Genomic DNA, 57,671 nt, shown 5'->3' with positions numbered 1-57,671 from the left:
CACGTCCAGCGTCTTCGCGGCAATGTCTTTCCCTTCCTGGTGGTGGAACCATGGCGCTTTGATTTCCGGGTAGATGCCAATGTTTTTACCGGTGGAGTGATTCAACCCCTGTACAAACTCAATCTCCTCTTCAAAGGTATGAATACGGAAATCGGATTTGCCCATCGGGAAGCGCCCCGGGAAAACCTGCACTTTTTTTCCCTTCTCCAGCTCAAAGCCTTCAGTAAATTTCAGCGAGCGGATCTCATCCAACGTAAAGTCGATGGCGTAAAAACGGCCATCTTTACGGGCGCGATCCGGGAAGCGCTGCGCCACATCCGTGACGCGATCGAGATAATGATCGTGCAGGACAACCAGATGGTCATCTTTGGTCATCACCAGATCCTGCTCCAGATAATCCGCGCCCTGCGCATAGGCCATCGCTTTCGCCGGCAGGGTGTGTTCCGGTAAATAGCCGCTGGCGCCGCGATGGGCAATAACGATTTGCTCTGCCGCCAACGCCTGGCAGGATGCAAATCCCGCCAGCAACAAACCGGTGGTCATACGGGTGAAGGTGCTTTTCATCATGGCTCCTTTCTTACTGGCGACGCGCAAGCACGTCAGCATGGTGGCGTTTCTCGCCGATCATCACAATAATCAGCAATAATACCGCCAGAATGCTACCGCCAATCATCACCATAAAGCCGCCATCCCAGCCGAAGAAATCCACGGTGTAACCCACAATCGCGCTGGCGGCCACCGATCCGCCAAGATAACCAAACAGGCCGGTAAAGCCGGCTGCGGTGCCTGCCGCTTTTTTCGGTGCCAACTCCAGCGCATGCAGACCAATCAACATTACCGGGCCGTAAATCAGGAAACCGATCACGATCATGCAGACCATATCGACGGTCGGATTCCCCGCCGGGTTTAACCAGTAAACAATCGTCGCGATGGTCACCAGCGTCATAAAGAACACCCCGGTCGCCCCACGATTACCGCGGAAGACTTTGTCCGACATCCAGCCGCAAATCAACGTACCGGGAATGCCTGCATATTCATAAAAGAAGTACGCCCACGAGGATTTATCCAGCGCGAAATGTTTCACCTCTTTCAGGTAGGTCGGCGACCAGTCGAGGATGCCGTAACGCAGTAAATAGACAAACACGTTCGCCACTGCGATGTACCACAGCAGCTTATTCGGCAGGATGTACTGCATAAAGATCTGCTTTGCCGTCAGCTCTTGTTCATGCTTGTCGGTGTAGTCATCTGGATAATCATTTTTGTACTCTTCAATCGGTGGCAGACCACAGGATTGCGGAGTATCACGCATCAGTGCGAACGCAAAAATCGCCACCAGGATTGCGCCAAACGCAGGCATATAGAGCGCAGCATGCCAGTCGTTAAACCACGCCATACCGAGCAGGAACAGCAACGGAGGAATACCGCCACCTACGTTATGCGCGCAGTTCCATACCGAAACGATACCGCCACGCTCTTTCTGCGACCACCAGTGCACCATGGTGCGTCCGCACGGCGGCCACCCCATGCCCTGGAACCAACCACACAGGAACAACAGCACGAACATGATGGCGATGCTGGAGGTTGCCCAGGGCACAAACCCCATAAACAGCATCACCGCCGCCGCCAGAATCAACCCGGCAGGAAGAAAAACACGCGGGTTCGAACGGTCAGACACCGAGCCCATAATGAATTTTGAAAAACCATAGGCGATTGAAATGCCCGACAACGCAAAGCCTAAATCTCCACGCGAAAACCCCTGCTCAACCAGATACGGCATCGCCAGCGCAAAGTTTTTACGCACCAGGTAATAGGCGGCGTAACCAAAGAAAATCCCCAGAAATATCTGCCAGCGTAAACGACGGTAGGTCGGGTCGATCTGCTCTGCGGGCAGACGCGACTGATGGGTGGCAGGTTTAAAAATGCTCAACATAACGGCCTCCGTGGCGCGGTGAACTCATGATGCCTGTCATCAATGAGTGAAAACGAACATAACCTCAGTTAGTCGCGGCGAATTGTATTGAAAGTTTTAATCAGAGAGGGTGAGTTGTCGCACATAATGTTACAGAAATATGACAGGCATCTCCATTCACGCATAAAAGCGCACTGCACTTTCGTTTTTTGCTCGAATATGCGCGATATCAAACAAACCACAGCAAGAGTATGGCTAAATGGTCGTTAAAGAACGTCGAACAGAAGGACGCGAACATGCGCAACTCCAGTGACTACGATGTGATCATTATTGGCGGCGGCGCGACGGGCGCCGGCATCGCCCGCGATTGCGCCCTGCGCGGCCTGCGCGCAGTGCTGCTCGAGCGCCACGATATCGCCACCGGCGCGACCGGGCGCAACCATGGTTTGCTGCACAGCGGCGCACGCTATGCGGTGACCGACAATGAATCGGCGCGGGAGTGTATCGCCGAAAACCAGATCCTGAAACGCATTGCCCGCCACTGCATTGAACCCACCGATGGCCTGTTTATTACCCTGCCGGAAGATGATTTGGTGTATCAGGGTCAGTTTATCAACGCCTGCCTGCAGGCCGGTATTCCGGCGCAGGCTATTTCTCCGCAGGAAGCCCGGCGTATGGAACCCAGCGTTAACCCGACGCTGACTGGCGCGGTACGGGTGCCTGACGGTACGGTCGATCCGTTCCGCCTGACAGCGAGCAATATGCTGGATGCACGCGAACACGGCGCGAAGATCCTGACTGGACATGAGGTATGCGGACTTATCCGCAACGGTGAAACCGTCAGCGGCGTGCGCATCCGCCATGCCACCAGCGGTGAAACTCTGGAGCTTCATGCGCCTGTTGTGGTCAACGCCGCCGGGATCTGGGGACAGCGCATAGCAGAATATGCCGATCTGCGCATTCGCATGTTTCCGGCCAAAGGTGCGCTGTTAATACTCGACCACCGCATCAACCAGCACGTTATCAACCGCTGCCGGAAACCCGCCGATGCCGATATTCTGGTGCCGGGCGATACCATCTCGCTGATAGGCACCACCTCAACGCATATTGATTACAACGATATCGACAATACCCGCGTCACGCCGCAAGAGGTGGATATTCTGCTGCGCGAAGGGGAAAAACTCGCCCCCGTGATGGCACAAACACGCATTTTGCGCGCCTATGCCGGTGTACGTCCGCTGGTGGCCAGTGATGATGACCCCAGCGGGCGTAACGTCAGCCGGGGAATTGTACTGCTCGATCACGCACAGCGTGACGGGCTGGAAGGGTTTATCACCATTACCGGCGGCAAACTGATGACCTACCGCCTGATGGCGGAGTGGGCGACCGATGCAGTATGCCGCAAGCTCAATCACAGCGCTGTCTGCACCACCGCCAGCGCACCGCTGCCTGGCTCTAAAGAGCCCACAGAGCAGGCACTGCGAAAAATTATCTCGCTGCCCACACCGTTACGCGGTTCAGCGGTATATCGCCATGGCGACCGCACACCCGCCTGGCTTGGCAGCGACAGGCATAACCGCAGTCTGGTCTGCGAATGTGAAGCCGTGACCGCTGGCGAAGTGCAATATGCGGTAGAAAATCTGAATGTCCATTCGCTCCTCGATTTGCGCCGCCGTACCCGTGTGGGAATGGGCACCTGCCAGGGCGAGCTGTGCGCCTGTCGCGCCGCGGGGTTGCTTAACCGCCTGCATGTCACCACCGAGAGCGAGTCCCTGACGCAACTGGCGGATTTCCTCAATGAGCGCTGGAAAGGCGTGAAGCCCGTCGCCTGGGGCGATGCGCTGAGGGAAAGCGAGTTTACACGTTGGGTTTATCAGGGATTGTGCGGGCTGGAAAAGGAGACGGATGATGAGATTTGATACGGTTATTATCGGCGGCGGACTTGCCGGTCTGTTATGCGGTATTCGCCTGAGTGAAAACGGGCAGCGCTGTGCCATTGTCAGCCGCGGACAGAGCGCGCTGGGTTTCTCCTCCGGCTCTCTGGATCTGCTCTCCCATTTGCCAGATGGCCAGCCTGTTCGTGACCTGAACAGCGCCATCGCCCTGCTGGCGCAGCACCATCCCGCCCATCCCTATGCCCTGCTGGGCGCAGAACGCGTGCGTCACTATGCGCAGCAAACCCAAACGCTGCTGGCCGACTGCGGGCTGGCGTTACAGGGTGATGTCGATACGCCGCACCTGCGGGTTACCCCATTAGGTTCGTTTCGCCGGGCCTGGCTGAGCCCGGCGGAAGTGCCGCTAAAACCCGACGTCAGCCAGCGCACCGGCGTGATCGGCATCAGCGGTTTCCCGGACTTCCAGCCGCAGCTTGCCGCTGCCTCATTGCGTAAACGCGGCATCGACGCGCATGCAGAAGAAATAGAGTTGCCGGTGCTCGACACACTGCGTGATAACCCCAGTGAATTTCGTGCGGTGAACATTGCCCGCCACCTGGATGCACCGGAACACTTTGCCGCCCTCTATGACGCACTGCACCCGCTGAGTCAACAGTACGACGTGTTATACCTGCCCGCCTGTTTTGGTCTGACGGACAGCAGCGTATTTACGCAGCTTAACCAACAACTGGCGTGCCCGCTGCACTTACTGCCGACGCTGCCGCCATCGGTACCGGGCATGCGCATGCAATTTTTGCTGCAACAACGGTTTATCCACAGTGGCGGAAGCTGGATGCCCGGCGACGAAGTGCTCCACGCCGATATCCAGAATGACCGTGTTACGCAGTTGTGGACCCGCAAACATGAAGATATCCCGTTACGCGCACGCCATGTGGTGCTCGCCAGCGGCAGCTTTTTCAGTAATGGCTTGATCGCCGATCGTGACCGCGTGCGGGAAGCGGTGTTTGACCTGGATGTCCTGCAATGCGACAAACGCAGCGACTGGTATCGGGACGATATTTTCGAGACTCAACCGTGGCAACAATTTGGCGTACAAACCGACGCACAACTCCACGCCTTGCGTCAGGGAAAAGCCATCAACAATCTGTATGTTGTCGGTTCGGTGTTAGGCGGATTTGACGCCATCGCCCAGGGGTGTGGCGGGGGCGTTTGCGCCGTCACTGCACTGCATGCCGCACAGCAGATAGCCGCACAGGGAGGCGAACAATGAGCACCACCCAGTTTGAAAGCTGTATCAAATGCACGGTCTGCACCACCGTCTGCCCGGTCAGCCGGGTCAACCCTGCCTACCCCGGGCCGAAACAGGCAGGCCCGGATGGTGAACGGCTGCGTCTGAAAGATGCCGCACTGTATGACGAAGCGCTGAAGTATTGCACCAACTGCAAACGCTGTGAGACAGCCTGCCCGTCCGGTGTAAAAATTGGTGATATCATTCAGCGCGCCCGCGCGCAACATGCACCGAAACAGCTCTCAATCCGTAACGCGATCCTGAGCCACACCGACCTGATGGGGACACTTTCCACGCCCATGGCGCCGTTGGTCAACACAGCAACGTCGCTCAAACCGGTACGCCAGTTGCTGGATAAAGCGCTGAAAATTGATCACCACCGGACGCTGCCGAAGTACTCACACGGCACTTTCCGCCGCTGGTATCGCAGCGTTGCCGACAAGCAGCGCGCCTTTCCGCAACAGGTGGCGTTTTTCCACGGCTGCTACGTCAACTACAACCACCCGCAACTGGGTAAAGATTTGCTGCGGGTGCTGAACAATATGGGCATCGGCGTACAACTGCTGGAACGGGAAAAATGCTGCGGCGTCCCGCTGATCGCGAACGGCTTTTTCGACAAGGCCAAAAAACAGGCGCAATTTAACGTTACGTCACTGGAGCAGGCAATTGGCACACAAGGTTTACCGGTGATTGCCACATCGTCTACCTGCGCGTTTACGCTGCGTGATGAGTATCCACATCTGCTGGATATCGACAACAGCCATCTGCGCGCGCATATCGATTTAGCGACCCGGTGGATCTGGCGCATGCTGGATGAGGGGCGATCCCTGAGTCTGAAAACCACCCCGCTGAAAGTGGTGTATCACACGCCGTGCCATATGGAAAAAATGGGCTGGACGCACTACACATTGGATCTGTTACGCCGCATTCCGGGACTGGAGCTGACGGTACTGGATTCCCGCTGCTGCGGTATTGCCGGTACGTACGGGTTTAAAAGCGAAAACTACCCCACCTCTCAGGCCATTGGTGCGCCGCTGTTTGAACAAATCGAAGCCAGCGGCGCAGACCTGGTGGTGACGGATTGTGAAACCTGCAAATGGCAGATTGAGATGTCCACCAGCAAACGCTGCGAACACCCCATTACCCTGCTGGCGCAGGCCTTAATCTGATGTACCGAGGATACCGGGCTTGTGCCCGGTATCCTGTTTACTCGACATACAGCGACTCGACGACATTGATCCAGCCGTGATCGCTGGCGATGTCTTTGCCCTCAAGCCAGCGGCGCAGGATGTTCAGTGCCATCATGGCGCACACTTCCTGGCGAACCTCCAGCCCGTGACGGTTGGTGTTGAACTTCACGCGCAACGCGCGCGTACCGTCCGGTGTCGCCAGTGCAAAATTCAGGTGATCGTCTTCAAGCCCGGTGACGGTCAACGCCAGTCCGGCAAGATGGCGGTTGCGCAGCTCCGTCGTCCAGCGTGCGCTTTGTGCCAGCTCTTCCGCCTGTGAGGGCAACACTTCGCTGACCAGCAGCGGTGCCCCCGCGCGGGAAAGTTGTAACGCCACCAGCCCGCTGGTGAACTGTTCGCTCAGAGTCAGGCTCAACTGGCGCTCGCGCAGGCGCGCAGCAAGTACCGCCGGCAAACCGACTGTTCCTTCAAAAATAAGGCTCTCGCCCGCCACGCGTTTAACGTCCGGCCACACCGCTTCCATTGCCGCACGGTGCTCCGCCGGGCCGGTCAGTTTCAGCTCGATGATCGGCATGGATGAGCGATACCCCATTACAACGCCCGGTGGCAGTTCGAGGTGCGCCAGGCTTTGTGCCAGATCGCTTTCCGAACGACCGAAGGTGGTCAAACGCAGGCATACCGGCGGCTCCGGCAGTGTAAACCGTGCGCGCAGGCGCGGCAGGATTTCGCGTTCAACCATAACTTTAAATTCAGAGGGCACGCCCGGGGTAAAGAACATCAGGCAACGGTTCAGTTGGATGGCAAAGCCGCAGGCAGTACCCACAGGGTTATCCACCAGCTCCGCGCTGGCCGGAATTTCTGCCTGTTTACGGTTGCTCGGCGCCATAACGCGGCCGCGCTCGTTAAAAAAGCGCTCCATGTGCGTCAGCCACGCGTCATGCAGCACTAATGATTCGCCCTTTGCGGTCGCCGCCGCCAGTGCGCTCAGATCATCACTGGTTGGCCCCAACCCGCCATTGACGATCAGCACATCCGCATGCTCACTACGTTCGCGCAGAATGGCGACCAAATCTTCGAGGTTATCGCCTACCGTGTTACGGCGCGTTAACGGCAATCCCTGATTAAAGAAAAAATCCGCCAGCCACGCGGCATTGGTGTCCACAATCTGCCCGTGTAGTACTTCATCGCCGGTAGACAGCATCTCTACGTTTAACATCATTAACTCCTGTAATAGAGGTTGAAACACTATAGCGCATGCGTAGAGCGAAAGAGGAAAGAAACGGGCGCGGACGAACGCCGCGCCGGGAGATTAGAAGCTCGCGCTCACACCCACATAAGGACCATCGGCAACGGCGTTATCACGACGCCCTTCTTTGCCGGTCATGTCGATGTAACGATAACCCGCTTCCACGGTCAGCGGACGCATAATGGTGTAGCGCGCGCCTGCGTTGGCTTCCTGGTACTCTTTAACGCCGCTGGAGAGCGAATCCGGTGAGTAGTAATACTCGCCAAAGATGCTGAAGCTGCTGGCAATTTGCCATTGCAGACCACCGCCCACCGCGATAGCGTAGCCTTCGCTACCTGCGTTCGGGTTCAGGTAAACGCCTTTGCCGCCCACGGTGCCGAGGAACGGACCCAGCGGAATGTTGTACCCCAGCCCCAGACCGGCAATGTCGCCATCGTCTTCGCTGTGCGCCCAGTTACCACTGACTGCAATACCACTTGTTTCAGTACCAAAACCAAAGCCCAGATTGGTGTAATCCTTACCAATCTGACCGCTCAGGCTAACAGCCTGCGCGCCGGCCGATACCAGCAACAGGCTGGCTAAACCTAATAAAGCAACGTTTTTCATTTCTGATTTTTTCCGCACATAACGGGCCAATGCCCAAAAGCTCCTGATTGTACGCCTATTTTTATGCCAGAAGAATGAATAAAAAAAGCCTGAACTATAGCCAGCGTCAATTTTTCTTCGCTCTCTGATGCTATAACAATCAACACGGAATCAATGACTCTTAAGGAAAAGCCATGCGACAACGGACAATCGTCTGCCCTCTTATTCAGAACGACGGTGCTTACCTGTTATGCAAAATGGCCAATGACCGGGGCGTTTTTCCTGGCCAGTGGGCCTTATCTGGCGGCGGTGTTGAACCGGGAGAGCGGATCGAAGAGGCGCTGCGCCGTGAGATTCGCGAAGAGCTGGGCGATAAACTGCAACTGAGCCAGATAACACCGTGGACATTTCGCGACGATGTGCGGCTAAAAACCTACCCCGATGGCAGCACAGAACAAATCTATATGATTTACCTGATCTTTGATTGCGTGAGCGCTAACCGTGAAATTGAAATTAATGAAGAGTTTCAGGCTTACGCCTGGGTCGCACCGGCGGATCTGCATCGCTATGACCTGAATGAGGCAACCCGCTTGACGCTGAAGATGAAAGGGTTACTTTAATCCTGTGCCAGATGGCAGGCCGCAACCTGCAAGTCTGCCCTGGCCTTATTCAGCCCTTCAACCTGGCATTGACCCACTGCTGTAATGCCCGTCGGGAGATTTTAATCCCGCCATTTTTAAGCGCTTCTGGCAACGCCAGCCAGTGAACCGGCTGCTGGAACCGGGCCAGTTTATCCGCTACCCAGCCAGCAAACTGGCTGATATCGGTGTCGTCGTCACACTCCACGACCGCAACCGGGCGCTGACCGAACTCGGCATCCTCCACTGGCACCACCAGCACCTGCCGTACCCCGGCGTGGGTGGCAATCACCCGCTCCACCTCTTCCGGTTGAATGCCTTCACCGCCGCTGAAAAAGAGGTTATCGAGCCGACCCAGAATGGTCAGACGACCCGCTTTCAGCGCACCGCGATCGCGAGTCGCAAACCAGCCTTCGTGATTAGCGAGCGGCAACAGCTCCCCGTTGCACCAGTAACCTGCCGCCATACTCTCAGCCCGCAACCACACTTCATCATCAACAATTTTCACTTGCCGCCCCGGCAAGGCCTCGCCCACATCCGGTGCGCCGTCGGCCTCTTTCGCGCAGACGGTAGAGGCAAATTCAGTCAGGCCGTAGCCGCACCAGCTACGGATCCCCCGTTCGCGCGCCTGCTGCGTCAGCGCAACCGGAATGGCGGCACCGCCGAGCAGAACGGCTTTCAGCGCCACTGGCGCGTTGTCATTCAATAAACGCCACAGCTGTGTCGGAACCAGTGAGGCATGCGTGCAACCGACCAGTGCCTGCGCCAGCGGCAATTTGTCGCGCACGGTAATACGCGCCCCGGCCAACAACCAGCGCCACAAAATGCCCTGCCCGGACACATGAAACAGCGGCAACGAGAGTAGCCAGTCATCTTCAGGTGCAAAGGGGATCAGCGAGAGTACGCCTTCAGCACTGGCAAGATGCGCGGCGCAGGTATGTACCGCCGCTTTCGGTAAACCTGTCGAACCGGATGTCAGCGTCATCGACGCCAGCCGCTGCGGCTGCCACGCTACAGCGTACTCCCCCTCCGCCGTATGCTGAACCAGCGCGGTCAGCTCGCTCACCGCCTCCTGTCCATCCACATCAAGGATAAACCGCAGCGTTAACTGCGGTAACAGCGTGGCCAGCAATGGCGCGGGAAGCTGAGGGTTGACCGGCAACACCCGCGCGCCACACTGCAATAACGCCAGCCAGGCCAGTAAGGTATGCGGATGATTGCGGGCGCGCAGCATCACGCCGTCGCCCTCTTTCACCCCCTGACGGGCAAAACCGCTGGCCAGCGCATCCACACGAGCGCACAACGCGCGCCAGGTCAGGGTTTGCTGGTTAAGCCGGATTGCCACCTGCTCACCGCGCGTACTGCGCCAGTGCCGCCAGGGCCAATCAATAAACATCATAATAACGGTTCCAGTACATCCATCTGCAAGCAGGGCAAATCACTGTCCGGCCAGCGGCGCAGCAGCTGCGCTTTCATCAAATGCAGCGTATCCAGCCCCGGAAGGGTCCCTGGCGTGAGCCAGGCGGCGATACGCGCCAGTTGCGTCAGACCAAGACTCGATTCGATCGAAGAACTGATCACCACCGTCAACCCGAGCGCTTTCGCCGCAGCCACCTGCTGCTGTACTTTCTGCAAACTGCCGGTGAGCGTCGGCTTGATCACCACAGCCCCGACACCTTCCTGCGCTTCAAAACGAAAATCCTCATCACGCAGGCTTTCATCCCAGGCAATGGTGATCCCCGTCTCGCGGGCAAAGGCCAGTGAATCCTCACGGGTTTTACACGGTTCTTCAAGAAATGCGATACGCGAGCGGTAGTCCGGATTCACATATTTCGCGAACTGCTGCGCTTTCAATGGCGTCCAGGCACGGTTGGCATCCAGCCGCAAATGCAAATCGTCAATCGACTCCAGCAGCAGGTTAACAACCATACCGTCACGTACCGCCTCATATAATCCGACCTTCACTTTCGCCACTTTCTCGCCGGGCAACGCAGCGAGTGTGGCAAACAGATCGTCCGGATCGCCTGCGCACAGCATCGCCGCGCGGTAATCCGCTGCTTGCGGCAGGGTGTTTTGCAGCTCCGCCAGTGCGCAACTGAGGCCAAAGGCCGCCGAAGGCAGTTCCGGCAACGGCAATAACTGCCCCTCAGACCAGGCGCGGGCCCAGGCGACAACAGCCTGCTGCGCCTCATCCAGCGTTTCCTGACTAAAGCCCGGCAGAGGGGAAATCTCCCCCCATCCTTCACATCCTGCGTCCTGCAAATGGACAAACAGGCCGTCGCGGGTTTTTAGCCGCCGATCCCGCAACACCACGCCCGCGTCGAGGGGGAGCTGCCAGCGGTAAACCTGCGCCTGGCGCATTATGGATTCCGTTTGAATTTACTGAAGTCAGGCTGGCGTTTCTGGTTAAACGCGTTGCGACCTTCCTGCCCTTCTTCAGTCATATAGAACAGCATGGTGGCGTTACCGGCCAGCTCCTGCAGCCCGGCCTGGCCATCGCAGTCCGCATTCAGAGCCGCTTTCAGGCAGCGCAGCGCCATCGGGCTGTTTTGCAGCATTTCACGGCACCAGCGAACGGTCTCTTTTTCCAGTTCGGCAACCGGCACAACGGTGTTAACGAGCCCCATATCCAGCGCCTGCTGCGCATCGTATTGACGGCACAGGAACCAGATTTCGCGGGCCTTTTTCTGCCCGACGATGCGCGCCATATAAGACGCACCCCAGCCGCCATCAAACGATCCGACTTTCGGGCCAGTCTGGCCAAAGATAGCGTTTTCCGCGGCAATGGTCAGATCGCACATCATATGCAGTACATGACCACCGCCAATGGAATAACCCGCAACCATGGCAACAACCGGTTTCGGACAGGTGCGGATCTGGCGCTGGAAGTCGAGCACGTTGAGATGGTGTACACCGGAGTCATCCTGATAGCCGCCGTAATCACCGCGCACTTTTTGATCGCCGCCCGCGCAGAAGGCTTTCTCGCCTTCCCCGGTGAGAATGATCACCCCGATGTTGTCGTCGTAACGGGCATCAGACAGCGCCTGGATCATCTCTTTCACCGTCAGCGGGCGGAATGCGTTACGCACCTGCGGGCGGTTAATGGTGATTTTGGCGATGCCGTCAGCAGACTTGTGGTAACGAATATCCGTGTAGCCTTCGGAACAGTCACGCCATTCAACCGGCGCGTAGAGCATGCTTTCTTCTGGGTAGATCATAGTGTGTCCTTTATCTCAAGACGCAGAATTCGCGCCAGGACAGCGGCAACACCCACGGGATTCTCCCGGTGCGCGTTGTGCCCGGCGGCAGGAATGGCGTGACAGTGGCGGGTGACTTGCGTCGCCAGCGCGCAAAATTTACTGTCGAATTCACCGTATAAATAATGAACTGAAAAAGGTAACGCGTGCAGCGCAGCCCGCAAATCAGGCTGGCAAGCCAGCGATGTCGCCTCCAGCATAGCGGCAAGCGATGCACCGTTGTTCTGACGCCGTAACGCGACTAACGCTGCGCGCTGCGAGGTATCCAGCGACGCAAAAACCGGCTGGCGGTACCAGGCGTCAAATACCTCATCCAGTGGCTGTTGGCGAAAACGCGCGGCCCAATGCGCATCGGAGAGCTGGCGTTCTGTACGGGCAGCATCATCGGTCAGGCCAGGATGCCCCCCCTCGACCACCACCCCCTGTAGCCCGGTCGGGTACTGGCACGCGTGGTACATCGCCACGCGCGCGCCCAGCGAATACCCCACCAGCCAGTAGTGAGGTATGTTGTAACGCGTCAGTGTCGCCCGCAAGCAGGCATCCATCTCCACAAATGAGGTCACGGCGGTCTCCGCCGAGCCACCATGACCGGGTAAATCAAGGTACAGACGGGGAAAATCTGTGAGTGTCTCGCCGACGGTCTGCCATTCACGGTGATCGCCGGAAAAACCGTGCAAAAACACCAGCCATGGCTGCTGCTGCCGACCGGTTACCGTCTGCCCGTGTAAAATCACAGGTGGCTCACCTGCGCCAGCAAGTTTTGCAAGGTCTGCGCACCGTCGGTCTCTTTCACCACCAGCTCAATCAGTGTCGCCCCGGCCTTGCTCCACGCGCCAGCAAAAGCCTGATCCAGTGCATCCCAGTTTTCCGGGCGATGATAATTCAGGCCAAACATGGCAGCAGCATGTGCAAAATCAACATGTTGCGGCATCAGATAGAATTGCTCTCGCTCCGCCGGAGGCGTAGGCAGCAACGAAAAAATTTGCCCGCCGTTATTGTTCACTACCACCAGCACAAAGGGGGCGGAAACCTGCCGCAGTAACGCCAGAGCGTTAAGATCATAGAGCGCGGAAAGATCACCAACGATCGCCAGCGTCGGTCGGGCACTGGCACGCTGCACACCTGCCGCTGTGGAGAGCAAACCATCAATGCCGCTCGCGCCACGGTTGCTGTAGACCGGATAACCTGCCGGAAGCTGCCCCAGCGCATCCACCAGCCGCACGACCAGGCTGTTGCCGAGGAAAACCTGCCCCTGTTCCGGCAAATACGCCGTAATACGGTGCGCAAACTGGGCTTCGCCAAACGTGTCCCGCTGCGCGCTCACCCGCTCCCACGCTTGCGAAGAAAGCTGTTCAACCGCGCTGTACCAGGGCGCGCGCGGCTCCGCCGGGTGTTGTTCCAGCCACCCGGCCACATCCGATACCAACCGACGGCCACGATGATGAGCAGGATCAAGCCGCCCAGGCTGCGAGTCAATCAACCAGTACTCTTGCGGCTCGCACACCGCCTGCCATTGCAGAAGACGTTTACCGGTCAGGCTGCTGCCAAATTGCAGGATAATCTGTGCCTGGTTCAGTTCGGTGACTGCCCGGGCGTTGCCGAGCCATAAGTCGGCGCAGGGCAATGGCTGCCCGGTTTGCGACAGCGCATCGCCAATCAGCGGCCAGCCAAGTGTTTTCGCCCAATGTGCAAGTTGCTGACCTTCAGCGGCGCTCATACGCCCGGCGATGATCACGCCGCGCTTTTGCCGCCAGAAAAACCAGTCGCGCTGCTTTTCGCACTGCAACCGCGCAGGGGCTTGCAACCAGGGTTTGTCATCCTGCCACCACGCCCCGAGCGCTTGCAGCCACGGCAGATCGTTCTCATCCATGTCGCCATACAGCGGCTCAGCAAAAGGGCAGTTGATATGCACTGCACCACCGTGCAATGACCCCAGCAGATTATCAATAGCAGAAACCAACCAGCGCGCCGGAATATCCTGAGACGGACGCGGCAACGCCAGCGATTCCGTAGGATGCGAGGCAAACATGCCCGGCTGGCGGATAGCCTGATTCGCGCCGCAATCAATCAGCTCAGGGGGACGGTCAGCCGTGAGCAAAATCAGTTTTTCCCCGGTCAGCCCGGCTTCAATCAACGCAGGATAGAGATTTGCCACCGCCGTGCCGGATGTAACAATGACGGCCACTGGTTGCTTACTGGCTTTCGCCAGCCCTAACGCCAGGTGACCCAAACCACGCTCATCAAAATGGGTGTGATGGATAAAGGCGCGGTTTTCCGCAGCGGCCAGCGTTAAGGGTGTGGAGCGGGAGCCAGGGGCGATGCACACATGCCTGACGCCGTGACGAGTGAGGGCTTCGAGGATCACCGTCGCCCAGCGTCGGTTAAAGGAGCTTATAGACATGAGTTTGTCCGGTATCAATATTGCGACTTAGTATAAATAATCGAAAACCGCGTGTTTTTGATATGCGTCGGTTATGTGTGCGTAAGTCATAATAACGAGCGCAAACCTGCCGCTTTATTTTCGATTTCCTGCCACTCTTGCTCCGCATCAGAACCCGGCACAATGCCAGCCCCGGCATAAAGACGGACAGTGTTACCGTTGATTTTCGCCGAACGCAGCGCCACGCAAAATTCACTCTGCGCACGGGATAAATAGCCTGCGGAGCCGGCATACCATTCGCGCTCGAACGGCTCATGCTGTTGAATAAACGCCCAGGCTTCGCGACGCGGCAGCCCGGCGACAGCCGCCGTGGGTTGCAGCAACTGTAAGCACAGCGCATCATCCGGCGTTTGCAAATCGGTCCAGATACAGCGGCGTAAATGCTGCACCTTACGCAGCCGGATCACCTGCGGCGGTAATACCTCCAACGCGCCGGTTTCCCGTTGCAGGCGCTGGCAGATATCCTCCACGACCAGCATGTTTTCCCGCTGGTTTTTATCATCACTCATCAGCCAGTCGGCAAGACGCTGCGCCTGCTGGTCATCTTCATGACTGGCGACGGTACCCGCCAGCGCTTCGGTGCGCAACGCCGTACCGCGCCGCCGCCACAACCGCTCAGGCGAGGAGCCTAAAAAAGCCTGTTGTGCATCGAAGGCAAACAAAAAGTGAAAGCAGTGGTGGTTGAGGCGGCGACTGGCGGCCATCAGCGAGGCGGCATGCACAGCGTTGGAGAACGCGTAATCCGTTGCTCTGGCAAGGACCACTTTATCCAGCTCCGTTTTGTCGAGCGCACGAAGCGCCTGCGCCATCAGCGTCTCCCAGCCTTCGCGATCCGGAACATGTCGCTGTTCAACGCACACCTGTTGCGCACTCGCCAACGGTTTAAACGCCGTCAGCGTTTGCAGAAAATCCGCCGCGTGCACAGCATCATCATGCAAGGAGTGCTCGCTCAACAGATAGAGGCGTAATATCGCCTGCCCGCCTTCCCGTCGCCATTCCAGGCGCGGCAAAAACAGTGCGCCCTGCTGCAGATTAAACGCGTTCAGCCCCCATGCGCGAACATCATCAGGGCATTGCTGTAAAAACTGCTGTGCAAGGGGTAATGAAGCAAAGTGGCGCAGCGCGCCAAGCGCGGCGGCTTCATCTTCGCCGCTACGCTGCTGCCAGTAAAACTGGGGGTAGACGGGCTGGCTGGCAAGCCAGGCAAGGGGATCGAACGCGTCATTTAACGGGAAAGGGGCATCAAAAAAGCAAAAACCGGGCGAATGGGGTAAATCGTCAGCCAGGCGGTTGTGCAGATGCTCCAGCGCAGAGGAAATGGAATACACGCGAACCCCTCCCTGTTAAAAACCACATAGTATACAAGGTACTTAGGGTAAGAGAAGTACCTCTTTCCAGGGAGGGGACGTGAGGTGTTAGCGGCGAGCTAACAGCAGCCCCAGCACCAGGCCGACAGCTGCACCTACACCAACGCCCTGCCACGGTTTTTCGTGCACGTAGTCGTCGGCGCGATAGACCGCTTTTTTGGCGCGGTAGTAGTAGGTGTCCGACGCGCTACTGACGCGGTTTTTCACCTCATTCAGCGCCTGTTCGGCACGGGCTTTAAGCTCGATATACTTCTGGTCAGCAGGGTCACCCGAGGAGCGGAGTACTTCTTCCAGCGTTTCGCTCAGCAGGGTCAGGTCGTCATCGATACGTGAATCATAAGAATGATATGACATCTCTTTTCTCCATGTTATGCACCTGTTTGCCCGCTAACTATAGACAATAGCCGCCGGTTACGCCTGACCTACCTCCCGCGCCATGCCGATGTGCAAAATACCATCTTCGTCATACACGTCGGTCACCGGCTGAAAACCAAAATGGCCATAGAAAGATTGCAGATGCGCCTGTGCACCCAGGTATAACGCGTGCTGCGGCCAGTTTTGCATACAGGAAAGTATCGCCCTTTCCATTAACTGGTAGCCCAGTTTTTCGCCGCGAACCTGCGCACTGACAATCACCCGTCCGATAACCACCGGCGACAGATCATCGTCACTTTTCAGAATCCTCGCATACGCCACCAGTTGGTCACCTTTCCAGCCGAGGATATGGCGGTTCTCTCCTACCAGATCGTCCCCGTCGATATCCAGGTAGGGACACGTCTGCTCAACAACAAACACTTCGCAGCGCAGTTTCAGCAGCGCATAGAGTTCTGCAACGGTTAATGCCGAATGGTGAAGGTCCTGCCAGCGGATCATATTCTGCTCCTTATTTATCATCACCTCGTTATACTAAATTTTTTTACATTCCGGCAAAGGACACGGCGTATTGTGGAATTGATTTTTTTAGGCACCTCGGCGGGCGTCCCCACGCGGGGGCGTAATGTCACCTCGCTGCTACTGAACTTGCAGCATCCCACGCGTGCGGGCCTGTGGATGTTCGACTGTGGTGAAGGCACGCAGCACCAGATGCTACGCACCGCTTTTCATCCTGGCAAACTGGATAACATTTTTATCAGCCATTTGCATGGTGACCATCTTTTTGGCCTGCCAGGGCTATTGTGTAGCCGCTCGATGGCGGGCAATGTCCAACCGTTACAGATCTATGGGCCAAAAGGGATCCGAGAGTTTGTCGAGACCGCGCTGCGTCTGAGCGGTTCGTGGACAGACTACCCGTTAACCATCGAAGAGATCAGGCCAGGTCTGGTAGTGGATGACGGGCTTCGCAGCGTAACGGCTTACCCGCTTGCGCACCCGGTGGAGTGTTATGGCTTCCGCGTTGAAGAGCACGATAAACCCGGTGCATTAAATGCACAGGCACTTGCCGAACAAGGCATTATGCCCGGTCCGCTGTTCCAGCGACTGAAAGCTGGCGAAACGATCACGCTGGAAGATGGGCGTAGTATTAATGGCGCCGATTATCTGGCACCGGCAACCAGAGGCAAAAAACTGGCGATATTCGGTGATACGTCGCCCTGCGAGGCGTCACTGGCGCTGGCACAAGGGGTGGATCTTATCGTGCATGAAGCAACACTTGAGAGCGCGATGGAAGAGAAAGCCAATAGCCGGGGTCACAGCTCAACGCGCCAGGCTGCGCAACTTGCTGCAGATGCAGGTGCGGGTCGTCTGGTGATTACCCATCTCAGTTCACGCTATGATGAGCGTGGCAGTCTGGCATTACTGGCAGAATGCCGAACAATATTTGCGCAAACGGTACTTGCAGAAGATTTTCTGGTTGTTCGTCTATGATGTGATATTGAGCACTCTATTTTTCCCTTAAGGTGCCGATAACAGTTTACACGCAGGCATTACTTATTGAGGGCATGATGGATAACTTCCAGAAAGACATCGATGACAGGGCGAATCTTACTCTGTCGAACCGGTTTGAACTGTTGCTGTTTCGCCTTGGCACATCGTTAGATGCCGCTAAATCCGAGCTGTTTGGCATTAACGTTTTTAAATTGCGCGAAATCGTTCCGATGCCCACCTTTACCCGTCCTGCGGGAATGAAGCCGCCATTGCTTGGTATGGTCAATATCCGCGATCAGGTGATCCCGGTGATTGACCTCGCCGCAGTGGCCGGGTGTAAGCCAGCAACAGGTCTCAATATTCTGCTGATCACCGAATATGCCCGTAGCGTGCAGGCATTTGCGGTGGAATCCGTAGAGAATATCATTCGCCTGGACTGGAAACAGGTTCACACCGCAGAGAAAGCGATCAATGGTCGCTATATCACCAGTATTGCCTGCCTGGATGAAGATAAGGACACCAACAACCTTGCAATGGTGCTGGATGTTGAGCAGATCCTGTATGACATTGTGCCTGCGGATCATGACGTACACGGCGATCACGTGCCGGATAAAAAATTCAACCTTAAACCGGGTTCGGTGGCTATCGTGGCAGAAGACTCCAAAGTGGCGCGCGCCATGCTGGAAAAAGGTCTCAACGCGATGCAAATTCCGAACGCTATGCATATCACCGGTAAAGATGCCTGGGAGAAAATCCAGGTCATGGCACAGCAAGCGGAATCAGAAGGCGTGCCGGTAAGTGACAAAATTTCGATGGTATTGACCGACCTCGAAATGCCGGAGATGGATGGCTTCACCTTAACGCGTCTGATTAAAACCGACCCGCGTCTGAAGAACATTCCGGTGGTGATCCACTCATCACTCTCCGGCAGCGCCAACGAAGATCACGTCCGCAAAGTTCAGGCGGATGGCTACGTCGCGAAGTTCGAAATTAACGAACTTTCCGCTGTGATTCAGGAAGTGCTCGACCGCGCGGCAAATAATATTCGCGGCCCGTTGATTAGCCACCATCAGATTGCCTCAACACCGTTGCTGGCGAAGTAACCTTCCCGACATCGTTATTGACCCCCATAAAAAAACCGCCGATATCGGCGGTTTTTCTTTTCATCTTCCGGCTTATTACATCATTGGCATCGCCAGCTGTACGATGCTGATCAGCGGCTGCGGATAGATCCCCAGCAGCAGCACCAACAGGGCAGAGATCAGTACCACAATACCGCCCGCGCTGTATGCCCAGTCAGACGGCGCATCACGGTTCAATTGCTGCGGCGCACTCAGATAGAGACTCACCGCCACGCGCAGGTAGTAGTACAAACCAATCGCAGAACCCAGAACGACCGCACCCGTCAGCCACCACAGATGCGCCTGAACGCCCATCGCCAGGATGTAGAACTTACCGATAAAGCCTAAGGTCATCGGAATACCGGCCAGCGACAACATCATCACGGTCATTACCGCAGAGAGGATCGGGCGGTGCCAGAACAGGCCGCGATAGGAATAGAGCGACTCCGCATCCGGGCCGCGATAAGGGCTGGACATCAGGCTCACTACACCGAACGCGCCAAGGCTGCTGAACAGATAACCCGCCAGGTAAACACCCACGGTCTCCATCGACATCTGACCGCTTTGCAGTGCAATCAGCGCCACCAGCAAATAACCCAGGTGGGAGATGGAAGAGTAACCGAGCAGACGTTTAATATTGGTCTGGCTCAGCGCCATCAGGTTACCGAAGATAATAGAGGCGAAGGCAATAATGCCCAACACCACACGCACGGCTTCACTGTTACCAACCGGCGCGTAGAGAAACAGACGCATCACCACACCAAAAATGGCGATCTTACTGGCGGTGGCCAGAAAAGTGGAAACCGGAGCAGGCGCGCCCTGGTAAACATCAGGCGTCCACAGGTGGAACGGCACCAGCGACAGTTTAAAGCCAAGGCCAACAATCATCAGCCCCAACCCCGTCAACAGCAGCGGTTCATGCAGCACGTTCTGACCCAGCGCTTTACCGATGGCGACAAACGCCAGGTTGCCAGTCTGCGCGTACACCAGTGCAATACCAAACAGCAGGAATGAAGAGGCCGCTGCGGAAAGAATGGTGTATTTGATACTGGCTTCCAGCGAGCGTTTCTGACGGAAGGCGTAGCCAACCAGACCAAATAACGGCAGCGAAATCAGTTCAATACCGAGGAACAGCGACGCCATATGGTTAGCGTTCGCCAGCAAAATGCCGCCCAGCGCGGCAATCAGCACCAGCAGATAGAACTCTTCTTTGTTGTCGGTGTAACCTTCCAGCCACGGATAGGCGAAAGTACACGTGGCGAGGCTCGCCAGCAGCACCAGCCCGGTGTACAGCATGGCATAGCCGTCAACGCGCATCAGCGGGGTAACATCCATCGCCCCTGCCTGACCGACAAACCACAGGGAGAGCAGCGCGACGTTGAGACCAATGACCGACAGCGTGGCATTGAGGAAATGGTTGCGTCGCCACGCAATGGAGAGCATCACAACCACCACCGTCAATCCGACGATCAGCAGCGGCAGCAGCGCAATCAGGTGTTGTGGAGTTATTGTCATGGCGATTTACGGCCTTGTAGTAGTAACGGAATTAACAAACCACTGCTGGATATTGCCCATCGCGGAATGCGAGGTATCCAGAATCGGCTGCGGATAGAAGCCGAGCAGTACCAGAAGCACGACCAGAATCAGGATCATAAACAGTTCGCGCAGTGACAACCCCGGCAGCTCAGCGCTGGCCAGTTCGCTCTTCGCTTTACCGAAGTAGGCGCGGTGCAGCATCGCCAGCGAATAAACTGACGCAAAGACCAGACCGAAGGTGGAAATCACGGTGATCACCGGCACGACCTGATAGCTGCCGAAGAGGATCATAAACTCACCGACGAAGTTCCCCGTTCCCGGCATACCAAGCGTTGCCACGGCAAAGAACATCGACAGCGCCGGCAACCATTTAATCTTGCCCCACAATCCACCCATCATCCGCATATCGCGGGTATGCAGGCGTTCGTACAACTGGCCGCAAAGAATAAACAGACCGGCCGCAGAGAGACCATGCGCAATCATCTGGATAACCGCGCCCTGGTACGCCAGCTGGTTACCGGTGTAAATCGCAATCAGCACGAAACCCATGTGCGACACAGATGTGTAGGCAATCAGACGTTTGATATCGGTCTGGGTGAAGGCCATCCACGCACCGTAGAAAATGCCGATAACACCCAGCCACATGGCGATGGGCGCAAACTCTGCCGACGCGTTAGGGAACAGCGGCAGCGAGAAGCGCAGCAGACCGTAGGCCGCCGTTTTCAGCAGGATCCCCGCGAGGTCCACGGAACCGGCGGTCGGCGCTTGTGAGTGCGCGTCCGGCAACCAGCCATGCAGCGGTACCACCGGCATTTTCACTGCAAAGGCAATGAAGAAGCCGAGCATTAACAGGTATTCGACGTTGTCAGACATCGGCGTTTTCAGCAGATCCTGATAATCGAAAGTCCATACGCCCGTCGCGTTGTAGTGCACCAGCACCAGCGCCAGGATGGCAATCAACATCACCAGACCACTGGCCTGGGTATAGATGAAGAATTTAGTCGCGGCGGTAATACGCGTCTTCCCGTCGGAGGCTTTGTGGCCCCACAGTGCGATCAGGAAGTACATCGGCACCAGCATCATTTCCCAGAAGAAGAAGAACAGGAACATGTCGATGGCAAGGAACACGCCGATAACGCCGCCCAGGATCCACATCAGGTTAAGATGGAAGAAGCCCTGGTATTTTTCGATTTCACGCCAGGAGCAAAGCACCGCCAGCACACCGAGGAAACCCGTCAGGGTCACCATCAGCAACGACAGGCCATCCAGACCGAGATGGATACTGATGCCAAAGCGCGGGATCCAGTCCAGTTTGAACGACTCCTGCCATTGCGGGAACTGGGTGGCCTGCGTCAGAGAGTAGCCGCCCTGCAACCAAAGATGCAGAGAGAGTGCCAGCGTCAGTCCCATGGTAATCAGCGCGATCCAGCGCGGCACCTTCACGCCGAAGCGTTCGGTCTGCCAGCAGAGGAAGCCGCCGATAAAGGGGATGAGTATTAGCCAGGGTAATAACATGGCGGTGTATGTCCCTTATATTAATTCCTGTTCAGGCTATCGTGCTCGCCAGCCTGATTAGCAGGAATACTTACCTAAAATATGTTTTCATCGGAGGCGGAGTTCCCCGCCTCACAACTCACACAAACTCAACGCAATACCATCAACAGCGCCAGCACCACAACGGCACCAATGCTCATCGACGCCACATACCAGCGCAGGTATCCGTTCTCGCTAAACAGCAGACCTTTGCCTGCAAAGCGGGACAGGATAGCCGGGATGTTCATCAGTGCATTCAGCGGGTCGCTCTTCAGCAGCCACGCAATACCGAGGTACGGTTTGACGAATACGCGATCGTACAGCCAGTCGAAGCCCCAGGCATTGAACCACCAGGTACCGAAGAAGCGCCCTGCCGCACTGTTGGCAACCGAAGTCACCAGCGTACGTTTACCCAGCCACAGCCAGGCGGCCAGCAGGATACCGATGATCGCTACCGCACCAGACGCGACTTCCAGCATCACCACACTGCTGTGCGCAAGCTCGGTGGTATCCGGCAGTACGCCTTTCAGCGGCGGCACAATCATTGCGCCAATAAAGGTGGAGAGCACCAGCAACACGATCAGCGGCAGATGATGGGTGATGCCCTTCCCTGCATGCGCGTGAATTTGTTCTTTCCCGTGGAAAACGATGAAAATCAGGCGGAAGGTATACAGCGATGTCATAAACGCACCGACCAGGCCCGCGATCATCAGATTGATATGACCGTTAGCCACTGCACCTGCCAGGATCTCATCTTTACTGAAGAAACCGGCGGTCAGCATCGGCAGCGCAGACAGCGCGGCGCCCCCCACCAGGAAGCAGACATACACCAGCGGAATCGACTTACGCAGACCGCCCATTTTGAAGATGTTCTGTTCGTGATGGCAGGCGAGGATCACCGAACCGGACGACAGGAACAGCAGCGCTTTAAAGAACGCATGCGTCATCAGGTGGAAAATCGCCGCATCCCATGCCTGCACGCCCAGCGCCAGGAACATGTAACCAATCTGGCTCATCGTCGAGTACGCGAGTACGCGTTTGATATCCGTTTGCACCAGCGCGGCGAAACCGGCCATCAGCAACGTCACCGCACCGACAATACCCACCAAATGCAGCACTTCCGGCGTCAGCAGGAACAGACCATGAGTACGGGCAATCAGATAGACGCCTGCGGTCACCATGGTGGCGGCGTGGATCAACGCTGAAACCGGAGTCGGACCGGCCATTGCATCTGCAAGCCAGGTTTGCAACGGAAGTTGCGCGGATTTACCTACCGCACCGCCCAGTAACATCAGCGTTGCCCACATCAGCATGGTGTTGCCATTCGCAAAGTGCTGCGGTGCCAGTTCCACCATTTCGCGGAAGTTCAGCGTGCCCAGTTCGTTGTAGAGAATGAACAACGCAAACGCGAGGAACACATCACCAACACGGGTCACGACAAACGCTTTCATTGCCGCTGCGCCATTCTTTGGATCGGTGTAATAGAAACCGATCAGCAGGTAAGAGCACAGCCCCACGCCTTCCCAGCCGAGATACATCAGCAACAGGTTATCGCCCAGCACCAGCACCACCATGCTCGCAATGAACAGGTTGGTGTAAGCGAAGAAGCGGGAGTAGCCCTCTTCACCGCGCATATACCAGGAAGCGAACATGTGGATCAGGAAACCCACACCGGTCACGACTGACAGCATGGTTAACGACAGCCCGTCCAGCACCAGGTTGAAACCGATATTGAAATCGCCAACCGCCATCCAGGTCCACAGTGGTTTAGCGAAAGGCTGCTGACCATTGTTGAAAAAATCAACGCCGACAATCGCCGTGACCAGTGCCGCCAGACCAATCGACCCCACCCCCACGGTAGCGGAGAGGTTTTCTGACCAGCGCCCACGGGAAAAGGCCAGCAATACAAAGCCAATTAAAGGAAAAATAATGGTTAAGGCGAGCATGTTCATCCACGCATCTCACTTACTGAATCGATATTCAGATTCTGGCGGCGACGATGGAGTTGCAGCAGCAACGCCAGGCCAATGCTCGCTTCCGCAGCCGCGAGGCTGATCGCGAGGATATACATTACCTGACCGTCGGTCTGGCCCCAGTAGCTGCCCGCGACCACAAAGGCCAGCGCGGCGGCGTTAATCATGATTTCCAACCCAATCAGCATAAACAGCAGATTGCGGCGGATAACCAGACCGGTTAACCCCAAAACAAACAAAATCGCAGCGAGGATCAGTCCATGTTGCAAGGGGATCATGCGCGCTCCTCCGTTTTTCTTTTTGCGCGGTCATCAGCGCGATTGCTCAGCACTTCGCCCATACGATCTTCACGCCCTACGTGGAAGGCGACAACCAGACCAGCCAGCAGTAGCATTGACGCCAGCTCGACCGCCAGTACGTAAGGACCAAACAGTGTGATGCCGACCTCTTTCGCATTGATTGGCGTACCCTCGATGCCCTGATCGTTCACGCCAAGGATGGCATAAATCATGACCACCAGCAGTACGGCGGAGAGCAGTGCCGGACCTACCCAGATTTGCGGAGAGAGCCAGTTGCGCTCCTGCTCGACAACGGTATTGCCCAGGTTGAGCATCATCACCACGAACACAAACAGCACCATGATGGCCCCGGCGTAAACGATGATCTCCAGCGCACCGGCGAAGTACGCGCCGAGTGAGAAGAAAACCCCGGCAATCGCCAACAGGGACACAATCAGGTACAGCAACGCATGCACCGGGTTGGTATGCGTAATCACGCGAACCGTCGTCAGGATGGCGACCAGGCCACAGATATAAAAAGCGAACTCCATTGCCCTCTCCTTACGGTAACAGGCTCTTGACGTCGATAGGTTTGGCTTCGTTTTCCGCTTCACCTTTATCTTTGCCGTCGATTGCCATACCTGCCATCCGGTAGAAGTTATATTCCGGGTATTTACCCGGACCGGAGATCAGCAGATCCTCTTTTTCGTACACCAGATCCTGACGCTTAAACTCGCCCATTTCGAAATCCGGCGTGAGCTGAATAGCTGTTGTCGGGCACGCTTCTTCACACAGGCCGCAGAAGATGCAGCGGGAGAAGTTGATACGGAAAAACTCCGGATACCAGCGCCCATCCTGCATCTCCGCTTTTTGCAACGAAATACAGCCTACCGGACAGGCTACCGCGCACAGGTTACAGGCAACGCAGCGCTCAGAACCGTCCGGATCGCGCGTCAGCACGATACGGCCACGATAGCGCGGCGGCAGGTAAACAGGCTCTTCCGGATACATCCGGGTTTCGCGTTTCGCAAACGCGTGCAGGCCAATCATCCAGATACTACGGACCTGGGTGCCGAAGCCCACGATTAATTCTTTTAACGTCATGGTCTTTTCACCCCTTATTGCGCTTGCCAGAGAATGACGGCCGCCGTTCCCAGCAAGTTAATCAGCGTCAGCGGCAGGCAGATTTTCCAGCCGAACGACATCACCTGGTCATAACGCGGACGCGGTAACGCAGCGCGGATCAAAATAAACATCATCATAAAGAACGCGGTTTTGAGCGCGAACCAGATGAATGGCGGTAAGAACGGCCCGTGCCAGCCACCGAAGAAGAGCGTGACCATCAAGGCGGAAATGGTGACGATACCGATATATTCACCAACGAAGAACAGACCGAATTTCATACCGGAATATTCGATGTGGTAACCATCCGCCAGTTCCTGCTCTGCTTCCGGCTGGTCAAACGGATGGCGGTGACACACCGCCACACCCGCGATTGCAAACGTCACAAAACCGAAGAACTGCGGGATAACGTTCCACAAACCTGTCTGGCTGTTGACGATATCGGTCATATTGAATGAACCGGCCTGAGCGACAACCCCCATCAGGGAAAGCCCGAGGAACACTTCGTAGCTCAGCGTCTGCGCAGATGCGCGCATCGCTCCCAGCAAAGAGTATTTGTTGTTGCTCGACCAGCCGGCAAACAGCACCGCGTAGACGGCCAGGCCTGCCATCATCAGGAAGAAGAGGATCCCGATGTTCAGGTCGGCCACCACCCAGGTGGGGCTGACCGGCACAATGGCAAACGCTAACAGCAGCGAGGTAAACGCAATCATTGGCGCAAGCGTGAAGATCACGCGATCCGAGAATTGCGGGATCCAGTCCTCTTTAAAGAACATCTTAATCATGTCCGCCACCAGCTGGAGTGAGCCCCCCCAGCCGACGCGGTTCGGTCCGTAACGATTCTGGAACAGACCCAGCAGACGACGTTCGCCAAAGCTCATAAATGCGCCGCAGGTGACCACCACCAGCAGGATCACCACCGCCTTCAGGATGCTTAACAGAATGTCGATAACATCCGGTGTTAACCAGCTCATGCTTGCGCCTCCTGCAGATTTTCAAGACGTGCTCCGGCCAGAACCGGCGCAATGCCCGGCATGCCCATCGGCAAACCGACCTGCCCTGCCGCCAGACCTTCAGAAACCTGCAACGGCAGGCTGATAGTCTGCCCTTCGTAGGTAAAGGAGATATGCGCACCCGCGTTAACACCAAGCTTCGCCGCATCGACCGGGTTAAGCTTGATGTACGGTTGCGGCATACGGCTCTGGAACACCGGCGAGCGCTGCGACAATTCGTCACTGCCGAACAGATGATAGTACGGAGCGATACGCCATTTGCCGTCCTGCGCTTCAAACGCGCCTGGTACGGATGTGAAGTAATCCAGCCCGGTTTCAGAGGCTTCAATCAGGCGTACGCCCGGATCGCCATGGCGCAGATGTCCCCCCACTTCATCCTGGAACTTGTTCCAGGCCTGCGGTGAGTTCCAGCCCGGCGCCCACGCGAACGGAATTTGCGAACGCGGTGCAGACGGCTGGTTGTTCCCTTCCATGGAGAAGGCAAACATGGTGTCTTTATCCTGCGGCTGACGCGGCTCATGCACGCTGATATTGGCGCGCATAGCAGTACGTCCGCTGTAGCGATGCGGTTCACGCGCCAGTTTCTGCCCACGAATGCGGAAGCTGGCATCCGGCGCGGCGTCTTTAATACCGGCCAGTTGCGGCAAGGCTTCTACCACTGCGTCGATCACGTGATCAAGCTGTGTCCAGTCCACCTCGCGGTTTTGTACGGTACTGTGCAGTGAGTGCAGCCAGCGCCAGCTCTCCAGCATCAGGGTTTTGCTGTCGTAATAGCTCGGGTCATACACCTGGAAGAAGCGCTGCGCGCGGCCTTCGTTATTGATGACCGTACCGTCGCTTTCCGCAAAACTTGCGGCAGAGAGCACGAGGTGCGCCTTGTCCATGATCGCCGTGCGCTGGTGATCAATCACCAGTACCAGTGGTGCTTTCGCCAGTGCGGCGTCAACGCGGGCTGCGCTGGCATGACGGTGCAGATCGTTTTCCAGCACCACAACCGCGTCTGCACTGCCGCTTTCCAGCTCAGCCAAGGCATCATCGAGGCTACCGCCGCCGATCAGGCCAAGACCCATACTGTTCACCGAACGGGCAATCATCGTCACGCCGACATCGGAACCACGGCCTTTCAGCGCTTTGGCGACGTTTGCCGCCGCGTGGATCACGTCGGCGCTGCCGGCGTTCGTACCGGAAATAATCAGCGGTTTTTTCGCCCCGGCCAGCGCCTGAACGATAACATCCACTTTGCTCTTCAGGTCGTTGCTCAGGCCGTCGACCGCCGGAGCGGAATCATCCAGCGCGTGAGCGATAGCGAAGCCTAACCGCGCCTGATCTTCCACCGGAGCGCAGTAGGTCCACGCGGCGATATCATCCAGGCGAGTGCTGTCGATGTTAGTGACGAACAGCGGATGTTTGGCACGCTGACCAATGTTCATGATTGCGGCAATCTGCCAGTCGGCGACTTTTTGCGCCGCCGCCATTTCACGGGCTTTGCCTTTCACTGCCTGACGGACAGCCAGAGCGACACGTGCGCCCGTCTGCGTGATGTCTTCTCCCAGGATCAGCACCGCGTCATAGGATTCGATTTCGCGCAACGCCGGGGTATGGATACCGCCTTCGCGCAGCACTTTCAGCGCCAGCTCCAGACGTTGTTGCTCGCCTTTTGCAATGCCGGTATAGAAGTTTTCCGCACCGACCAGTTCACGCAGCGCAAAGTTGCTCTCCACGCTGGCGCGCGGCGAGCCAATACCGATCACTTTCTTCGACTGACGTAGAATATCCGCTGCGCCCTGCATCGCCTGCTCGGCGTTAAGGGTGATCAGATCGTCGCCACGACGCTGAACCGGCTGACGCGGACGGTCTTTCAGGTTGACGTAGCCGTAGCCGAAACGACCGCGGTCGCACAGGAAATAGTGGTTAACCGTACCGTTATAACGGTTTTCGATGCGACGCAGCTCGCCATAACGTTCGCCCGGACTGGTGTTGCAGCCCAGCGAGCACTGCTGGCAGATGCTCGGTGCGAACTGCATATCCCATTTACGGTTATAACGTTCGGAGTGGGTTTTGTCTGTGAATACGCCAGTCGGGCAGATTTCCACCAGGTTGCCGGAGAATTCACTTTCCAGCACGCCGTCTTCCGGACGCCCAAAGTAGACGTTATCGTGCGCGCCATAGACGCCAAGATCCGTGCCGTCTGCATAGTCTTTGTAGTAACGCACACAGCGATAGCAGGCGATGCAGCGGTTCATTTCGTGAGAGATGAACGGCCCCAGATCCTGATTGCGGTGAGTACGTTTGGTAAAGCGATAGCGACGGAAGCTGTGACCGGTCATCACGGTCATATCCTGCAGGTGGCAGTTGCCCCCCTCTTCGCAAACCGGGCAATCGTGCGGGTGGTTGGTCATCAACCACTCCACGACGCTTTCGCGGAATTGCTTCGCTTCATCATCGTCGATCGAAATGAAAGTACCGTCGGATGCCGGTGTCATACAGGACATCACCAGGCGGCCACGCGTGTCTTCCGCGTTTTGATATTGCTTCACCGCACACTGGCGGCACGCACCCACGCTCCCCAGCGCCGGATGCCAGCAAAAATAAGGAATATCAAGGCCCAGGGAGAGACATGCCTCAAGCAGGTTGTCCGCCCCATTTACCTCGTATTCTTTGCCGTCTACATGAATAGTAGCCATTAGCATGCTTCCAGTTGTCTCAGTCCGCGACTGAGAGTTAATCAAAATTCTGTTCGCGTCCCCTCATCGGTTCAGGATGAGGGGAGAACCATTACCAGCGCGCTTTCAGCAAGTTTGGCTGGATACCGCCAATCGCATGGGTATTGCTGAATTGCTGTTTGATGCCCGCTTCAAACTCTTCGCGGAAATATTTAATCGCGCTCTGTAACGGTTCCACCGCACCTGGCGCATGCGCGCAGAAGGTTTTACCCGGCCCGAGTTGTCGACACAGTTGCTCAAGTGTCTCGATATCTCCGGGCTGGCCTTCACCACGCTCCAGCGCTCGCAGGATTTTTACGCTCCACGGCAGGCCGTCGCGGCATGGCGTACACCAACCGCACGACTCGCGTGCGAAGAACTCTTCCAAGTTACGCACCAGCGAAACCATGTTGATTTCGTGGTCAACGGCCATCGCCAGCGATGTGCCCAGACGGCTTCCCGCTTTACCGATGCTTTCGAACTCCATCGGCAGGTCAAGGTGCGCTTCGGTCAGGAAGTCAGTACCCGCACCGCCCGGCTGCCAGGCTTTAAATTTCAGGCCATCGCGCATGCCGCCCGCGTAATCCTCAAGAATTTCACGGGCCGTGGTGCCGAACGGCAGTTCCCACAGACCGGGGTTTTTCACGCGGCCAGAGAAGCCCATCAGCTTGGTGCCAGTATCTTTACTGGTCGAAATGTTCTGATACCACTCAACACCGTTTGCCAGGATAGCCGGAACGTTGCACAGGGTTTCGACGTTGTTAACACAGGTCGGTTTCCCCCACACGCCGGAACTTGCCGGGAAAGGCGGTTTGGAACGCGGGTTAGCACGGCGACCTTCCAGCGAGTTAATCAGCGCGGTCTCTTCACCACAGATATAACGCCCGGCCCCGGTATGCACGAACAGCTCAAAATCAAAACCGGTGCCGAGGATATTTTTACCCAGCAGTCCGGCTTCAGTCGCTTCTGCAATGGCGCGGCGCAGGTGAACCGCTGCTTCAATATACTCACCACGCAGGAAGATATAGCCACGGTACGCTTTCAGCGCGAATGCCGAGATGAGCATACCTTCCACCAACAGGTGTGGCAGTTGCTCCATCAACAGGCGGTCTTTATAGGTGCCCGGCTCCATTTCATCCGCATTACACAGCAGGTAGCGGATATTCATCGATTCATCTTTCGGCATCAGACTCCACTTCAACCCCGTGGAGAAGCCCGCGCCGCCGCGGCCTTTCAGACCGGAGTCTTTTACCGCATTGACAATTTCGTCCGGCGCCATACCTGTTAACGCTTTACGCGCACCGGCATAGCCATTTTTGCTCTGATACTCGTCCAGCCACACCGGCTGTTTGTCATCACGCAGACGCCAGGTCAGCGGATGGGTTTCGGGAGTACGGATAACTGTTTTCATTTATACCGCTCCAGTAAATCAGGGATCCCTTCCGGTGTAAGATGACTGTGAGTATCCTCATCAATCATCATATTCGGGCCTTTGTCGCAGTTACCCAGGCAGCAGGTGGGAAGCAGCGTAAAGCGACCGTCGAAGGTAGTCTGGCCTGGCTTGATCTTCAGGTGGCTTTCAATCGCCGACTGAATGCCCTGATACCCGGTGATATGGCACACTACGCTGTCGCAATAGCGAATAACGTGGCGACCTACCGGCTGGCGGAAGATCTGGCTATAGAATGTCGCCACGCCTTCAACGTCGCTCGCCGGGATACCCAGAACATCGGCAATGGCGTAAATCGCGCCATCCGGCACCCAGCCACGCTGCTTCTGAACGATTTTCAGCGCTTCAATGGACGCCGCACGCGGGTCTTCGTAGTGGTGCTTTTCGTGCTCAATTGCCTCACGCTCTGCCGCACTCAGCTCAAAAGCCTCGGTTTGTGGTTGTTGATTCTCGTGCATAATTAGCGGTCCACATCTGACATAACAAAATCGATACTACCCAGATAAACGATAAGGTCGGAGACCAGGCTGCCGCGGATCGCCGACGGGATTTGCTGCAGGTGCGCAAAGCTCGGTGTACGAACGCGAGTACGGTAGCTCATGGTGCTGCCATCGCTGGTCAGGTAGTAACTGTTAATACCCTTGGTTGCCTCGATCATCTGGAAGGATTCGTTTGCCGGCATCACCGGTCCCCACGAGACCTGCAGGAAGTGAGTAATCAGGGTTTCGATATGTTGCAGCGTGCGCTCTTTCGGCGGCGGCGTCGTCAGCGGATGATCCGCTTTGAACGGGCCTTCCGGCATGTTGTTCAGGCACTGCTCAAGGATACGCAGGCTCTGGCGCAGCTCTTCAACTTTCAGCATCACGCGGGTGTAACAGTCGCTGACGCCGCCGCCCACCGGCACTTCAAAGTCAAAGTTCTCGTAACCGGAGTACGGACGTGCTTTACGCACGTCAAAGTCAATACCGGTCGCACGCAGGCCAGCACCGGTGGTGCCCCACTCCAGCGCCTCTTTTGCGCCGTAAGCGGCAACGCCCTGCGAGCGGCCTTTCAGAATGGTGTTACGCAGCGCCGCCTTCTCATAGGAAGCCAGACGTTTTGGCATCCAGTCGAGGAACTCGCGCAGCAGTCGATCCCAACCGCGCGGCAGATCGTGCGCTACACCGCCGATGCGGAACCAGGCCGGGTGCATACGGAAACCGGTAATGGCTTCCACCAGATCGTAGATTTTTTGACGATCGGTAAAGGCGAAGAACACCGGCGTCATCGCGCCTACGTCCTGAATAAAGGTTGAGATATAGAGCAAGTGGCTGTTGATGCGGAACAACTCAGAAAGCATCACACGGATGACGTTAACGCGATCCGGCACCGTAATGCCCGCCAGTTTTTCCACCGCCAGCACGTAAGGCATTTCGTTAACGCAGCCGCCGAGGTACTCGATACGGTCGGTATAAGGAATGTAGCTGTGCCAGGACTGGCGCTCACCCATTTTTTCCGCACCGCGATGGTGGTAACCGATGTCCGGTACGCAATCGACGATCTCTTCGCCATCCAGTTGCAGAATAATGCGGAATGCACCGTGCGCGGAGGGGTGGTTCGGGCCGAGGTTGAGGAACATAAAGTCCTCATTGTCGGTGCCGCGCTTCATACCCCAGTCTTCCGGTTTAAAGGTCAGCGACTCCATTTCCAGATCCTGCTTGGCTTTCGTCAGCTCAAACGGATCGAATTCGGTGGCGCGCGCCGGGTAATCTTTACGCAATGGGTGACCCGTCCAGGTCTGCGGCATCATAATGCGCGTCAAATGCGGATGACCGTTAAAGGTGATACCAAACATCTCCCAGGTTTCACGCTCGTACCAGTTGGCGTTCGGGAAGATTTTGGTCATCGTCGGCACGTTCAGATCGTTTTCAGCCAGTGCCACCTTCAACATGATGTCGCGGTTGCGATCGATAGAGATCAGGTGATAGAAAACGGAAAAATCCGCGGCGGGCAAACCAGCGCGGTGGGTGCGCAGACGTTCGTCCATGCCGTGCAGGTCGAACAGCATGACGTAAGGCTTCGGCAGTTTCTTTAAAAAATCGAAAACTTCCAGTAATTGCTCACGCTTAACCCAGACTACGGGTACCCCGGTGCGGGTCGCCTGAACGGTAAAGGCATCCGGCCCAAAACGGTTGCGCAATTCGCCAATGACCGGATCATCCAAATGATCCCGGGTCTGCCATGCGGCTTCTTGCGCAGTTAAATCGGTCATATTGTTCACCATTGCAAAGGGTCCGTGGTGACTGTCAGGTATGGCTTCGCGTTATTGGATTATTGAAATGCGAAGTTTCTTCCATTACCCGCAGGCGCAAATTAAATCTCGTCCGGCGTACGCAGATTGGTAACGGCAATGCGTTCGCCACGCTTACGGTCGCGTTCAGACTGCATATTGGCGCGGTAAACGCCCTGATCGCCGACCACCCATGAGAGCGGGCGACGTTCTTTGCCAATCGACTCCTGCAACAGCATCAGCGCCTGCATATAGGCTTCAGGACGCGGCGGGCAGCCCGGGATGTAAACATCCACCGGGATAAATTTGTCGACGCCCTGCACAACAGAATAGATGTCGTACATACCACCGGAGTTTGCGCAGGCTCCCATGGAGATAACCCACTTCGGCTCGAGCATCTGGTCGTAAAGACGCTGGATAACCGGCGCCATCTTGGTAAAACAGGTACCCGCCACCACCATCAGGTCGGCCTGACGAGGAGAGGCGCGCAGTACTTCTGCACCAAAACGCGCAACGTCGTGTACCGCAGTAAACGACGTCACCATCTCTACATAGCAACATGAAAGGCCAAAGTTATAAGGCCAAATTGAGTTTTTACGGCCCCAGTTCACCATATCGTGCAGGGCATTTTCGAGCTTGCCCATATACACACTACGGTTGATCTCTTGTTCCAGGGGGTCGGTTACGATCTCCTGTTTTTGCAGGGGGTAACGGTCGTTCTCACCGTTAGGATCTATGCGGGTGAGCGTATAATCCATCTTATTGCCTCGCGGTTAGCGTTGACGATCAGTGTAGCTGTTAGTCTCTGGGTTCATGAGCTCGCGGCGCGAACGCGCGGGCGTCCAGTCCAGCGCACCAATACGCACCAGATAAACGAGACCAGCCAGCAGCACTAAAATGAAAATTGCGGCTTCGACAAAACCGACCCAACCACTCTCGCGAATGGAGGTTGACCATGCGAATAAGTAGAGCGCTTCAACGTCGAAGATGACGAAGAACATGGCCACCAGATAGAACTTGGCAGACAGGCGTAAACGAGCGGAACCGACAGAATCGATACCCGATTCGAAAGGAACGTTTTTGTGCCTCGCGCGCGCGCGACCGCCTAAAAACCGACCGCCAATCAGCATGAAGCAGCACAAGCCAATGGCGACAATAAGAAAGATAGCGAATGCCCAATGATGAGCGATGATTTCAGTGGATGTTGACATACGCATTGCTTAACTCAAAAGGTAGCGTTAAAACCTCTGCTCTTGCTGGCAGATGACGCCACATCGATTCACGGGGAGGAATAAAAAACCACACATTTACTGTGTAAATAGCAAGTACAGCTAAACGATGTGGGTTTTTACTCCTTTCTATAACCTTTTGTCAACTTTAACAAAAGTTTACTCACATTAGTTTACATCGGCAGCAATCCATTAACATTTAATGCCGTTTTCGTGTTCAGCGTCGCGCTTTACCGAAAAAAAAACCGGTGTTGAATCGTGTCCGTTGTGAGTTTTCATAAACATTACTCTCCCATTTTGACAGGATTTTGTCCGGATTCCTCCCCCTCTGCGGGAGTATTTTCTTGATCTGTGACACGCTTTTGTTAATTCATCACTAAAAACAGCAACAATCCGGTGCGATTTTTAACATGAACAGAAGGCATGAAAAACTATAGTTGATAAAGGGATACTTTGCTGTGAAGGGGATTAACGTATTGAAAAAAATAATCATTTATTTGACCAATAATTCAATTGATCATTATTTGTTCAAAAAATGAACCAATGGCATTACTTTTCCCGTCAGAGGTTCATTTTTGCACTTACATTTTGTTACGAGATTTTGGAACGAATGTTATCCAAAGTCCCCTTCAATAATGAGAGAGTCACCTCCCCCTTCGGTGGTACTGCTGCCGTAATGCCACGGATTCTGATAATGCTCCATCGCCTGGAAAATAACCTGCGCCAGCTCATTCTGGCTATGCGGGTTATAGCAAAGCAAGTATTCCGTATCGGGCAGCATCGGCAAACCATCCGTTCGCCCTAACACGCGCAATTCCGGACTCATCATTTCCACCGGTCGCGCGGTTACACCCAGCCCCGCTTTTACCGCCGCTTTAACGGCAGAAAGCGTGGAGGCAACATAAGCCATCCGCCAGGGAATATCGGCATCATTTAATGCGTTGATCACCATATCGCGAAAGGCGCTGGGCTCATCCAGCAATACCAGCGGCACCGCTTCACCTTTTTGCAGCACATATTCAGCCGAACAGTACCAGTGAGTGGGTGAGGTGCGTAGCGTCATGGCATCGAATTGCCCGGAGCGATGGGTCGTCACCACAAGATCAACGTCATGATCCTGCAGTCGATCGCCAGAGAGAGGGTTACGTTTGACACGAACATCAAGCGCCAGTTTCGGGTATACCGAGCTTATACGATTAAGCAAAAACGGCAGAATAGTATCGGCGGATTCATCCGAAGCGCCAATAGTGAGTACCCCCTGAAGATTGCTGAACATCAACGACGTACAGGCTTCATCATTGAACCGTAAAATCTTTCTTGCATAGCCCAGTAACTGAATACCATGCTCGGTCAAGAGCTTATTACGACCATGGCGGGCAAAAAGTTCTTTTCCCACTAACTGCTCCAGCCGCTGCATTTGCTGACTTACGGCAGACTGGGTGCGACAAACTGCAGCAGCCGCCGCAGCAAAGGTGTTAAGATCAGCGACCGCAACGAATGTTCTCAGCAGATCGAGGTCGAGATTCAGTATCGGACGATTTGCATTTATCATAATTTTTCACTTACGGGTTGCTCGCGCGGAGTTACCCGGGTTTATGCTGTGCTCGTAAGATTAAGTAATTCCATTTAAAAAGTGCATCCTGCAAAGTCAAGACCAGTATCACCCTGACTTTAAGTTCTGTGTTAATAGTTCGCTGTCTAAGGCAGGCTGAACTTGATGACTTTATTTTGCATACTCCCATTCCTTTTAGATATATAAACCATGCCAAAATGTGTTAATCCTTTTAAAGAAAAACATTTTCACGCAACATTCGCGGTCATACATAGCACAGGCATCATATACAACCAGTTCATATGACTGATTGGGAGTAAAAACCATGAATAACAATCAACTAAAATTAAGAAATATCCCACAGAAAAAGCAAGGCCTTTTGCTTATGAACCATTTCCGACACCTCTAAGTTTAACCTAAAACCCTTATATTTATAAGCGTTATTAAGGATAATCTGAAGATAAAAAATGACATGACACCCAACTTAGTTATATTAATATTAATGATAGTCATAGTTCCTATTCTCAATATTAAATAGCTATTATTTGAAGAACAGTCCAACTATTAATAACGCTTAACATTGCGTTCACAGTGCTCCCCTTCCCCTACCAGAAATGATGAATACCCCGTACCCTCATTCAGATTTTACGCCAAAACTCCGCGGCCATGGCTCCGTCATGCCAAACACATACTAAACAAATGGATTTTAACAACACAAAATAATAGATAAAAGCATGATACCAACACCAACAACCATTCGTCAGTTAAAAAACAGTTTAATTAACAGATGAAAAGTCAAAGAGACAGTTAAAAAGCCGTTAACACAAAATGAGTTAAGACAAAATCTTCTCCTGCTGACCCTTCAAAACGTGCGGACGTGGGAGTACATTGTTCCGTGCTCACTTCCACGGCAGGCAGTGACAAATTCTAGCTAAAAGGTCAAAGGTTCATGTCCTCCATCGAAAAATCCAGCAAATTAGATAACGTCTGTTACGACATCCGTGGCCCGGTTCTGAAAGAAGCAAAGCGCCTGGAAGAAGAAGGCAATAAGGTTCTTAAACTTAACATCGGCAACCCAGCCCCCTTTGGCTTTGAGGCGCCGGATGAAATACTGGTCGATGTGATTCGTAATCTGCCAGGTGCGCAAGGTTACTGTGATTCAAAAGGGCTGTACTCCGCCCGCAAAGCAATCATGCAGCACTATCAGGCGCGCGGGATGCGCGAAGTCACTGTCGAAGACATTTATATAGGCAATGGTGTTTCTGAACTGATTGTGCAGTCCATGCAGGCACTGCTGAACAGTGGCGATGAAATGCTGGTTCCTGCGCCGGACTACCCACTGTGGACCGCCGCCGTATCACTCTCCAGCGGGAAAGCGGTGCACTACTTATGTGATGAATCATCGGGCTGGTTCCCCGATCTCGACGATATCCGCGCGAAAATTACTCCCCGCACACGCGGTATTGTGATCATCAACCCCAATAACCCTACCGGCGCGGTTTACTCAAAAGAGCTGCTGATGGAGATCGTTGAGATTGCGCGTCAGCACAACCTGATCATTTTTGCTGACGAAATCTACGACAAAATCCTCTACGACGACGCCGAACATCACTCGATTGCCGCGCTGGCACCGGATCTGTTTACCATCACGTTTAACGGCCTGTCGAAAACGTATCGGGTTGCGGGTTTCCGTCAGGGCTGGATGGTACTCAGCGGGCCGAAAAAACACGCCAAAGGCTATATTGAAGGGCTGGAAATGCTGGCCTCAATGCGCCTGTGCGCTAACGTACCTGCACAGCACGCCATTCAGACAGCGCTTGGCGGTTACCAGAGCATTAGCGAGTTTATTGTGCCGGGCGGCCGTCTGTACGAGCAGCGTAACCGCGCCTGGGAGTTGATCAACGACATTCCGGGCGTTTCCTGCGTGAAGCCAAACGGCGCGTTGTATATGTTCCCGAAAATTGACGCAAAACGCTTTAATATTCATGACGACCAGAAAATGGTGCTCGACTTCCTCCTGCAAGAAAAAGTGCTGCTGGTACAAGGGTCAGCATTCAACTGGCCGTGGCCGGATCACGTCCGTATTGTGACCCTACCACGTGAAGACGATCTGGAGATGGCAATCACCCGTTTCGGTCGTTTCCTTTCCGGTTATCATCAGTAAGAGCCGTTGGGGGCAGATTTGCATCTTCCCCCACTCTCTGCGCACAATGACTCAGGTCGCAGTCACAGACAAGGTTAACTATGAGTCAGAGTCATTTCTTCGCGCATCTTTCCCGCCTTAAACTCATCAATCGCTGGCCGCTGATGCGCAACGTACGCACGGAAAACGTGTCAGAGCATAGCCTGCAGGTGGCAATGGTCGCCCATGCGTTGGCGGTGATCAAAAACCGCAAATTCAACGGACAGGTAAATGCCGAGCGTATTGCACTGTTGGCGATGTATCACGATGCCTCGGAAGTGCTGACCGGGGATCTCCCTACGCCAGTGAAGTATTTCAACTCGCAGATTGCGCAGGAATACAAAGCCATTGAGAAAATTGCCCAACAAAAACTGGTTGAAATGATTCCGGAAGAGCTGCGGGACGTATTTACCCCGCTGATCGATGAACGTCACTACAGCGAGGAAGAAAAAGCGCTGGTTAAACAAGCAGATGCCCTGTGTGCGTATCTGAAATGTCTGGAGGAACTTTCCGCAGGCAATAATGAATTCGGGCTGGCAAAAACGCGTCTGGAGAAAACATTGGACGCCCGCCGCAGCCCGGAGATGGATTACTTCATGCAGGTGTTCGTACCCAGTTTTCATCTCTCGCTGGATGAAATCAGCGAAGATTCACCGCTTTAATAAGCCGTCAGCCGGGCGATCCGGCTGACCGTTCAAAATGGGAACAGCACCGGAATCAGCAGCGCGCAGACCACCATGACCAGCAGGGTGAATGGCACACCGATTTTAACAAAATCGCTGAACTGATAATTGCCAGGCCCCAGCACCAGCGTATTCACCGGTGAGGAAACCGGCGTCATAAACGCAGCCGACGCGGCCATCGCCACCATCATGGCAAACGGATAGGGCGAAACCCCCATGGATTTTGCCGCAGCCAGCGCAATAGGCGCCATCAATACCGCCGTCGCGGTATTAGAAATAAACAGGCCGATCAAGGCACACATCATAAACAGACAAATCAGCATCAGATGCGGCCCGTAACCGCCCCCCACATCCATCAGCCCTTTTACCACCAAATCCACACCGCCGGTTTTTTGCAGCGCCAGCGCAAAGGGCATCATCCCGACAATCAAAATAATGCTTGGCCAGTGAATCGCTTTATAAGCGCTTTCAGCATCAATACAACGGAATTTACCCATCAGCAAACAGGCAACAATCGCTGCAACCGTATTGGGAATTTCGTCTGTCAGCATCAGCGCCACCATTAACACCAGGCAGAAGATCGCATGCGGCGCCTGGCTATGCGCCGGAGACGCAGCGCTCTCTTCGACAGGCAGATTCAGCACCACAAAATCGCGACCGCGCGAACCCAACTGGCTAATCAGTTTCCAGTTGCCTACCACCAGAATGATATCACCCAACTGCAAGGGCTCATCCGTAACGGCTCCTTCCAGCGCTTCGCCATCGCGCTTCAGACCCACAACATTCAAGCCATAGCGAGTACGAAAGCCGATTTCGCGCACCGTTTTACCGGTTAATTCTGAATCCGGAATAAGCGTCACTTCCGCCATGCCAACATCCAGCGCCTGATCGGAGAAGTATTCACCACGCAGGATCATCGGCTCTAAAAGTTGCTCAGCACAGAACTCTCGCAGATCGACCTCTGCGGCGGACATATCAATCAACAGCACATCACGGGCGCGGAATTCAGACACCCCATTCACATTGACGATCACCCGCCGAAAACGCCGCCAGCGCTCAACACCGATAATGTTTGCACCATAGCGCTCACGTAGCCGCAAATCATCAAGACGCTGGCCAATCATCGGCGAGCCGGGACGGATAGCCAGGCGACGCGCACGACCAGTAAGGTGATACTCTTTGATCAGATCGCGGAAAGTGCGGTGCCTCCAGCCATCGCGCAGTACACCTTGCTCTTCGCCTTTCAGCATAAAACGCATCAGCAGCATATAAATGATGCCGAGCAGCAGGATGACCAGACCTAACGGCGTGACGCTGAAAAAACCGAATCCCTGCAACCCTTCGCGTAGTAACTCACTGTTCACCACCAGGTTTGGCGGTGTCGCAACCAGCGTCATCATGCCGCTGATTAACCCGGCAAAACTAAGCGGCATCATCAAACGTGAAGGAGAAGTTTGCATGCGCATCGACACGCTGAGCACAACGGGGATAAAAATCGCGACCACGCCGGTGGAGCTCATAAAGGCGCCAAGTCCGGCCGCGGTTAGCATCAGCAGTACCAGCATTTTACTTTCGCTGCTGCCAGCCATTTTGACCAGCCAGGTTCCCATATTGGTTGCCACGCCAGTGCGAACCAGGCCATCGCCGATAATAAACAGTGCGGCGATCAGAATGACGTTAGGATCGCTAAAACCGGAAAAGGCTTCCGATAGCGTCAGCGTGCCGCTCAGAATAAAAGCGACAATCACAAACAGTGCTACCGCGTCCATGCGTACTTTGCCCGTTGCGAAAAGCACAACGGCGATACCCAACAGACACAAAACCCAGATCAGTTCACCGTTCACAACGTATCCTTGTCAGTTGATAGTGAGAAAATAGTGCCATAAAAAAACCCCACAAATGTGGGGTTAAATCATGAGATCAGGCCTTCAGCGTGACATTCACCGTTCCATCCGACTGTTTTGCTACCACCAACGCATCAAGGCGTGTCAGCACGAAGTCCACTTCATCGAGCCGGGGCGCATCCGGCGGTACATTTACCGCAATGACGTGGCAGCCTGCCGCAAGGCCGGAAAGTACGCCTGCCGCCGCATCCTCAACCACAACACACTCCTCCGCTGGCAACCCCAACAGCTTCGCCCCCAGCAGATAGGCGTCCGGCTCGGGTTTACCACGCTTCACCTGTTCGGCAGTAACGAACACTTTTGGCGTGGGCAGCCCGGTGGCTCCGTGGCGCGCATGGGCAACCGGTACAGAGCCAGACGTCACAATGGCCCAAGGGATACCGGAGGCATCGAGATGGTTCAACAGTTCAATGGCGCCAGGCAGAGGAGTAATACCGTCAGTGTCTGACGCTTCAATCTCTTCCAGGCGGGTAAACTCAGCAGCGATCTCCGCTTCCGAACTGCCTGCCATAAAGTGACGCAATGAGGTAATCGCTTGTTTGCCGTGAATGAAATTCAGCACATCATCGTGTGCGATGCCAAATCTGTCCGCCCAGTTGCACCATGCCCGCTCTACGGCGGGCAGAGAGTTCACCAGCGTGCCGTCCAAATCAAACAGAAATCCTTTGCACTGCACACACACCTCCTTAGGCGTTAATGATCTGATTAATTTCGTTGCTGCTCAGATGGTACTGGCGCGGGCATGAGTGCCAGACGCTCAGCATGCGCTGATATTTATCCCACATGGGAGTTTGCGCGTTGAAGCCGTGGGTTCCGGCGTCGAAATGGGTATACCGCCCTTCAACATTGACCATAAAGCGCACGTAGCCGAGGTAACGCGCTTCCGTAGCGGCGTCAAAACCGAGGAAAGTGACGCGGCGCTCATCAATGGCGGCGGTGTCTTTCAGGTTAGCCCAGGAGACATGCAGCGCGTGATACATCTCCATAATATCGATAACGATGCGACAGGTTTCTTCTTTCAGCTCACCGAATTCGCGGTCCAGCTCGCGCATTTGCAGGCCATATCCGCGCTCAATGATGGTTTGCAAACGGCGATAACGTTCCGCATTGGCCGGATCCATCATGGTCATCATTTTATACTGATTGGATAAGATCAGACGTTGGGCATTGGTCATTTCCATCTTTCGACTCCTGTGGCACATCGGCGCATTAAAAAAGATGTATTGAGTTTACCTGCTGAAAACGATGGCTTTCTTGATTTGCCGGGGGTGTTGCATGGATCAAAATGAAAAATAAAAAAAGAAGACATACCGATAATGCCTTCTTTATATATTGGCTGGCGACGAAATTACAAATCATCCAGAAAGGTTTTATCCAGTTGTTTAAACGCACGCTTAAGCGTGTCAGCTAACGCCTGATAATCGGGTTTACCTTCTACAGGTGCCAGTGCCTGCCCTGCTTCCTGAAGTTTTCCGCGCACTTCATAAAACCAGTGCAGTATAGAGGGCGGCAGCGGCGTGACAGAGCGTTTACCCAGCCACCACAGCCCCTGCATCGGCAGGCTCAGCGCAAACACCGCGGTGGCAACAGCCGGGCCAAGCTGACCACCCAGCGCAAGTTGCCAGCAGAGGGTAAACACCGCCAGCGGCGGCATGAAACGGATGGCGTAACGCGTGGCACGAATAACGCGATTCTCAACAAATACCGGAGCGAGGCGCTTTTCCATTGGCCAGGTCTTCGCATAATGCTGGCCCCGACGGAACAAACTAAAAAAACTGGCGGGGCGATTCTCTGAAGTGGACATGGCGTTACCTCAACTTCACATATAAAAATTAAAAATTTTGTGCAAAACAACAACTACAAATGACAACGTTAAAATTTTTTGTCAATCGCATCAGGTATCAGGTATCCTGTGCCAGCCTTACCAGGGTCATTAGACGAATAACTAAAATTCGTCAAATTTAAGCTCATTATGCCACTGTCTGAAATTTGCGCAAAATAGCTTAAAATTTTTGTATTCTTCCATCATGCCAGAAAGTATTCGCGGCATGATGTTAATCATAAATGTCAGCGTCAACCTGCGCTACGCTGTGCGACTCACTGACATTTTTTAGCCACGTATCATAAATAGGTACTTCCATGTCGAGTAAGTTAGTACTGGTTCTGAACTGCGGTAGCTCCTCACTGAAATTCGCAATCATCGATGCAGCAAATGGTGACGAGTACCTTTCTGGTTTAGCCGAATGTTTCCATCTTCCTGAAGCACGCATCAAATGGAAAATTGACGGCGGTAAACAAGAAGCGGCTTTAGGTGCAGGTGCCGCTCACAGCGAAGCGCTGAACTTTATCGTTAACACTATTCTGGCACAAAAACCAGAACTGTCTGCACAGCTGACCGCAATTGGTCACCGCATCGTGCATGGTGGCGAAAAATACACCAGCTCCGTGGTTATCGATGAATCTGTTATCCAGGGTATCAAAGATGCAGCCTCTTTTGCACCGCTGCACAACCCGGCACATTTGATCGGTATCGCAGAAGCGCTGAAATCTTTCCCGAAACTGAAAGACAAAAACGTTGCCGTGTTTGACACCGCGTTCCACACCACCATGCCGGAAGAGTCTTACCTGTATGCCCTGCCGTACAAACTGTACAAAGAGCACGGCGTTCGTCGTTACGGCGCACACGGCACCAGCCACTTCTATGTGACTCAGGAAGCGGCAAAAGTCCTGAACAAACCGGTAGAAGAACTGAACATCATCACCTGCCATCTGGGCAACGGTGGTTCTGTTTCTGCTATCCGCAACGGCAAATGCGTGGATACTTCCATGGGCCTGACCCCGCTGGAAGGCCTGGTAATGGGCACCCGTTCTGGCGACATCGACCCGGCTATCGTTTTCCACCTGCATGACACCCTGGGCATGAGCGTTGAAGCTATCAACAAAATGCTGACCAAAGAGTCTGGCCTGCTGGGCCTGACCGAAGTCACCAGTGACTGCCGTTATGTGGAAGATAACTACAAAGATAAAGAAGACGCGAAACGCGCAATGGACGTGTACTGCCACCGTCTGGCGAAATACATCGGCTCTTACACTGCGCTGATGGAAGGTCGTCTGGACGCAGTTGTCTTCACCGGCGGCATCGGTGAAAACGCAGCAATGGTGCGTGAACTGTCTCTCGGCAAACTGGGCGTTCTGGGCTTCGACGTTGACCATGAGCGCAACCTGGCTGCCCGTTTTGGTAAGTCTGGCTTTATCAACAAAGAAGGCACCCGCCCGGCTATCGTTATCCCAACAAACGAAGAGCTGGTCATCGCGCAAGACGCGAGCCGCCTGACTGCCTGATTACACACACCGCCAGCCAATGCTGGCGGTGCTGTTTTGTAACCCGTCAACCATGACGGTAACGAAAGAGGATTAACCGTGTCCCGTATTATTATGCTGATCCCTACCGGTACCAGCGTCGGTCTGACCAGCGTCAGCCTTGGCGTGATCCGTGCTATGGAACGCAAAGGCGTTCGTCTGAGCGTCTTTAAACCGATCGCACAGCCGCGCGCTGGCGGCGACGCTCCAGACCAGACCACCACTATCGTGCGTGCAAATTCTGGCCTGCCGGCGGCTGAACCACTGAAAATGAGCCACGTTGAGTCGCTGCTCTCCAGCAACCAGAAAGACGTGCTGATGGAAGAGATCATCGCGCGCTACCACGAAAGCAGCAAAGATGCTGAAGTGGTGCTGGTTGAAGGCCTGGTGCCGACCCGTAAACACCAGTTCGCTCAGTCGCTGAACTTTGAAATCGCGAAAACACTGAACGCTGAAATCGTGTTCGTCATGTCTCAAGGCACTGACACACAGGAACAGCTGAAAGAGCGTATCGAACTGACTCGCAACAGTTTCGGCGGCGCGAAAAACACCAACATCACTGGCGTTATCGTTAACAAACTGAACGCCCCGGTTGATGAACAGGGTCGTACCCGCCCGGACCTGTCTGAAATCTTCGACGACTCGTCCAAAGCGAAAGTTGTGCGCATCGATCCGGCTAAACTGCAGGAATCCAGCCCGCTGCCATTGCTGGGCGCGGTACCGTGGAGCTTCGATCTGATTGCCACCCGTGCGATCGACATGGCGCGCCACCTGAATGCCACCATCGTTAACGAAGGCGACATCAAGACCCGCCGCGTGAAATCCGTGACCTTCTGTGCGCGTAGCATTCCGCACATGCTGGAGCATTTCCGTCCGGGTTCCCTGCTGGTAACCTCTGCAGATCGTCCGGATGTGCTGGTTGCTGCCTGTCTGGCGGCAATGAACGGTGTGGAAATTGGTGCCCTGCTGCTGACTGGCGGCTACGAAATGGATGCCAGCGTCCGCAAACTGTGTGAACGTGCTTTCGCCACCGGCCTGCCGGTCTTTATGGTGAACACCAACACCTGGCAGACCTCCCTGAGCTTGCAGAGCTTCAACCTGGAAGTTCCGGTTGACGACAACGAGCGTATTGAAAACGTTCAGGAATACGTGGCCAGCTACATCAACGCGCAGTGGATCGACTCCCTGACCGCCACGTCCGAGCGCAGCCGCCGTCTCTCTCCGCCAGCCTTCCGTTACCAGCTCACCGAGCTGGCGCGCAAAGCCGGCAAACGCGTTGTGCTGCCGGAAGGTGATGAGCCGCGTACTGTTAAAGCTGCCGCTATCTGTGCGGAACGCGGTATCGCGACCTGTATCCTGCTGGGTAACCCGGACGAAATTAACCGCGTTGCTGCCGCGCAAGGCGTTGAACTGGGTGCGGGCATCGAAATCGTCGATCCGGATGTGGTGCGTGAAAGCTATGTTGCCCGTCTGGTTGAGCTGCGTAAGAGCAAGGGTATGACCGAAGCCGTTGCCCGCGAACAGCTGGAAGACAACGTGGTGCTCGGCACGCTGATGCTTGAGCAGGATGAAGTGGACGGTCTGGTTTCCGGTGCAGTACATACCACCGCGAACACCATTCGTCCGCCGCTGCAGTTGATCAAAACCGCACCGGGCAGTTCACTGGTTTCCTCCGTGTTCTTTATGCTGCTGCCGGAACAGGTATACGTTTACGGTGACTGTGCAATCAACCCGGATCCGACTGCTGAACAGCTGGCGGAAATTGCCATTCAGTCTGCAGATTCTGCTATTGCCTTCGGCATCGAACCGCGCGTGGCCATGCTCTCCTACTCCACCGGCAACTCCGGTGCAGGTAGCGATGTAGAGAAAGTGCGTGAAGCAACCCGTCTGGCGCAGGAAAAACGTCCTGATCTGGTTATCGACGGTCCGCTGCAGTACGACGCCGCCGTCATGGCTGACGTGGCAAAATCCAAAGCACCGAACTCCCCGGTTGCCGGTCGCGCTACCGTGTTCATCTTCCCGGATTTGAACACCGGTAACACCACCTATAAAGCGGTACAGCGTTCTGCCGACCTGATCTCCATCGGGCCGATGCTGCAAGGCATGCGCAAACCGGTTAACGACCTGTCCCGTGGCGCGCTGGTTGACGATATCGTCTACACCATCGCACTGACCGCAATTCAGGCATCTCAGCAGTAACCTTTCTGCTTTGTGATAAAAGGCGACCCGCGGGTCGCCTTTTTTATTTACAGCAGTTCACGCGCGGCCGACACAATGTCGTGCGCCGTCAAACCATACTCTTTTTGCAGGAAATCCTGCGTGCCCACCTGGCCGTAGCGCTCCTTCACGCCGACACGTCTCATAGGAACAGGGCAGGTTTCTACCAGCACTTCCGCTACTGCCGATCCCAGTCCGTTATGAATGCTGTGGTTTTCACAAGTGACGATACGCCCGGTTTTCTCAGCGTAATTCTTCACTAACATGCGATCGATGGGTTTCAGGGTAAACATATCGATCACCGCCGCGCTCACACCTTCCTGCTCCAGTTGCTGCGCCGCGGCCAGCGCTTCCACCACCATGATACCGTTGGCAATCAGCGTAATGTCCTGGCCTTCACGCAGCACATTCCCTTTACCGATGGTAAATTGAGAGCCGGGCTGATACACCGTTGGTGCCTGTTTGCGGATGGTACGCACCCAGTAAAAACCTTCAAGATCCGCAAGCTGGCGGAGAATGTCCTCAAACATCACCGCATCGGTCACCTCCAGCACCACCGAATGCGCCAGCCCGCGCACAATGCCCATATCCTCAAAGGACATATGCGTACCGCCGTTATGGCAGGCGGTGATCCCGGCATCAGAAGCAATCACCTTCACGTTATTGCGCTGGTAATCGAGGGACATAAAGAGCTGATCAAAGCAGCGACGACTGGCGAACGCGGTAAAGGTGTGCACAAACGGTTTACGCCCGGTCAGCGCCAGTCCTGCCGCCGTACCAATCACGTTCGCTTCCATGATCCCGCAGTTAATCACCTGCTGTGGGTATTTTTTGTGCACACCATCCATGGCCATCGAGCTCATCAAATCCGCTTCCAGCGCGATCACCTCACTGCCTGACTCAATCTGTGCGCTGATAAAACCTGCATAAACCTTGCGCATTTCAATGCTGTCTTTTCCACCAGCAGGGGCAACCTTAATCATGCGCAGCCTCCAGTTGTTCAATGGTTTCATTCAGCGCCTGTTTCATCTCATCGGTCAGACGCAAATGGTGTGAGTTGCTGAGATGTTCGAGGTACGGCACCCCCTGCCCTTTAATGCTGTCCAGAATAACCAGACGCGGACGGGCATCAGCAGGCGGCACCGGTTTCACCACTGCCAGCAACCCGGCAATGTCATCCCCTTTGACGGTGCAGACATCAAAACCAAAGGCGCGGAATTTCCCCTCCAGATCAAATGCGCAGATGATCTCATCCAAATCACCATCCAGCTGCTGCTTGTTCCAGTCGACAAAGACCGTCAGGTTATTGAGCTTATGATGGGCAATAAACTGAAACGCCTCCCAGCACTGCCCCTCGTTCAGTTCACCGTCACCCACGATACAAAACACCCGGTTCGGTCTGCCTGCCAGTTTATGCCCCAGAGCCATTCCCCCGGCAATGGAAATGCCCTGCCCCAACGAACCGGTCGTGGCGTCCACGCCGCGCGTCTTAAGGCGATCCGGATGGCTTGGCAAGCGCGTACCGTTGATATTCAGCGTCAGCAACTCCTCCTGCGGAAAGTAGCCCTTCAACGCCAGCGTGCTGTACAGCGCCGGGCCAGCATGCCCTTTCGACAACACAAAGTAGTCGCGCTGCGGCCAGTCCGGATCGGCTGGGTCAATACGCATCACCTCGCCATACAGCACCGCCAGCGTCTCCACCACTGACATACTCCCGCCGTAGTGACCAAAACCTAAATGCGTGAGCGATTTCAGGGTTGCCACGCGGATATCGCGTGCAAACTGCTTCACTTCGTTAAACGTACTCATGATTTCGCTCCGGAGTTCTCTTCTGCGCCATTGCCGTGCGCTTTGCCTTTCGACATGACGTTCCAGATAACCAGTGCGACAAACAGCGCCACCACAACACCGGTGATGGCCATTGGCGACAGATAACGCGCCAGGTTGCCCAGCACAATGCCGACAAAACCAAAGTCCGCATCAGAGAACGTGGTATTGGCAAAGCCCAGTGCACCCAGGACTGGCAGCAACAGCACTGGCAGGAAAGTGATCAATAAGCCGTTGGCGAACGCACCGAGCATCGCCCCGCGGCGGCCTCCGGTAGCGTTACCAAACACGCCTGCGGTCGCCCCGGTAAAGAAGTGCGGCACCACACCAGGCAGGATCAATACCAGCTTCATCTGCCCGAGCAGGAACAACCCAACCAACCCGCCAAGGAAACTGAAGAGAAAACCGACCAGCACGGCGTTTGGCGCATACGGGTAAACAACCGGGCAATCCAGCGCCGGACGGGCATTCGGTACCAGTTTTTCGGAAAAGCCAGTAAATGCCGGGACAATCTCAGCGAGGATCAGGCGTACACCTTGCAGGATAATGAACACGCCTGCGGCGAAGGTGATGGCCTGGATAATGGCGTAAACCAGGAAGTTCTGTCCGGCGCTCAGCTGACTTTCGACATACTCGCGGCCCGCACAGACTGCGAGGATCATGTAGATGATGATCATCGTCAGCGAGATTGAGATGGAGCTGTCACGCAGGAAGCTGAGGTTTTTTGGCAGGTTCATCTCTTCAGTTGAGCGCGAGCCTTTGCCGCATTTACTGCCGATCCAGCCAGAGAGCACATAGCCCAATGTGCCAAAGTGACCAAAAGCGATATCGTCATTGCCGGTGATGCGCTTCATATAGCGCTGGGCAATGGCCGGGAAAAAGGCCATCACCAGCCCGAGGATCAGCGAACCGGTAAACACCAGACCGATACCCTCGAACCCGGCCACAGTCAGGATCACACCTATCATACAGGCCATGTAAAAGGTGTGGTGCCCGGTGAGGAAAATGTATTTCAGGCGTGTAAAGCGGGCGACGACAATATTCGCCACCATACCAAACGCCATAATTAATGCAGTTGAAGCACCGTATTTCTCCAGGGCAATAGAAACGATAGCCTCGTTATTAGGAATAATTCCCTGAATATTAAATGCATGCTCAAACATGCCGCCCAGTGGATTAAGGGAACCGACTAATACCGTTGCACCACCGCCCAGTACAATAAAGCCCAGAATGGTTTTTACCGTACCTTTAACAACGTCAGAGAAGGATTTCTTCTGCGCCACCAGACCAATCAGGGCAATCAACCCGACCAGTACCGAGGGTACTTTTAATATATCAACAACAAAATTCAGCGTTTCAAGGATAAACATATCCACCTCGCTTAATACACACCGCATCCGCAATGTGTACAGTTGATGTTAACGGTTGGCGAAGAAAGCACTCACTTTCGCTTCCAGTTCGTTGATATCAATGATGTTATTGATAACGATAAGTTGATTTTCCGGTACGCTGGCGCTGGCAGCGATATCTTTCGCCATCACAAAAACATCGGCGGCGCCGGGTATAGCGGATGACAAATCGGAATGTTCAACGTCAGCCTCAATGTTCAGCTTTTTAAGGACTTTTTTAATATTCATTTCGACCATGAAACTACTGCCAAGTCCGGATCCGCAAATTGCCATTATTTTCATTGTGGTTACCTTTTTTTTGGGTAGAGTACGACCGCATCACCCGTTACCGGGTAATGAGTAAAATCCTGGTAAGAAAAAAAATTAGTAGCGTTGAATTATATTTTTAATCTCCTCAAAGCTAGTTGCGCGATGTAAGTGCTCCATATCGTCATCGCTGGAAAATAATTCAGCCAGCGCGGCGATCATTTCGATATGGCTGTGTTTATCTGGTGCTGCCAGCATGACAATGATATCCACCGGATCAAAATCCTCTGCGCCAAATGTCACCCCCTGATGCAATTTTAATAGCGATAAACCTAACCCTTTCGCCCCCTCTTCCGGCCGCGCATGGGGCATTGCCAGCCCTGGCGCCAGCACATAGTACGGCCCGAGTTTATGATGCTGCGCCACAATGGCGGTCACGTAGTCTGGCGTGATAATGCCCGCCGCCAGCAACGGTCTGGCGCAGACCTCCAACGCCTGCGGCCAGTTTTCCACACTGTCGTGCAGTTGAACCGTCTTATCGTTCAGCCATTGGTTTAACACGTCACGCTCCTTCACAGAGAAAAGATGAGCAAACTTTATGCAAGTCATCGCCCCTTAGCTGTGATGATAGTCGCAAAGATAGCGCTACCAAGGTGCAGTTGCGAAAAATGTGATAGCGCTATCAGATCTGAAAACGCTGGCTATTTCTCAGCAAAACTCAGGATTTCCGGCGTATACTGCGTTACGGACGAACGATAAAAAAGTGCCTGAATAGGTTGGGATCAGCAGGAAATAGCATGTCAATTACCCGAAAACGGCGGAGTACCGGAAAAGTGACCCTCGCCGATGTCGCGCAACTTGCCGGCGTCGGTACCATGACCGTCTCGCGGGCAATACGCACCCCCGAACAGGTATCAGATAAACTTCGCGAAAAGATAGAAGCTGCCGTACAAGAGCTGGGTTATATGCCCAATCTGGCGGCCAGTGCCCTGGCGTCAGCGTCGTCCTGGACCATCGCCATGGTGGTGCCAAGCCTCGCGGAATCCGGATGTTCGGAAATGTTCGCCGGGTTACAGCAGGTATTACAACCTGCGGGTTACCAAATCATGCTGGCGGAGTCGCAACATCGGCTTGAGCAAGAAGAGAAACTGCTGGAAACGCTGCTGGCCTCCAACCTGGCAGCGGCGATCCTGCTCAGCGTTGAGCACAGTGATATGGTGCGCCACTGGCTGAAAAATGCCTCGATTCCGGTGATGGAAATTGGCGCCGTGCGTGCCGATCCGATTGATATGAATATCGGTATCGATAACGTGGCGGCCATGTATGAGCTCACGCAGATGCTGATCCAGCGCGGCTACCAGAACATTGGCCTGCTGTGCGCCAATCAGGAACAGTGGATATTCCAGCAACATTTGCAGGGTTGGTACAAAGCGATGCTGCGCCACCATATGTCGCCGAACCGGGTCATTAACGCTGCCGCGGCGCCGGTATTTTCTACCGGTGCCGCGCAATTGCCGGAGTTTTTACTGGCCTGGCCAGAGCTGGATGCGCTGGTCTGCGTGTCGGATGAACTGGCCTGCGGCGCGTTATACGAATGTCAGCGCAGGCGGATTAAGGTGCCGGATGATTTAGCGATTGTCGGTTTTGGCGACAGCGACGTCAGCCGGGTATGTCAGCCACCGCTGACCACCATCTCGGTGCCGCATCGCAAAATTGGTATTGAGGCCGGGCGCGCACTGTTGGCGCGCCTGAATGATGAAAAGTGGGAGAACAAAACGCCCATTGCACCGACGTTTTGCCTGCGGGATAGCTGCTAACTACTCCGCTTCCTGCTCGTTTTCCACGTCGTTGCTGGCATTACGGCTCATCCACAATGCCAGGGCTTTGAGTGAATCATCGGTGAACTCATCGCAGCGGGCGGTGATCTCTTCCGGTGTCATCCACCAGACTTCACTCACCTCTTCTTCCTGCAGGGCAAACGGCCCGTGGGAAACGCAACTGAACAGCCCGCCCCACACCCGGCAATGTTGATCTTCAAAATAGAACTGACCGTGTTCGGCAAACGGCACGCCAGCAATGCCTAACTCTTCTTCCGCTTCACGGCGCGCGGAGTCCAGCAAGTTCTCCCCCGCCTGCACCACACCACCGGCGGTGGCATCCAGCATGCCGGGCATAAAATCTTTGATTTCGGTACGGCGCTGTACCAGAACTTTGCCCATCCCATCATGCACCACAATGTAGGTTGCGCGGTGACGCAGACACTGTGCACGCATTTGCTGCCGACTGGCCTGCGCAATCACCTCATTGTCTTCGTTGACAATATCCACCCACTCCATGCCTGCAAAATGACTCTGTTCCACCATCGGGAAATCTTCTCTTTGTGGCGCTCTGTTGGCGCGTTTCGGTTGAAAGGTAAGTTACGGATTAATCGACACCTGTGCAATAACCCGCTGATCATTAAGTGCGATAACGCTTAGTACATTCTCCTCCAGCATGCCGTAGCTGGGAGCAAATCCCCCCTTCGGGATACTCACCGAACCGGGGTTGAAATGGACAATCGCACCGCGCTTTTCCGCCACCGGAATGTGCGTGTGACCGTACGCCAGCACATCTCCCTCCTCCAACGGCGGCACATCGTCCGGACCAAACAGATGACCGTGGGTCAGAAATACGCGCCGCTCCGGCAACAGCAGTTGCTGCCACGGGGCCGTTATCGGGAAGTGCAACAGCATCTGATCCACTTCACTGTCGCAGTTGCCGCGCACGGCGATAATCCGACTCGCTTGCTCGTTGAGCCGCTCCGCTACCTGTGCTGGGGCGTAGCCTTCCGGTAACGCATTGCGCGGACCGTGATTGAGCACATCACCCAGGAGAACCAGCCAGCGGGCCCCACTTTGTGCAAACAACGCCAGTACGCGCTCCGTCGCGGGCAACGACCCGTGAATATCCGATGCAAACATCAGCTTCATCACTGCACCTCTCTGAAAAAAACCGCCTTATGATAGCGGAAGCGGCGTCCTATATCAGCCCGCTCGCTTAGCGGAAAGTGCAGCATAGCGCTGGATAGATGAGCGCTGCCACTGAAACGCGGCATATTCCGCCAGTAACGGGGGAACATCATCGCCGTTCATCACCAGTCGGTTGAGCATCGCCGACAGGTCGGCATCAGCAATACACCATTCACCAAACAGGTTCGGTTTACCGTGCGACAGCAACTCCCCGGCGATGGCATACAGTTTTGCCGCACTCCGCTGCCCGGCGGCGCTTAACGCCCCCTTTTTCTCCCCGGCGAACATAATGGTGGTAGGACGTTCTTCACGTATCGGTAGCAGATCGCTGCGGAGCCAGGCCTGGATTTGTCGCGCGCGGGCGCGGTTTTGCAGAGCGTGAGGGTAAATACGCTCCCATTCAGGCGGTGCGAAACGCTCTTCCAGATATTCCGCAATCGCGGAGGATTCGCTAAGCGTAAACCCCGCCATCTCCAGTAATGGTACACGCTGAGTCAACGGATAACCCGGCCAGTCCGGCGTATGTTGCACGCCAGCATTGATATCAATGGATTTAATGGTGAAGGGCAACCCTTTTTCATGCAGTGCAACCCAGGCTGACATCACATACGGGGAGAAGAAATTTGCATCAGACCACAGAGTCATTGCCGGTTCGCTCATAACATCCTCGTTTAACGGTGAAATTTTTCATCAAAATATAACGTCCTGTGTGAGCTGTCACTTAATGAAAACTCGCACACCAGAGGTAACACCTATACTCAGGAGGTGACGCACATTCCCATAACAGGAGTCTTGATGATAGACCTCTATTTTGCTCCCACGCCGAACGGTCATAAAATCACACTGTTTCTTGAAGAGGCAGGCGTTGAATACCGACTGATCCGCGTGGATATCAGCAAAGGCGAACAATTTCGCCCCGACTTTCTGATTATCTCCCCTAACAATAAAATCCCGGCGATTGTCGATCATCACCCTGCTGATGGCGGCTCGCCCGTTAGCGTATTCGAGTCCGGTGCCATTTTGCTCTATCTGGCGGAAAAAACAGGGCAACTGCTCAGTCGCCATCTGCGCGAACGCACCCTTGCGATACAGTGGTTGTTCTGGCAGGTGGGCGGGTTTGGCCCCATGCTCGGGCAGAACCACCACTTTAATCACTTTGCGCCGCAGCCTGTCCCCTATGCCATTGAGCGCTACCAGGTGGAAACTCAGCGGTTGTATCAGGTGTTGAATAAGCGATTGGAACGCGTCCCGTGGTTGGCGGGCGATGAGTACAGCATTGCCGATATCGCCGCATGGCCGTGGGTCAGATCGCATCAACGCCAGCGCATCGACCTGGAGAATTTTCCGGCGGTGTTCAACTGGTTTGAGCGGATACGCACGCGTCCGGCCACCGTGCGGGCGATGCAGAATGCGCAGCCGGTGTGAAGTAACCTGTTCTCATGACTGAAAAAAATCATTCAGGATGTGCTCAGCGTCGCATGCGAATATTACTGAGTCACTTATGCTGAACGGGACGAAGGATACACCCGGGAGGGGAACATGAAGATACTGATTACCGGCGGTACGGGCCTGATTGGTCGTCATTTAATCCCTCGCCTGCTCGAGTTGGGGCACAGCGTCACGGTGGTCACCCGTAATCCCGCCAAAGCACAGCAACTGCTGGATGCTCGCGTCAGTTTGTGGAAGGGGTTGAGCGAACAGACACACCTTAATGACATCGACGCGGTGATCAATCTGGCGGGTGAACCCATTGCCGACAAGCGCTGGAATGAACAGCAGAAACAACAGCTCTGCAACAGCCGCTGGGAGATCACCCAGCGACTGGTTGACCTGATTCACGCCAGCGATAACCCGCCGCAGGTGCTGATTTCGGGTTCAGCTACGGGTTATTACGGCGATCTCGGTGAAGTGGTGGTCACTGAAGAAGAACCGCCACATAACGAATTCACCCATAAGTTGTGCGCGCGCTGGGAGCAAATTGCCAGTAGCGCACAGAGCGACCGCACCCGCGTATGCCTGCTGCGAACCGGTGTCGTATTAGCACCAAAAGGCGGCATCCTGGGGAAACTGTTACCGCTGTTTCGCCTCGGCTTGGGGGGTCCTATCGGCAATGGTCGTCAATATATGGCGTGGATCCACATTGACGATATGCTGAACGGCATTCTCTGGCTGCTGGATAACGATCTGCGCGGGCCATTCAATATGGTTTCCCCCTATCCAGTGCGCAACGAGCAGTTTGCCCATACGCTCGGTCACGTATTGCAACGTCCGGCGATCATGCGCGCGCCCGCGTTTGCAGTGCGCCTGATGATGGGTGAGTCCTCCGTGCTGGTGCTCGGCGGGCAGCGCGCCCTGCCCAAACGCCTCGAAGCCGCAGGCTTTGCCTTTCGCTGGTACGATCTCGAAGAAGCGTTGGGGGATGTGGTAACCCCCTAATTTTCGTGGCCCCCCTGATCCTCTTCCGGTGCTAAGCTTAAGCGCTTTGTCACCGGAAGGGCGATTTAATGAGGTTGCAGACCCCCCGCTTTACGCTTACCCCGTTTCAGGAATCCGACTGGCTATTCTTTCTGCGTTTACGCCGGGATGACCGCATTATGCGCTATATGGCCGAAGTCGCCTCCGAAAGGCAGATCCGCACGTTATTTGATAATCGTCTGCTGGATGACAACGCCTTTGTGATCCGCGATGCGCAGCATACCGCTGTCGGCGATATTGGCCTGCGCCCCAGCGTGCATAATCCGCAGGAAGCGGATGTTGGTTATTCCATCTTACCCACAGCACAGGGCCGCGGTGTTGCGTCAGAAGCGCTGCAAGCATTGTGTGAGTTCGCCTTCGATAAACGCAATGTGCAGGCGCTGAATGCCTGGGTACTGGCGGAGAATCAGGGATCTGTACGGGTACTGGAAAAGAGCGGCTTTCAGCGTGTACAGGTGCTGGAAAAAGCCTATTTGCTGAAGGGTGAATATTACGACGACTGGGTGTACCGGCGGGAAAAAGGCACACAGGCGTGTTAACTATCCGGTGTTTTGCTCTCCCCGTTCATCACTGGAAATGACAGTGTTTACCTCGACCAAAACGCGGCTGTTCCTGACCGGAGGCGCCGCCCTGCTGTGGTTATTCTGGTTGATGTTTGCCAGTCGACTCAGCCATAGAGCTTACCTGCAAGCCGATGCGCCAGATACCGGGGCCATGATGACGATAGCCGCGCTGGTGGGCCTGCTCGTTGCCTGGCGTCTCGCACAAAAAGGGGGGCGGTGGAAGTCGCTGTTGCTGGCATTCTCAGGGGTATTCCTGTTTATCGCCTTAACCCTGTGGAATGCGCCGGAAGCCTGGGTGCGCGCCACCGCCAGCGAACGCGTGCAAAGCGAAGTGATGTTCAGCATCGGGCATCCCGGCCCGCCGGTGACGCGCAGTCAACACTGCGAAGCCGGTCTGCGTTTTTATGATGCATGGTTAAAACGCCCGGTAGAACTCTGCACCCGTGACGATATCGTTCCCCCCGGCGCGCGCACGGTACAACTGGAAAAACGCGTCACTGCCAGGGGCGCAGTATTTACCCACTATCGCTTTATTTCCGCCGCAGGCCACCCACAAGGGTGGTGGCCCGTTTCACCGCCGACACAGGCCCGCTAATCCCCCTCAGGCGCGTTGCTGCGCCTCCTCTTTACGGGCTTCCGCCTGCTGGCGTACGCGTTTTGGTTGCGGCACATTAATAATCAAGGTCAGCACCCCGGCAAAGATGTACAGCCCGGTGTAAGCCCACACCACCCCCACGATGTCAAAAAACGGCAACAGTGCGGAGGCAATCGCTGGCGCAACAAAATTACTCATCCCGGCGGAGAGGTTATAAATCGACACGGCCGCCCCTTTGTGATGCGGTTCCAGCGTCGGGAAAACTGCCGTCATGGGCACAAAGGCCGCGACGAAAACCCCTAACATCACTGCCGGGATCAGCGCCACGAGGAAATTATGCCCGGCATATACCGGCAGGTAATAAAACGTCAGGCTGGATACCGCCATCCCCAGACAACCAAACCAGCGGACCTGGCGGATCCAGCCGATATACTCGCCGGTGATCCCCCAAAAGATATTGGTAAAGATGGTCACGAAGAAGAACACTGCCCAGATTTGCAGCCACTCGGAGATGGTAAAGCCCAGTCTGTCGACAAACAGCAGCGGCATCACAATCGCAAAACCAAACAGCGACAGCGTGTTGATAATACGGATCAGGCAGGCGTAGAAAATGTCGCGGTTGGTGAACAAAATGGTCGCCGCACGGGAGAGTTCGGTCATCTTGTCGCGCAGCGGTAAATTGACCCGCGAGCGATCCACCGGCACGTGACGCAGGCTGAAAAAGGCCAGCAACCCGCCGCTTGCGACCCAGGCAATGGCAAACCACAGCGTCCCGGTCTCCCCAAACACAGGAATAGTCAGGCTCGGCAGATAACTGCCCACCACACCAATACCGATGGAGTACATCGCCCAGAACCACCCCGTGGCCGCCGCGAGATGCTGACGGGGCAACACCTGCACCAGCATCAACATAAACGAGTAGATGAACAGGGGATACGCCAGCCCGCGAATGCCATAAAACAGCAACATTAACGGGTAGTTACGCAGCCCGAGCCCCAGTGACATAAACAGCGCATGCATCACTATCCATAACACAAAGCCGATGGTCATCGCTTTTTGCGGGGTGATCAGTTCCGCCACCACGCCAGATGCCCATGCCGCCAGCGCTGCCGCCAGCCCGTACATAGTAAACACCACTGCCGACTGCGCGGGCGTGAAGCCCATGTCGGTAATGTGCTTCGACAGGAAAGCCATTTCAAAGCCATCGCCAGCCATAAAAATCGCGATAGCCACGAATCCCCAGATCAGATGTTTCGGTAAGCCAAACCAATATTCTTTCGATTGCATAACCATCTTCCTATCGTGAGGGAGATGCCCCGACGAGGGTACAGAGGCCGGGGCGACAAGGGATTACGGCAGCAGCGTGCGTGCCGCCTGTTGTTGTTGGTAAAGCAGCCGGAACAGCGCCAGCCGTTGTGACAACCACGCACCACGTTCAGCCTGCGGCGTATAACGCGCCACCACGGGCGGTTTCAGGCAGACATCCGCCTCTTTGCCCCCCTCTGCCAGCCAGGCCAGCCGCGCGGCACCCAGCGCGCCCGATGAACTGGCCGGATGGGTGACCATCGGGATCGCCAGCACATCAGCAATCAGTTGCGCCCAGACGGTGCTACGCGCACCTCCGCCGGTCAGGCTGCACTGGGAAATTTGCGCATTCCCCAGCACCTGTAATCCATCCGCCAGGCCAAAGGTCACACCTTCGATCACCGCATACCCCAGCAATGCACGGCTGGTTTCATGGCGCAG

General features: G+C 55.1%; 55 protein-coding genes (2 of these 55 only partly in view). 15 read left to right on the top strand and 40 right to left on the bottom strand.

Going from position 1 to position 57,671, the window contains the following annotated elements; genetic code table 11:
* On the bottom strand, positions 1 to 564 hold the 5' portion of the coding sequence (gene glpQ, locus ABGA49_RS04880) for a glycerophosphodiester phosphodiesterase (protein WP_134318596.1). Its footprint begins 504 nt before the window's first position; the window shows 564 of its 1,068 coding nt (coding positions 1–564); it begins with the start codon at positions 562 to 564; its stop codon lies beyond the left edge, outside the window.
* 13 nt (positions 565 to 577) lie between these two features.
* A complete protein-coding gene (glpT, locus tag ABGA49_RS04875) occupies positions 578 to 1,930 on the bottom strand; it encodes a glycerol-3-phosphate transporter (protein ID WP_088238108.1) in 1,353 nt (450 codons plus the stop codon).
* A gap of 275 nt (positions 1,931 to 2,205) precedes the next feature.
* Between glpT and glpA the strand changes: the two genes are divergently transcribed.
* Genes glpA through glpC form a run of 3 tightly spaced genes read left to right on the top strand, consistent with a single transcriptional unit; the run spans position 2,206 to position 6,261 of the window.
* Positions 2,206 to 3,828: an anaerobic glycerol-3-phosphate dehydrogenase subunit A gene (gene glpA, locus ABGA49_RS04870; protein ID WP_347665208.1), complete on the top strand. Its 1,623-nt coding sequence runs from the start codon at positions 2,206 to 2,208 to the stop codon at positions 3,826 to 3,828.
* Entirely contained in the window at positions 3,818 to 5,074 is a 1,257-nt protein-coding gene (gene glpB / locus ABGA49_RS04865; protein ID WP_061493945.1) for a glycerol-3-phosphate dehydrogenase subunit GlpB, read from the top strand. Before glpA ends, glpB begins: the two co-directional genes overlap by 11 nt.
* Positions 5,071 to 6,261 carry an anaerobic glycerol-3-phosphate dehydrogenase subunit GlpC gene (gene glpC / locus ABGA49_RS04860; protein WP_347665207.1) on the top strand — a complete coding sequence of 397 codons (1,191 nt, stop codon included), beginning with the start codon at positions 5,071 to 5,073 and terminating at the stop codon, positions 6,259 to 6,261. Before glpB ends, glpC begins: the two co-directional genes overlap by 4 nt.
* Before the next feature lie 37 nt (positions 6,262 to 6,298).
* Here the strand turns inward: glpC and ABGA49_RS04855 are convergent, their stop codons facing one another.
* Together ABGA49_RS04855 and ABGA49_RS04850 are read right to left on the bottom strand one after the other, a co-directional pair.
* Positions 6,299 to 7,498: a nicotinamide mononucleotide deamidase-related protein YfaY gene (locus tag ABGA49_RS04855; protein ID WP_088238111.1), complete on the bottom strand. Its 1,200-nt coding sequence runs from the start codon at positions 7,496 to 7,498 to the stop codon at positions 6,299 to 6,301.
* A gap of 93 nt (positions 7,499 to 7,591) precedes the next feature.
* Positions 7,592 to 8,134, bottom strand: a complete 543-nt coding sequence (locus ABGA49_RS04850; protein WP_061499843.1) for a YfaZ family outer membrane protein — start codon at positions 8,132 to 8,134, stop codon at positions 7,592 to 7,594.
* A 173-nt stretch (positions 8,135 to 8,307) separates the two neighbouring features.
* Between ABGA49_RS04850 and nudI the strand changes: the two genes are divergently transcribed.
* Positions 8,308 to 8,733, top strand: a complete 426-nt coding sequence (gene nudI / locus ABGA49_RS04845) for a nucleoside triphosphatase NudI (RefSeq protein ID WP_088238112.1) — start codon at positions 8,308 to 8,310, stop codon at positions 8,731 to 8,733.
* Positions 8,734 to 8,782: 49 nt separating this feature from the next.
* Here the strand turns inward: nudI and menE are convergent, their stop codons facing one another.
* The 8 genes from menE to ABGA49_RS04805 all read right to left on the bottom strand — a co-directional run bounded on the left by menE (position 8,783) and on the right by ABGA49_RS04805 (position 16,688).
* On the bottom strand, positions 8,783 to 10,150 hold the full coding sequence (gene menE, locus ABGA49_RS04840) for an o-succinylbenzoate--CoA ligase (protein WP_347665206.1): 1,368 nt from the start codon (positions 10,148 to 10,150) through the stop codon (positions 8,783 to 8,785).
* The gene (menC, locus tag ABGA49_RS04835; protein ID WP_088238114.1) at positions 10,147 to 11,112 is read right to left on the bottom strand and encodes an o-succinylbenzoate synthase; all 966 of its coding nucleotides are present in this window, start codon (positions 11,110 to 11,112) and stop codon (positions 10,147 to 10,149) included. The genes menE and menC overlap by 4 nt, the downstream gene beginning before the upstream one ends.
* Positions 11,112 to 11,969: a 1,4-dihydroxy-2-naphthoyl-CoA synthase gene (menB, locus tag ABGA49_RS04830; RefSeq protein ID WP_088238115.1), complete on the bottom strand. Its 858-nt coding sequence runs from the start codon at positions 11,967 to 11,969 to the stop codon at positions 11,112 to 11,114. Before menB ends, menC begins: the two co-directional genes overlap by 1 nt.
* Positions 11,966 to 12,742, bottom strand: a complete 777-nt coding sequence (gene menH, locus ABGA49_RS04825; RefSeq protein ID WP_347665205.1) for a 2-succinyl-6-hydroxy-2,4-cyclohexadiene-1-carboxylate synthase — start codon at positions 12,740 to 12,742, stop codon at positions 11,966 to 11,968. The genes menB and menH overlap by 4 nt, the downstream gene beginning before the upstream one ends.
* Complete coding sequence (menD, locus tag ABGA49_RS04820) at positions 12,739 to 14,409, bottom strand: 2-succinyl-5-enolpyruvyl-6-hydroxy-3-cyclohexene-1-carboxylic-acid synthase (protein WP_347665204.1); 1,671 nt, start codon at positions 14,407 to 14,409, stop codon at positions 12,739 to 12,741. The genes menH and menD overlap by 4 nt, the downstream gene beginning before the upstream one ends.
* Before the next feature lie 86 nt (positions 14,410 to 14,495).
* A complete protein-coding gene (menF, locus tag ABGA49_RS04815) occupies positions 14,496 to 15,776 on the bottom strand; it encodes an isochorismate synthase MenF (protein ID WP_347665203.1) in 1,281 nt (426 codons plus the stop codon).
* Positions 15,777 to 15,863: 87 nt separating this feature from the next.
* Entirely contained in the window at positions 15,864 to 16,169 is a 306-nt protein-coding gene (gene elaB, locus ABGA49_RS04810) for a stress response protein ElaB (RefSeq protein WP_061493935.1), read from the bottom strand.
* Positions 16,170 to 16,226: 57 nt separating this feature from the next.
* Positions 16,227 to 16,688 (bottom strand): GNAT family N-acetyltransferase, encoded by a 462-nt coding sequence (locus tag ABGA49_RS04805; protein WP_088238119.1) that lies wholly within the window; start codon positions 16,686 to 16,688, stop codon positions 16,227 to 16,229.
* A 72-nt stretch (positions 16,689 to 16,760) separates the two neighbouring features.
* On the opposite strand from ABGA49_RS04805, the gene rbn reads away from it, so the two are divergent.
* Entirely contained in the window at positions 16,761 to 17,678 is a 918-nt protein-coding gene (gene rbn / locus ABGA49_RS04800; protein WP_347665202.1) for a ribonuclease BN, read from the top strand.
* Between the two features lie 77 nt (positions 17,679 to 17,755).
* Entirely contained in the window at positions 17,756 to 18,781 is a 1,026-nt protein-coding gene (locus tag ABGA49_RS04795; RefSeq protein WP_061493932.1) for a chemotaxis protein, read from the top strand.
* A gap of 75 nt (positions 18,782 to 18,856) precedes the next feature.
* Here ABGA49_RS04795 and nuoN read toward each other — a convergent pair whose 3' ends face one another.
* From nuoN to lrhA, 14 genes are all read right to left on the bottom strand, one after another.
* On the bottom strand, positions 18,857 to 20,314 hold the full coding sequence (nuoN, locus tag ABGA49_RS04790; RefSeq protein WP_061493931.1) for an NADH-quinone oxidoreductase subunit NuoN: 1,458 nt from the start codon (positions 20,312 to 20,314) through the stop codon (positions 18,857 to 18,859).
* A gap of 6 nt (positions 20,315 to 20,320) precedes the next feature.
* Positions 20,321 to 21,850, bottom strand: coding sequence for an NADH-quinone oxidoreductase subunit M (gene nuoM / locus ABGA49_RS04785; protein ID WP_061493930.1), 1,530 nt, complete (start codon positions 21,848 to 21,850; stop codon positions 20,321 to 20,323).
* Positions 21,851 to 21,978: 128 nt separating this feature from the next.
* Complete coding sequence (nuoL, locus tag ABGA49_RS04780) at positions 21,979 to 23,820, bottom strand: NADH-quinone oxidoreductase subunit L (protein WP_061493929.1); 1,842 nt, start codon at positions 23,818 to 23,820, stop codon at positions 21,979 to 21,981.
* Positions 23,817 to 24,119 carry an NADH-quinone oxidoreductase subunit NuoK gene (gene nuoK, locus ABGA49_RS04775; RefSeq protein WP_002463445.1) on the bottom strand — a complete coding sequence of 101 codons (303 nt, stop codon included), beginning with the start codon at positions 24,117 to 24,119 and terminating at the stop codon, positions 23,817 to 23,819. Before nuoK ends, nuoL begins: the two co-directional genes overlap by 4 nt.
* On the bottom strand, positions 24,116 to 24,670 hold the full coding sequence (gene nuoJ, locus ABGA49_RS04770; RefSeq protein WP_061493928.1) for an NADH-quinone oxidoreductase subunit J: 555 nt from the start codon (positions 24,668 to 24,670) through the stop codon (positions 24,116 to 24,118). Before nuoJ ends, nuoK begins: the two co-directional genes overlap by 4 nt.
* 10 nt (positions 24,671 to 24,680) lie before the next feature.
* The gene (gene nuoI, locus ABGA49_RS04765) at positions 24,681 to 25,223 is read right to left on the bottom strand and encodes an NADH-quinone oxidoreductase subunit NuoI (RefSeq protein WP_061493927.1); all 543 of its coding nucleotides are present in this window, start codon (positions 25,221 to 25,223) and stop codon (positions 24,681 to 24,683) included.
* A gap of 14 nt (positions 25,224 to 25,237) precedes the next feature.
* Entirely contained in the window at positions 25,238 to 26,215 is a 978-nt protein-coding gene (gene nuoH, locus ABGA49_RS04760; RefSeq protein WP_061493926.1) for an NADH-quinone oxidoreductase subunit NuoH, read from the bottom strand.
* A complete protein-coding gene (gene nuoG, locus ABGA49_RS04755) occupies positions 26,212 to 28,938 on the bottom strand; it encodes an NADH-quinone oxidoreductase subunit NuoG (RefSeq protein WP_139109638.1) in 2,727 nt (908 codons plus the stop codon). Before nuoG ends, nuoH begins: the two co-directional genes overlap by 4 nt.
* A 91-nt stretch (positions 28,939 to 29,029) precedes the next feature.
* Positions 29,030 to 30,367 (bottom strand): NADH-quinone oxidoreductase subunit NuoF, encoded by a 1,338-nt coding sequence (gene nuoF / locus ABGA49_RS04750; RefSeq protein WP_061493924.1) that lies wholly within the window; start codon positions 30,365 to 30,367, stop codon positions 29,030 to 29,032.
* Positions 30,364 to 30,864, bottom strand: a complete 501-nt coding sequence (gene nuoE, locus ABGA49_RS04745; RefSeq protein WP_039058775.1) for an NADH-quinone oxidoreductase subunit NuoE — start codon at positions 30,862 to 30,864, stop codon at positions 30,364 to 30,366. Before nuoE ends, nuoF begins: the two co-directional genes overlap by 4 nt.
* A 2-nt stretch (positions 30,865 to 30,866) precedes the next feature.
* A complete protein-coding gene (nuoC, locus tag ABGA49_RS04740; RefSeq protein WP_088238123.1) occupies positions 30,867 to 32,669 on the bottom strand; it encodes an NADH-quinone oxidoreductase subunit C/D in 1,803 nt (600 codons plus the stop codon).
* Between the two features lie 89 nt (positions 32,670 to 32,758).
* The gene (nuoB, locus tag ABGA49_RS04735) at positions 32,759 to 33,433 is read right to left on the bottom strand and encodes an NADH-quinone oxidoreductase subunit NuoB (protein ID WP_007371088.1); all 675 of its coding nucleotides are present in this window, start codon (positions 33,431 to 33,433) and stop codon (positions 32,759 to 32,761) included.
* Positions 33,434 to 33,448: 15 nt separating this feature from the next.
* The gene (gene nuoA, locus ABGA49_RS04730; protein ID WP_061493923.1) at positions 33,449 to 33,892 is read right to left on the bottom strand and encodes an NADH-quinone oxidoreductase subunit NuoA; all 444 of its coding nucleotides are present in this window, start codon (positions 33,890 to 33,892) and stop codon (positions 33,449 to 33,451) included.
* Positions 33,893 to 34,517: 625 nt separating this feature from the next.
* The gene (lrhA, locus tag ABGA49_RS04725; protein ID WP_061493922.1) at positions 34,518 to 35,456 is read right to left on the bottom strand and encodes a transcriptional regulator LrhA; all 939 of its coding nucleotides are present in this window, start codon (positions 35,454 to 35,456) and stop codon (positions 34,518 to 34,520) included.
* 949 nt (positions 35,457 to 36,405) lie between these two features.
* On the opposite strand from lrhA, the gene alaA reads away from it, so the two are divergent.
* Positions 36,406 to 37,620, top strand: a complete 1,215-nt coding sequence (alaA, locus tag ABGA49_RS04720; RefSeq protein WP_061493921.1) for an alanine transaminase AlaA — start codon at positions 36,406 to 36,408, stop codon at positions 37,618 to 37,620.
* Positions 37,621 to 37,700: 80 nt separating this feature from the next.
* Entirely contained in the window at positions 37,701 to 38,300 is a 600-nt protein-coding gene (gene yfbR / locus ABGA49_RS04715) for a 5'-deoxynucleotidase (protein ID WP_061493920.1), read from the top strand.
* A gap of 32 nt (positions 38,301 to 38,332) precedes the next feature.
* Here yfbR and ABGA49_RS04710 read toward each other — a convergent pair whose 3' ends face one another.
* From ABGA49_RS04710 to yfbV, 4 genes are all read right to left on the bottom strand, one after another.
* On the bottom strand, positions 38,333 to 40,165 hold the full coding sequence (locus ABGA49_RS04710) for an SLC13 family permease (protein WP_061493919.1): 1,833 nt from the start codon (positions 40,163 to 40,165) through the stop codon (positions 38,333 to 38,335).
* Between the two features lie 76 nt (positions 40,166 to 40,241).
* Positions 40,242 to 40,931, bottom strand: coding sequence for a sugar phosphatase (locus tag ABGA49_RS04705; RefSeq protein ID WP_276326301.1), 690 nt, complete (start codon positions 40,929 to 40,931; stop codon positions 40,242 to 40,244).
* Positions 40,912 to 41,406: a YfbU family protein gene (locus tag ABGA49_RS04700; protein ID WP_061493917.1), complete on the bottom strand. Its 495-nt coding sequence runs from the start codon at positions 41,404 to 41,406 to the stop codon at positions 40,912 to 40,914. Before ABGA49_RS04700 ends, ABGA49_RS04705 begins: the two co-directional genes overlap by 20 nt.
* A 167-nt stretch (positions 41,407 to 41,573) precedes the next feature.
* Entirely contained in the window at positions 41,574 to 42,029 is a 456-nt protein-coding gene (gene yfbV / locus ABGA49_RS04695) for a terminus macrodomain insulation protein YfbV (RefSeq protein ID WP_061493916.1), read from the bottom strand.
* Between the two features lie 335 nt (positions 42,030 to 42,364).
* Here yfbV and ackA point away from each other — a divergent pair, with 335 nt between their 5' ends.
* Positions 42,365 to 43,567: an acetate kinase gene (ackA, locus tag ABGA49_RS04690; RefSeq protein ID WP_061493915.1), complete on the top strand. Its 1,203-nt coding sequence runs from the start codon at positions 42,365 to 42,367 to the stop codon at positions 43,565 to 43,567.
* A 78-nt stretch (positions 43,568 to 43,645) separates the two neighbouring features.
* A complete protein-coding gene (pta, locus tag ABGA49_RS04685) occupies positions 43,646 to 45,784 on the top strand; it encodes a phosphate acetyltransferase (RefSeq protein ID WP_061493914.1) in 2,139 nt (712 codons plus the stop codon).
* A 47-nt stretch (positions 45,785 to 45,831) separates the two neighbouring features.
* Here the strand turns inward: pta and ABGA49_RS04680 are convergent, their stop codons facing one another.
* The 5 genes from ABGA49_RS04680 to ABGA49_RS04660 form a co-directional block, all read right to left on the bottom strand.
* Positions 45,832 to 46,785, bottom strand: a complete 954-nt coding sequence (locus tag ABGA49_RS04680) for a transketolase family protein (RefSeq protein ID WP_061493913.1) — start codon at positions 46,783 to 46,785, stop codon at positions 45,832 to 45,834.
* Positions 46,778 to 47,611, bottom strand: a complete 834-nt coding sequence (locus ABGA49_RS04675; protein ID WP_061493912.1) for a transketolase — start codon at positions 47,609 to 47,611, stop codon at positions 46,778 to 46,780. Before ABGA49_RS04675 ends, ABGA49_RS04680 begins: the two co-directional genes overlap by 8 nt.
* Positions 47,608 to 48,999: a PTS ascorbate transporter subunit IIC gene (locus ABGA49_RS04670; protein ID WP_088238126.1), complete on the bottom strand. Its 1,392-nt coding sequence runs from the start codon at positions 48,997 to 48,999 to the stop codon at positions 47,608 to 47,610. The genes ABGA49_RS04675 and ABGA49_RS04670 overlap by 4 nt, the downstream gene beginning before the upstream one ends.
* 48 nt (positions 49,000 to 49,047) lie before the next feature.
* Positions 49,048 to 49,320: a PTS sugar transporter subunit IIB gene (locus ABGA49_RS04665; protein WP_347665200.1), complete on the bottom strand. Its 273-nt coding sequence runs from the start codon at positions 49,318 to 49,320 to the stop codon at positions 49,048 to 49,050.
* Positions 49,321 to 49,401: 81 nt separating this feature from the next.
* Positions 49,402 to 49,845 (bottom strand): PTS sugar transporter subunit IIA, encoded by a 444-nt coding sequence (locus tag ABGA49_RS04660; RefSeq protein ID WP_061493909.1) that lies wholly within the window; start codon positions 49,843 to 49,845, stop codon positions 49,402 to 49,404.
* Between the two features lie 236 nt (positions 49,846 to 50,081).
* On the opposite strand from ABGA49_RS04660, the gene ABGA49_RS04655 reads away from it, so the two are divergent.
* On the top strand, positions 50,082 to 51,101 hold the full coding sequence (locus ABGA49_RS04655) for a LacI family DNA-binding transcriptional regulator (protein ID WP_061493908.1): 1,020 nt from the start codon (positions 50,082 to 50,084) through the stop codon (positions 51,099 to 51,101).
* Here the strand turns inward: ABGA49_RS04655 and yfcD are convergent, their stop codons facing one another.
* Genes yfcD through yfcF form a run of 3 tightly spaced genes read right to left on the bottom strand, consistent with a single transcriptional unit; the run spans position 51,102 to position 52,952 of the window.
* Positions 51,102 to 51,647 (bottom strand): NUDIX hydrolase YfcD, encoded by a 546-nt coding sequence (gene yfcD, locus ABGA49_RS04650; protein ID WP_061493907.1) that lies wholly within the window; start codon positions 51,645 to 51,647, stop codon positions 51,102 to 51,104.
* A 54-nt stretch (positions 51,648 to 51,701) separates the two neighbouring features.
* Positions 51,702 to 52,253: a phosphodiesterase gene (gene yfcE, locus ABGA49_RS04645; protein WP_061493906.1), complete on the bottom strand. Its 552-nt coding sequence runs from the start codon at positions 52,251 to 52,253 to the stop codon at positions 51,702 to 51,704.
* 54 nt (positions 52,254 to 52,307) lie between these two features.
* Positions 52,308 to 52,952, bottom strand: a complete 645-nt coding sequence (yfcF, locus tag ABGA49_RS04640) for a glutathione transferase (RefSeq protein WP_061493905.1) — start codon at positions 52,950 to 52,952, stop codon at positions 52,308 to 52,310.
* A gap of 135 nt (positions 52,953 to 53,087) precedes the next feature.
* Between yfcF and yfcG the strand changes: the two genes are divergently transcribed.
* The 4 genes from yfcG to ABGA49_RS04620 all read left to right on the top strand — a co-directional run bounded on the left by yfcG (position 53,088) and on the right by ABGA49_RS04620 (position 55,925).
* Complete coding sequence (gene yfcG / locus ABGA49_RS04635; RefSeq protein WP_347665199.1) at positions 53,088 to 53,717, top strand: GSH-dependent disulfide bond oxidoreductase; 630 nt, start codon at positions 53,088 to 53,090, stop codon at positions 53,715 to 53,717.
* Positions 53,718 to 53,831: 114 nt separating this feature from the next.
* Positions 53,832 to 54,728 carry a TIGR01777 family oxidoreductase gene (locus ABGA49_RS04630; RefSeq protein ID WP_347665198.1) on the top strand — a complete coding sequence of 299 codons (897 nt, stop codon included), beginning with the start codon at positions 53,832 to 53,834 and terminating at the stop codon, positions 54,726 to 54,728.
* A gap of 68 nt (positions 54,729 to 54,796) precedes the next feature.
* Complete coding sequence (locus ABGA49_RS04625) at positions 54,797 to 55,306, top strand: GNAT family N-acetyltransferase (protein ID WP_061493902.1); 510 nt, start codon at positions 54,797 to 54,799, stop codon at positions 55,304 to 55,306.
* A gap of 43 nt (positions 55,307 to 55,349) precedes the next feature.
* Complete coding sequence (locus ABGA49_RS04620) at positions 55,350 to 55,925, top strand: hypothetical protein (protein ID WP_347665197.1); 576 nt, start codon at positions 55,350 to 55,352, stop codon at positions 55,923 to 55,925.
* 6 nt (positions 55,926 to 55,931) lie between these two features.
* Here the strand turns inward: ABGA49_RS04620 and ABGA49_RS04615 are convergent, their stop codons facing one another.
* Complete coding sequence (locus tag ABGA49_RS04615; protein WP_061493900.1) at positions 55,932 to 57,212, bottom strand: MFS transporter; 1,281 nt, start codon at positions 57,210 to 57,212, stop codon at positions 55,932 to 55,934.
* Positions 57,213 to 57,275: 63 nt separating this feature from the next.
* Positions 57,276 to 57,671 carry the 3' portion of a xylulokinase gene (xylB, locus tag ABGA49_RS04610; protein ID WP_347665196.1) on the bottom strand. The gene runs 1,065 nt beyond the window's last position, so the window shows 396 of its 1,461 coding nt (coding positions 1,066–1,461); the start codon falls outside the window, past its right edge — the gene reads right to left on this strand; its stop codon occupies positions 57,276 to 57,278.

The organism is Kosakonia sp. WA-90 (genome assembly GCF_039871955.1).
GTDB classification, from domain to species: Bacteria; Pseudomonadota; Gammaproteobacteria; order Enterobacterales; family Enterobacteriaceae; genus Kosakonia; species Kosakonia oryzendophytica.
This window is presented reverse-complemented; position numbering and strand designations above follow the sequence as displayed.

Coding starts and splice junctions, on each gene's coding strand:
- nuoI (WP_061493927.1), bottom strand. CDS start 25,223: ATGACGTTAAAAGAATTAATCGTGGGCTTCGGCACCCAGGTCCGTAGT.
- nuoE (WP_039058775.1), bottom strand. CDS start 30,864: ATGCACGAGAATCAACAACCACAAACCGAGGCTTTTGAGCTGAGTGCG.
- nuoL (WP_061493929.1), bottom strand. CDS start 23,820: ATGAACATGCTCGCCTTAACCATTATTTTTCCTTTAATTGGCTTTGTA.
- nuoG (WP_139109638.1), bottom strand. CDS start 28,938: ATGGCTACTATTCATGTAGACGGCAAAGAATACGAGGTAAATGGGGCG.
- ABGA49_RS04700 (WP_061493917.1), bottom strand. CDS start 41,406: ATGGAAATGACCAATGCCCAACGTCTGATCTTATCCAATCAGTATAAA.
- nuoB (WP_007371088.1), bottom strand. CDS start 33,433: ATGGATTATACGCTCACCCGCATAGATCCTAACGGTGAGAACGACCGT.
- ABGA49_RS04680 (WP_061493913.1), bottom strand. CDS start 46,785: ATGATTAAGGTTGCCCCTGCTGGTGGAAAAGACAGCATTGAAATGCGC.
- menE (WP_347665206.1), bottom strand. CDS start 10,150: ATGATGTTTATTGATTGGCCCTGGCGGCACTGGCGCAGTACGCGCGGT.
- ABGA49_RS04615 (WP_061493900.1), bottom strand. CDS start 57,212: ATGCAATCGAAAGAATATTGGTTTGGCTTACCGAAACATCTGATCTGG.
- nuoM (WP_061493930.1), bottom strand. CDS start 21,850: ATGTTATTACCCTGGCTAATACTCATCCCCTTTATCGGCGGCTTCCTC.
- ABGA49_RS04855 (WP_088238111.1), bottom strand. CDS start 7,498: ATGTTAAACGTAGAGATGCTGTCTACCGGCGATGAAGTACTACACGGG.
- ABGA49_RS04630 (WP_347665198.1), top strand. CDS start 53,832: ATGAAGATACTGATTACCGGCGGTACGGGCCTGATTGGTCGTCATTTA.
- yfcF (WP_061493905.1), bottom strand. CDS start 52,952: ATGAGCGAACCGGCAATGACTCTGTGGTCTGATGCAAATTTCTTCTCC.
- glpB (WP_061493945.1), top strand. CDS start 3,818: ATGAGATTTGATACGGTTATTATCGGCGGCGGACTTGCCGGTCTGTTA.
- nuoK (WP_002463445.1), bottom strand. CDS start 24,119: ATGATCCCCTTGCAACATGGACTGATCCTCGCTGCGATTTTGTTTGTT.
- menC (WP_088238114.1), bottom strand. CDS start 11,112: ATGCGCCAGGCGCAGGTTTACCGCTGGCAGCTCCCCCTCGACGCGGGC.
- menB (WP_088238115.1), bottom strand. CDS start 11,969: ATGATCTACCCAGAAGAAAGCATGCTCTACGCGCCGGTTGAATGGCGT.
- nuoJ (WP_061493928.1), bottom strand. CDS start 24,670: ATGGAGTTCGCTTTTTATATCTGTGGCCTGGTCGCCATCCTGACGACG.
- yfbV (WP_061493916.1), bottom strand. CDS start 42,029: ATGTCCACTTCAGAGAATCGCCCCGCCAGTTTTTTTAGTTTGTTCCGT.
- glpT (WP_088238108.1), bottom strand. CDS start 1,930: ATGTTGAGCATTTTTAAACCTGCCACCCATCAGTCGCGTCTGCCCGCA.
- ABGA49_RS04655 (WP_061493908.1), top strand. CDS start 50,082: ATGTCAATTACCCGAAAACGGCGGAGTACCGGAAAAGTGACCCTCGCC.
- glpA (WP_347665208.1), top strand. CDS start 2,206: ATGCGCAACTCCAGTGACTACGATGTGATCATTATTGGCGGCGGCGCG.
- ABGA49_RS04795 (WP_061493932.1), top strand. CDS start 17,756: ATGGATAACTTCCAGAAAGACATCGATGACAGGGCGAATCTTACTCTG.
- nudI (WP_088238112.1), top strand. CDS start 8,308: ATGCGACAACGGACAATCGTCTGCCCTCTTATTCAGAACGACGGTGCT.
- ABGA49_RS04670 (WP_088238126.1), bottom strand. CDS start 48,999: ATGTTTATCCTTGAAACGCTGAATTTTGTTGTTGATATATTAAAAGTA.
- nuoH (WP_061493926.1), bottom strand. CDS start 26,215: ATGAGCTGGTTAACACCGGATGTTATCGACATTCTGTTAAGCATCCTG.
- glpC (WP_347665207.1), top strand. CDS start 5,071: ATGAGCACCACCCAGTTTGAAAGCTGTATCAAATGCACGGTCTGCACC.
- ABGA49_RS04850 (WP_061499843.1), bottom strand. CDS start 8,134: ATGAAAAACGTTGCTTTATTAGGTTTAGCCAGCCTGTTGCTGGTATCG.
- ABGA49_RS04805 (WP_088238119.1), bottom strand. CDS start 16,688: ATGATCCGCTGGCAGGACCTTCACCATTCGGCATTAACCGTTGCAGAA.
- nuoA (WP_061493923.1), bottom strand. CDS start 33,892: ATGCGTATGTCAACATCCACTGAAATCATCGCTCATCATTGGGCATTC.
- yfcG (WP_347665199.1), top strand. CDS start 53,088: ATGATAGACCTCTATTTTGCTCCCACGCCGAACGGTCATAAAATCACA.
- ABGA49_RS04625 (WP_061493902.1), top strand. CDS start 54,797: ATGAGGTTGCAGACCCCCCGCTTTACGCTTACCCCGTTTCAGGAATCC.
- yfcE (WP_061493906.1), bottom strand. CDS start 52,253: ATGAAGCTGATGTTTGCATCGGATATTCACGGGTCGTTGCCCGCGACG.
- lrhA (WP_061493922.1), bottom strand. CDS start 35,456: ATGATAAATGCAAATCGTCCGATACTGAATCTCGACCTCGATCTGCTG.
- yfbR (WP_061493920.1), top strand. CDS start 37,701: ATGAGTCAGAGTCATTTCTTCGCGCATCTTTCCCGCCTTAAACTCATC.
- nuoC (WP_088238123.1), bottom strand. CDS start 32,669: ATGGTGAACAATATGACCGATTTAACTGCGCAAGAAGCCGCATGGCAG.
- alaA (WP_061493921.1), top strand. CDS start 36,406: ATGTCCTCCATCGAAAAATCCAGCAAATTAGATAACGTCTGTTACGAC.
- ackA (WP_061493915.1), top strand. CDS start 42,365: ATGTCGAGTAAGTTAGTACTGGTTCTGAACTGCGGTAGCTCCTCACTG.
- ABGA49_RS04665 (WP_347665200.1), bottom strand. CDS start 49,320: ATGAAAATAATGGCAATTTGCGGATCCGGACTTGGCAGTAGTTTCATG.
- ABGA49_RS04675 (WP_061493912.1), bottom strand. CDS start 47,611: ATGAGTACGTTTAACGAAGTGAAGCAGTTTGCACGCGATATCCGCGTG.
- elaB (WP_061493935.1), bottom strand. CDS start 16,169: ATGTCATATCATTCTTATGATTCACGTATCGATGACGACCTGACCCTG.
- yfcD (WP_061493907.1), bottom strand. CDS start 51,647: ATGGTGGAACAGAGTCATTTTGCAGGCATGGAGTGGGTGGATATTGTC.
- nuoN (WP_061493931.1), bottom strand. CDS start 20,314: ATGACAATAACTCCACAACACCTGATTGCGCTGCTGCCGCTGCTGATC.
- nuoF (WP_061493924.1), bottom strand. CDS start 30,367: ATGAAAACAGTTATCCGTACTCCCGAAACCCATCCGCTGACCTGGCGT.
- menD (WP_347665204.1), bottom strand. CDS start 14,409: ATGTCTATAAGCTCCTTTAACCGACGCTGGGCGACGGTGATCCTCGAA.